This window comes from Collinsella sp. An271, from assembly GCF_002159695.1.
GTDB classification, from domain to species: Bacteria; Actinomycetota; Coriobacteriia; order Coriobacteriales; family Coriobacteriaceae; genus Collinsella; species Collinsella ihumii.
Genome location: NZ_NFJE01000011.1, coordinates 57672 through 103022 on the forward strand (window position 1 = coordinate 57672; position 45351 = coordinate 103022).

Sequence of the window (45351 nt, forward strand, 5' to 3'; positions counted from 1 at the left end):
GTCACGCCGTCGCGCAGGCTGTCGAGCACCGTGGCATAGGCGCTCGCGCGCGTGCCGTCGAGCGTGAGGTTGTCGTCGATCTTCCACCACTGCTGCTCGAGGTTCTCGAGGAAGTTCGTGGGGTTGCAGCCCTTGATGGCAAGACCGCGGGCAAGGCCGGAGTAGATGTGGGTGTGGCAGTTCACGAGACCGGGCATGATGATGCCGCCGTGGGCGTCCACATACTCCGCATCGGGGTGCGCCGCAGCCAGTTCGTCTTCTGCACCCACCTCGACGATCGCGTCGCCGTCGATGAGCACCGCCCCGCGCTCCAGATAGGGCTTCTCCTCGTCACGCGTGACGACTGACCCGTTACCTACGATGAGCATGGGTTCTCCTTTCGTCGTCTAAGGCGGGGTTTAACACCTCGGACTATGTGTTGTGCGGCGCGCCGAGAACCGGCCGACGGGCACCTCCCCCGCCTTCGCGCCTAAATGCCGAAACGGAAGCGGACCCGGACGGCATGCGCCGGGTCCGCTGCACGGGATAACGCCCCCGCACGCGATCGCGTCTTATTTCTTGTGGTCGGGCAGAACGGCGCCGACGGCGGCCTCCTTGGCGGCATCGACGTGCTGGTCCACAGGAGGAGTCGGAGGAAGCACCAGGTTCAGAATGATCGCCATGATGGCGCACGGCGTGATGGCGTTGGAGCCCACGACCGTGGAGATCCAGGTGGGCATGCCCTCGCCGGCCAGGCAGCCGGAGGCCATCCAGATGCCGAGGCCGAACACGACCGAGGTGCCCACGATGGTGGCCACGCGCTGGGTCAGGCCCTCCTTGGTGAACATGCGGATACCGTTCATGGTGATGGTGCCGAACACGCCGACCGTCGCGCCGCCGATGACCGGCTGCGGGATGGCGGTCAGCACCGCGGAGAGCTGCGGAAACAGGCCCGCCAGCGCGAAGACGGCGGCAACGATGACGAACACCCACTTGTTGATGACCTTGTTCGAGGCGATGATGCCGACGTTCTGGCCGAGAGCGCTCGTGGGCAGGCCGCCCAGGAAGGCGGAGACGATGCTCGTGACGCCCTGGGAGACGATGGCGCCGGAGAGCTCGCGCTCCTCGGGCATGCGGTCGATGGAGCCCAGGCAGGCGGCCGACACGTCGCCGATGACCTGGATGGCGACCATGGGGTACACCACGGCGAGCGTGATGCAGACCTCGGGATGGAACTCGAGCGGATAGGGCATGATCTTGGGCAGCGCGAAGATGCCCGCAGAGCCCACGCTCGAGAAGTCGAGCATGCCAAAGGGCGCGGACACGAGGATGCCCACGATCATGCCGAAGAACACGCTGCCGAGCTTCAGGGTGCCCTTGGTGAAGTTGGACAGGAAGAACACCACGGCGAACGTGATGAGCGCCACGATCCAGCTCTGCGGGGTGCCCCAGATGGGCGTGCCCTCGCCGCCGGCCATGTACTTGACGGCCGTCGGATACAGCGAGACGCCGATGGTGAAGATGACCGTGCCGGTCACGACCGGCGGGAACAGGTTCTTGAGCTTGCTGTAGAACAACCCGAACAGGATCGCCGCGATGCCGCCGACGATCTCGCCGCCGAGCAGCGACCCGAAGGAGAAGTCGGCGCCCATGGCCTGCAGCGCCGGCAGGAAGGCGAACGAGACGCCCATGACGATGGGCAAGCCGCCGCCGATGCGGCGGAACGGGGCGAACGCCTGCAGCGCGGTGTCGATGGCGGACAGGATCAGCGCGACCTGGATGATGTCGGTGCGCTGCTGGGCGGTCCAGCCGTAGACCGACGCGATGATGATGGCGGGCGTGATGATGCCGGCAAACGAGGCGAGAACGTGCTGCAGGGCGCACGGCAGCATGTCCTTGATGGGGGGCAAGCCCTCGCGCGTGAATAGGAAGTCGTGCGCACTCGCAGACTTCGTTGCCGAAGCGGTCTGTTGCGTCATAGGCGTGTCCCCTCTCATGAGTTGCGCGCCTGCAGCACCCGTAGCTTCAACAAGCGCGCCACCGCCCCCTCATGAGGCGGCGTTCCATATACATGACGGGGCCGGATTGGCCCCAACATTGATGAGCGATCCCTCGTTGCTTCTCAATGCTTACAAACAATCAGTTAGGCTAACTGATTGTTTGCAGTACTTGTATAACCCTCCGTTCACCCGCATTCAAGAAATTACCTGCAAGGCGTCGGTGAGCGGTCTGTTCCTACCGCTCACCGACCGGTGAACGGTAACCAAACTTTTTGTTTGGCGTCTCCCCGGTGAGGATAAGCTCGTCGCCTTGTCTTGCTTCTACCCGATAAACGTGCCCTGCGCGATCTGGTCGGCGATGCCGGCATAGCGCTCTTGGATGAACGGTTCGACCAGCACGTCGGACAGGGTCCCGATGCCCACGCCGCCGGTCGAGGCGTCCCCGGTCACCGTCTTGTTGCCGAACGACCCGCTCTCGATGTCGCGGAAGGCGTTGCGCATCATCATGTCGTTGTCGGTGAGCACCGATCCCGCGATGACCTGGTCGTAGGAGCTTCCCGCGTCGTTGGGCTGGGCGATGGCCATGCCGCGGCCGAGGTCGTACAGGGCGCGGCGGGCGCCGGCGTCCACAATCGACGCGTCGCCGAACAGGACGTCCACGTTCTTCTGCTCGACCATCTCGGTCGCGATCTCGTAGCCGCGCCCCTCGTCGGCAAACGAGTCGGCGTAGTCCTCGACCACCTGGATATTCGCGTTGATGGCGCGCGCGGCCGCCTCGTAGTTCGCCACCTTCTCCTTGGTGCCCTCAAGGCCCGTGCCGCCGATGAACCCGATGACGCCGGTCTTGGAGATGAGGCCCGCGAGCGCGCCGGCGAGCTGGCCGATCTGCGCGTTGTTCGGGACGAGGTTCTCGACGTTGTCGCGCTCGAAGTCGCCGTTCAGCACGATGAACTTGATGTCATCGTGCTCGGCAGCAGCCTGGTCGACGGCCTCGGTGTACTGCGCGCCCGGGGCGAAGATGATGGTGCAGCCGTCGTCGATGAGGTCCTCGATGGCGTCCTCCCAGTCGTCCTCGTCGACATGCTGCGTGTAGGTGTGCTCCCACTGATGCGCCTCGGAAGCGCTGACCAGGGCGTTGTAGCAGCTCTCGCCCCAGCCGCCGTCATCGATGGCGCCGTCGATGAACATACCCGCCTTGTAGGAGCGCTCCTCGGCGCAGGCGGAAAGCGACAGGGGCAGCGCGGCGGCGCAAGCGGCGGCCACCGTGCAGCGGATCACGTTTCTGCGGCTGATCGAATGTGCATCCATGTCAATCACCTTCCAACCATGAAAAAGTCTTTCACCAATCAGTTTGTTGAACCTGCCGGCCCTTGCCCCCAACAGGGCAACCAGCGGTGGGAATAATCGGTATACGGTGCGCTAACTCGACATTCCTGAAATTCCAGGGACAGTCCCTGAAATTTCACGCGAATTTTAAATTCCAGGGACAGTCCCTAAAATTTCACCATGAGGGAGTCGCTGATTCATGCGGGACCGAACGGCACACACTGAGGGATCTTGAGGGGACAGCGCGTGCCGCTCGGCCCCGCATTTATACCGCGTCGTCACCCGCGTGCTCCGCGCTCACGCGCTCGGCGATGTCGGCGCACTCGTTCACCGCGCGCTCCACCGCGTTCACGATGTTCTGGTAGCCCGTGCAGCGGCACAGGTGGCCGGAGATGAGCTTGCGGATCTCGTCGCGGGTATAGCGCTTGCCGGTGCCCACGATCTCGGTCGCGCTCATGATGATGCCCGGGGTGCAGAATCCGCACTGGACCGCGGCCTCGTCCACGAGCGCCTGCTGGACCGGCGTCAGCGTGCCGTCGCGCGCGAGCAGGCCCTCGGTCGTGATGATCTCGGCGCCCTCGCACCAGATGGTGAGGTACAGGCACGAGTCGATGGCCGTGCCGTCAAGCAGGACGGTGCAGGCGCCGCACTCGCCCACCTCGCACCCGCGCTTGACGCTCGTGAGACCCAGGCGGTCGCGCAGCGTGTCGAGCAGCATCTCGCGCTCGTCGACGCCGACCTCCATCGTCTTGCCGTTGACCGTCATCTTCACAAAACGCATCATGCGTCAGCACCTCCCTTGATGGCCGTCTCGCGGATCAGGCGGCGGGACAGCTCGGCGATCAGCTGAAGGCGGAACTCCTTGGAAGCACGCCAGCTCGTACGCGGGTTCATCTCCTCGCAGGCAAGATCGCCCACGGCGGCCACGGCCTCGTCGACGGCAAGCCCGCGAAGCGCGTCCTCGGTGGCGACGGCGCGCTTGGGATAGGGTCCCGCCACGCCGAACGCCAAGCGGATGTCGGCGATGTGAGCGCGATCGGCACCCATCTTGACCAGGCAGCTCACGCCCATCGTGGCGATCTCGAGCGCCTCGCGCTTACCGTACTTGTAGTACGTGCCGACAAACCCCTCATAGCCCGCACGAGGAAAGCGGATGCACACGAGCACCTCGTCGTGCGCACGGCTCGTGCGGCCGGGCCCCGTGTACCACTCGGATACCGGGATGTCGCGGTCGCCTTTCGGCCCCCGCACGCGCATGACGGCGTCGTAGGCCACGACGCTCGAGGCGGTATCGGCCGACGTGATGCCGTTGCACACGTTGCCGCCGATGGTGCCCACCGCGCGCAGCTGCGGGCCGCCCGGGGTGTCGGCCGCCATGCACAGGGCCTGCAGGTGCTCGGCCACGATCGGGTCCTCATGGATCTCGCGGAACGTGCACGCCGCGCCGATCTCGATGGTGCCGTCGTCGCACATGCGGATGCCGCGCAGCTCGGGCAGGTTGTGGATGGACACCAGGCGGCAGCCGGCGTGGCGCCCCTCGCGGATCTGCACGAGCACGTCGGTGCCCGCCGAGATGATGATGGCCTCGGGGTCCGCCACAAGGGCCGCCACGGCGTCGTCCACCGAGGTGGAGAGGTGGATGGATTCGAAGTCGTACATATTAGATGAGCCCCTCTTCCTTGAACTTGGCGACGAGGCGCTGCTGCGTCATCGGGATCTGGTAGAATGCGCAGCCCGTGGCGTCGAGAATGGCGTTGCGGATGGCGGGAGTCGGCGGCATCAGCGGCGGCTCGCCCAGCGCCTTGTTGCCGTACGGGCCGCTCGGGTCGTCGGTCTCCACGAACAGGCACTTCAGGTCGGGCACGTCCATGGACGTCGGGATCTTGTAGTCAAGCAGGTTGGGGTTCAGCAGGCGCCCGGTCGAAGGATCGATGAGCTGCTCCTCGTAGAGCGCGGCGCCGATGCCCTGCGCCATGCCGCCGTGCACCTGGCCCTCGGCGGTCGCCGGATTGATGATGCGGCCGGAATCGTGGACGTTCAGGATGTCGAGGATCTTGACGCGCCCGAGCGGCATGTCGACCTCGACCTTCACGAAGCACGTACCGAACGCGAAGGTGTTGTCGCGCACCTGCGCGGTCTCCTCGGCATGGATGTGCACGGAGTGGCGGAAGGAGTAGAACGCCTCCTGGGCGAGCTCCTCCATGCCGAGCACGACCTCGCCCGCCTCGTCCACGATCTCGCCGCTCGCGATGGTGAGGCCGCGCGCCTCGGGCTTGAGCTCGTAGGCGTAATCGAGGATGTTCTGGCGGAACTTCTCGGCGGTCTTGCGCACGGCGCGTCCGGTCACGTAGGTCTGGCGCGACGCGTAGGCGCCCGTGTCGAAGGGGGTGACGTCGGTGTCCTGGAAGCTCACGATGTGCACCCAGCTCGTCGGCACGCCGATGGTCTCCGCGGCCATCTGCGAGAACACTGTGTCCGCGCCCTGGCCGATCTCGGTGGCGCCGACCGACAGCTGGCAGGTGCCGTCCTGGTTGAGCACGAGGCGCGCGGTCGAGGTCTCCAGCGAGATGGGGTACACGCCCGTCTTGTACACGAAGGCGCTCATACCGATGCCGTGGCGGATCGAGCCGGTCTCGTCTTTGTATCGAGCCTTGAAATCGTCCCATCCGCTCGCCTCGCGCCCGGCGATCAGCGTCTGCGGAAAGCCGTTGGCGTGGTTCGTGATGCCGTTGAACGGATCGGAGTACCCTTCCGGCATGAGGTTCTTCAGGCGGAAGTCGATGGGATCCCACCCCTCCTTGCGGGCGATGTCGTCCATCATGCACTCGACGGTGAACTGGCCCTGCGGCATGCCGTAGGCGCGCATGGCGCCCGGCGCGGGAATGTTGGTGTAGACGGTGCTCGCCTGCGTGTGGCAGCCGACCTTGTCCTTATACGCCCAGCGGAACGCGTTGATGGCGTTGGCCGCGAGCGCGTGGCCGTGGCTCGCGTAGCCGCCTTGGTTGGACAGGCAGGAGCAAGAGCGGGCGATGATGTTCATATCGTCGTCGTAGGCGCACTGCACGTCGAAGCTCATGGGATGGCGCGAGCGGGTGTTCTGGAAGACCTCCTCGCGCGGGAGCTCGATCTCGACCACGCGGCCGCCGAGCTGGGAGGTCAGCCATGCGCACAGCGGCTCGTACAGCACCTCCTGCTTGTTGCCGAAGCCGCCGCCGATATAGGGCTTGATGACGCGGATGGTGCCCCAGGGCACGCCGAGCGCCTGGCCGCACACACGGCGCACGATATGCGGGATCTGCGTGGAGGACACCACGGTGATGCGGCCGGACTCCATGTAGGCGTAGCAGACGTTCGTCTCGATGTGGGTCTGGTCGACCTGCTGGGTCTCGGTATGTGCCTCGTAATGGTGGTACCTCGGGTCGGCGAGGGCCTCCTCCACCGAGTCGTAGCCGGTGCCCTCGAGCGGGGTCACCATGTCGGAGCGCGCGAGCACGTTGGTCTTACGGACCTCGGGGTGCAGCACGGGGGCGTCCGGCGCGAGCGCCTGGGCCACCGTGGTCATGGGCGGCAGCTCCTCGTAGTCAACATGCGCGAGCACGCTGCGGACGCCGCGGTCCGCCGCCACGTTGTCCTCGGCCACGACGACGGCGATGTCGTCGCCGTAGATGCGCACGCGGTCGTCGAGCAGGCGACGGTCGGCGACATCCTGGTGCGCAGGCTCGACGCTCCACGGATGGCCGGGCGTCGGGAACCGGTGCTCGGGCACGTCCTTGAACGTGAAGACGGCGACCACGCCGGGAAGCGACTCGGCCTCGGTCGTATCGATCGCGCGCACCCAGCCGTTGGCGATCTGCGCATGGACGACCCTGGCGACCAGGCACGGCTTGGGGCACAGGTCATCGGTGTACTTGGCTGTGCCCTTCACCTTATCGATCGCGTCGACGCGCTGCACGGCCGCACCGACCTCGTGCATCGGAGCGACCTTTTTCCAGAACTGCTGCTCCATACCCTTCTCCTCTCCATCCGGGCATCCCCGGAAACGGTATGCGTATGCCAAGGGGCTCGAGCGCGCGGCCCGTCCCATACCAGGTGGTTTTATGCGCCATGACCAGCGAACGCGCTGCCGCCCGATCATGCACAGGCATTCGATCGCGGACCTCGCCTTCGCGGAAAAGCGCGCGGATGCGTCTATTTAGCTGTTATTTGCGTTGCGTGCGAATGGTGAACGCGCAGTATGCGGACCCCATAGGTAACCCCCTTATCAGCTGCGGCCCTCTTCCGCAGCATTCATACGCAGACCGGAGGTTCAACGGACTCTTGCACCTTCAAAACCAACGGGCCCTGCGTAGCCTAGGAGCTCTAGCAGGTATTATACGCACTGGATAACGCCGGAAGCGCTACATGACGAGGATTTTTTATCACCGGTATTATCCATGGTGTGAGAATAATTTTGAGCTGCACGGATGCTGGTGCGTTCAGGGGCATATGAAACAACGCCGCCGTTCACCGTCGATTTTCGACCGCTTGCCTTGGCCAGGATGGGTTGGTTGGGAACGGGTTCGTTTCAACCCATCCCCCAGGGAAACACAGCCCGATCGCTATCACGCCGGGCGGTGCAACATGATTCGTTTGGCGTATCCCTAAGGGCGGCGGCGCAGCCGGCAGGCTCATGTGCCCTGTATGCGCACGGTGGGTCTAGTGACGGGTGTTATCCCCATCGGGGTAAAATGACAAAAATTTGTTATCTTGTTACAAGGATAATGAAGTAGCAGCGGTTTTTCTGATGCATGATAATAAAAAGTTGTAGCGCAAACCGCTTACAGTCGAAAATCGACCGTTTACAGTCCATTCCTTCATTGCATTTGTGCTGGTAGCACGGGAAAATGAGAGGAACGTATCACACATTCAGGAGAGTCGCATGAACAAGACCGTCGAGAGCTATCTGCCCTTCTTCAATTTCCTCGGGACCATCGTGGGCGGCAACACCGAGGTCGTCCTGCACGACTTCACCGATCCCTCGCGCTCCGTCGTGGCCATCCACAACGGATATATCTCGGGCCGCCACGTGGGGGCGCCCGCGACGGACTTCGCCCTCAAGATGATCAACAGCGACATCCCCGACGATCAGAGCCATACCGACATCTACATGTCGCACAACGCGAACGGCAAGCCCCTGCGCTCTTCGACCATGTTCATCCGTGAGGAGGGGCGCCTCGTCGGCATGCTGTGCGTGAACACGGACCCCTCGATCATCGTGCAGCTCAAGACGCTTGTGGACACCATCGTCGAGACGCTCCCGCCCGGCGTCGAGCAGAGCGTCGATACGGTCCAGCCGTCCAGCGTCGTCGGCGAGCACCTCACGACATCCGTCGACGACCTTGTCGGCAAGACGGTCGCCGAGTTCGCCGCGAGCCACGGCAAGGCCGTTGCGGACCTGTCTGCGCAGGAGCGCCAGGACCTGGTGCGCGTGCTCGATGGCGACGGCGTGTTCCTGCTCAAAGGCGCCGTGACCGTCGTGGCCCAGTTCCTGGACATCTCCGAGCCGAGCGTCTACCGCTACCTGCAAAAAGTTCGCCGCCGTTAGACTCGACCCCATGCAAATCGGGGGACGTACCTTCCGCGTGCAAAAATGCACGCGGAAGGTACGTCCCCCGATTTGCACTCTTGCCGCCACTTGGATAAGAAGGGGCTACTCGGTCGCACCCTCGCCCTGACGGGTGCGGCGGACGCTGCGCAGGCCGCGGTAGATCGTAGGCTCCGAGATATCGAGCAGGCGCGCGACCTCGCCGACCGCGCCCTTGATGCGGAAGACCCCCTGCGCGTCGAGCACGCTCAGCAGGCGCAGGCGCTCATCGACCGGAATGTCCAGGTCCTCGAACCCCAGCAGACGGCAGGCGTCGCGCACCGCCAACTCGATGGAATCGGCCGCAGGTGCCATGTGGCGCTCGGCGGCGACGGTGTCCAGCTGGCTGCGCACCATATCCAGGCGCCGCTGGCGCTGGTCGTCCGCACCGCCCGGGATGTAGGACTCGATGAGCCCGTGCAGCGCGTCCTCCAGCGTGCGGAATGCGGAGATATCTCGGTTGACGCACAGAAAGCCGATGATGCGCTCCCCTTCGCGGATGGGATAGGCGCCCGAATACAGCGTGCGCCCGTCCAGCGACTTGGTGGGATATCCCGAGCGATAGTCCCCGAGCTGGTCGGGATGCTCGACGAGCTCGGCCAGGTGGTCGGGCAGCGGCGCGCCCTCGCGTCGCCCCGAGACGTACGGGTGGACGAGCTTCACGAGCGAGTGGGCGGGGTCCTCGACATCGTGCAGGGCGATCTCCGTCTGGGCACCGAACATGGCGCCCAAAAACTCACACAGGGGGATATAGCGAGCCAGAAGCTGATTCATGCAGATTCTCATCCTCTATCGATGTCGCATCGGACCGTTCAGACCACAGCATACCACCGCGGCGCGAACGAACGGGAACGGCCGCCCCGCGTCGGAGCGTTTTGGGGCGTTTGGAAGGGCATGGGCGACAGTTCGTTTTGACCCATGCCGACAGGCGGGCCAAGGGGCGTCCGATCGATGCCCCGCCCGCCGACGTTACGCAAAAAGGCGGCGCACCTCTCGATGCGCCGCCTTCGCGTCTCACGCTTTCGTCGCGCTCCGCCTTAGAGGGCGACGACGACCTCAATCTCGACGAGGCCACCGGCCGGAAGGGCGGCAACCTGGAACGCGCTGCGCGCCGGATAGGGCTCGGTGAACTTGGTGGCATAGACCTCGTTCACGGCGGCGAAGTCGGCGATGTCGGCCAGGTAGACGGTGGTCTTGACGACGTTGTCGAACGTGGCGCCCGCAGCGGTCAGCAGCGCCTCGATGTTGGCGAGGGACTGCTTGGCCTGCTCGACGGCACCCTCGGGCATCTTGCCCGTAGCGGGGTTGATGCCCAGCTGGCCGGACATGAACACGAGGTTGCCGGTCTTGATGCCGGCGGAATACGGGCCGAGGGCGGCGGGAGCGTCGGGGGACGAGATAACGGTCTTCTCCATGTGCCTACTCCTTCACTTGAGGGGAACAAGACGGCTGCGCTGCAACGGCAGCCCGGCACGAACCACGAACCGTGCGAACCGCCGTTGCGAAGGGGCCCAATAAAGCACGAACGGCCCCGCGCGTGCGCTACCTCGATGCTATCCCACACCCCATGCTTCTGCAAGATAATTATTAGGTCTGATAACTTTTTATCCACAAGCGGCAGATTCGACCCCCTGACGGGCCGGTATCGACGCGGCATCGGGAAAAGACCCCCGACCCGACGCGCGGGCAGGGCGCCGAGCGCAGCTGCGTGTGCGCTTTTGGGGAGGCGCGCTCGCGCGGCGGGCGCTCACGGTATACTCTGGACGTTTACCGCAATGACCTGCAGAAAGAAGCATATGACCACCATCGCCGAACACCTTTGCGCCCCGCGCCGCCCCGAGCTGCTCGCGCCCGCCGGAGGTCCCGAGCCGTTCGCGGCCGCGCTTGCCGCCGGCGCCGACGCCATCTACTGCGGCATGGGGGCGTTCAACGCCCGCCGCAAGGCCACCAACTTCACCGACGAGGCCTTCGAGGCCGCCTGCCGCACGGCGCACCTCGCGGGAACCCGCGTCTACGTGACCGTGAACATCGTCATCAAGGATACCGAGATGGCCGATGCGCTCGAGCTCATCCGCCGCTGCGCGCAGCTCGGCGCCGATGCGTTCATCATCCAGGACTGGGGCCTGTTCTTCGAGGTGCACCGGCTCATGCCCGACCTGGAGCTCCACGTCTCGACCCAGGCGAACATCCACGACCTGCGCGGCGCCATCTGGTGCCGCGAGGCGGGGGCCGACCGCGTCACGCTTTCCCGCGAGCTTTCCGTCGCCGAGATCAAGCACATCTCGCAGGTCGGCATCGACCTCGAGATCTTCGCCCACGGCTCCATCTGCTTCTCTTATTCCGGCGTCTGCCTGCTGTCGAGCTTTGCGTGCGCGGGCCGTTCCGCCAACCGCGGCATGTGCGCCCAGCCCTGCCGCCTGCCCTACGAGCTGCTCGACGAGTCCGGCCGCGTCATTCCCACCCCCGGACGCGAACGCGCCCTGTGCCCGCGCGACAACTGCACCTCCGAGATGCTTCCCGAGCTGCTTGACGCCGGTGCCGGAGCGCTTAAGCTCGAGGGCCGCATGAAGGCCCCCGATTACGTCCACTCCGTCACCCGCGCGTACCGCGAGGCGCTCGACGATGCCATCGCGGAAACGACGCCCTCCGCAGACGACGCCCGCGACCGCGCCCGCCGTCTCAAGCGGTGCTTCAACCGCGACTTCACCTCCGCCTACCAGCACGGCACGTCGGGCGACGAGATGATGAGCTACGAGAGGTCGAACAACCGCGGCCAGGTCGTGGGCGAGGTGATCGGCAGCCGCCGCGCGGGAAACACCCGCGGCCTTCATCCCGATGACCGGCGCGTGCGCGCCGCGCTCGTGCGCATCCGTCTCGATGAGCCCGTCGGCAAGGGCGATCTTCTCGAGCTGCGCCATGACGACGAGTTCGACCAGTTCCTGACCGTTATCGCGCCCGACGACGCGCAGGCGGGCGACATCATCGAGGCCCGCGCCGCCCGCGCCATGCCCCAAGGGGCGATCGTTCGCCTCATACGCAGCCAGGCCGCCCTGGACGAGGCCGCTGCCGCCCTGCACCGCGATGTCCCGCGCAAGCGCGCGGTCGACGTATCCGTCCGCGCCCGCTTGGGAGAGCCGTTCTCGGTCACGCTCACCTGCAGCGATGACCCGAGCTTCACGGCGACGGCGACGGGATTTACGGTCGAGGCGGCGCGCACGCGCCCGGTTGGCGCCGAGGACCTCATCGAGCACGTGGGGCGCATGGGCTCCTCCCCCTTCGAGGCCGCCCGCTTTGACATCGACCTGGACGAGGGCTGCGGCATGGGGTTCTCCGCCGTCCACAAGGTTCGCGCGCAGGCGTGCGAGGCGCTCGAGCACGCCATGCTCGCCGGATATGCCGCCCGCGCCGACCGTCTCGCCGGACTTCCCGCCTTCATCTCCGTCGCGATCTCGGCAGACGGCCTTGAAACGGAGCGGGCGCAAGCGAAGACCGCTGGGGTACCCGAGATCTGCGCCGTCGCGACGACGCTTGAGGCGGCTCGCGCCGCATACGAGGCGGGCGCCGCGCGCATCTACATGACCTGCGACGACCTCCACGCCGCCGGGTTGCATCCGGACCAGTCGCTCAATCTGCCGCTCGTTCCCGTGGCTGATGAGATCTGCCGCGAGGCCGACCACGCGCGCATCGACCCGTGGATCCGCTCGGGGGCGCCCGTCGCGGTGGGCAACATCTCCGAGCTCGCCCTTTCCGCCGAGCGGGGGGCCGCTCCCGAGATCCGCAGCTGCCTGCCGGTCCACAACGTCGCGTGCATCCGGGCGCTCGAGCAGCAGGGGGCCGCGGGCTTCTGGCTCTCCCCCGAGCTGACGCTCGACGAGATCGAGCGCATCGCCCCGTACGCCGCGACGCCGGTCGGAATCATGGTGTCCGGCGCCCCGCGCGTCATGACGAGCGAGCACTGCATCCTCCAGGTCGCCGACGCCTGCATCCACGATTGCGCCCGCTGCCGCCTGCGGACCAGGTCCCTTTCGCTGCGCAATATCGACGGCAAGGTGCTGCCCGTGCGCACTGACCTCCACGGGCGCAGCCGCCTGTACGACGGCTATCCGCTCGACCTGACGCCCCAGATGCCGCGCCTGCTCAAAGCCGGCGTCACGCGATTCGCCGTCGACGGCACGCTGCTTGAACCCAGCGAGCTTGCCGAGCTGGTCGCCCGCGCCGCGCGCGCGCTCGAGGCGGCACGCGCCGGCCGCAAACCGGCCAAACGCCTCATGGGCGCTACGGCGGGCTGCCTGTTCGTAGGAGTTGACTGATGCCCCGTCTCGACGCACCGGACATCCTCTTTGAATCCCCGACGTTGATCGCCGTGGACAAGCCGGCGGGCATCATCGTCCACGGCGACGGCACCGGCACGCAGACGCTTACCGATCAGGTTCGATCTTTGCTCGAGCGCCGCGGCACCGAGGCAGACCGTGTTGCAGCCCGCGATCTTCAGTGCCTGCAGCGACTCGACCGTGAAACCACCGGCATCGTGCTGTTCTCGAAATCCAAGGCAACGCAGGGCACCTATGACCGCCTGGTCGCGGAGCATGCGTTCGAGAAACGCTACCAGGCCCTGGTGGAAGGTGCGCCCGCTTGGCGCGAGCGCACCTTCACCTGGCCTATCGGCCGCGACCGTCACGACGCGCGCCGCATGCGCGTCAGTCGGACAGGAAAAGCCGCCGTGACGCACGCGACCGTCGCACGCGAGCTCAAGCAGGGAAAACGCGTCCGAACCCTGCTCAACGTCGCGATCGAAACCGGCCGCAAGCACCAGATCCGCGTGCACCTCGCCCATGCCGGCTCCCCCATTGTGGGCGATCAGCTATACGGCCGCTTTGACCCGGCAGGCCTCATGCTCCACGCGTGCCGCCTCACCTTTGACGACCCCATCAGCTGCGAGCATATCGACATTCGATCCTCCGCCCCTTGGGCGTGATGCTGCGTCCGTTAGGAACCGGGCGCGGTTCGATCCCCGTTTTGCCTTCCTCCCGAACGGCTGCGCATTTCTTCTATGGTCAATAGGCGCACTCCCATTGCACATGCAGGCGCGTGAATCGAATCTTGGTCAAAAGCATCATTCCCATTGCAATTCGAGATAGTTGTCTGAACCGCTGCAGGTCGAATAGCAATATATAATAATATTTTGTTGCAGATTGATTCAGGCGAATCTTTCTAGTTCGATGCTAAGGCGCGTTCACTGGGCCGTCGTTACCATTCGGGGCCCGATTCGACGTCTCGGTTTGCAATGGGAGCGACCCTTTTGACCACGATTCGAATCCTGTACGCGCATTTGCAATGGGAGCGTACTTTTTGACCATGAGAAAGGCTCCCCTCCGCCACGATTCGGCATCTAGCAGGAAGGGAGCCGGTTTCATTCGAGCATAGGCTCGGAAGAGATGCGTCAGCTGGCCGAAAGGAGTCCGGCCTTCCCGAATGGACGCCGAACCCCGACCAAGCAAAGGCCTACGAAAGACTCGCGTTGATGAGTTTCTGGTTTACCCGGTTGACGACCTCCAGGTAATAGGCCCAGTCTTCAGCACTCATGCTGCTTTCGTCCATACCGTCGATCTGATTTGCGAACTCACTATAGCGCGCCATCATGGACGTATAGTCGGCGAGCATTGACACCGGGTTTCCTTCGTCGCGGTACTTCGTCATGAAAGCAATGTACTCATCCATGAACGCTTCGTATGCATCCATTGTTGCATGGATATCGGACGTCCCGCCATCGGATGCCGGTGCTTCAGGAGCAGCAGGCGTATCCGCCGCATCAGCTGTCGTCGCATCGGCAGGCGTCGCTGCGTCCTCCGCCGAGGAGGCAGCCTCGTCGGCAGCCTTAACGGTGATGCCTATGGTATTAAATCCCTTATAGGTAATGCTCACCGAGTTACCGGCAGCGTCGTCTGCCGAGAAGGATGTATCGCCCTTGCTATAGTCGACGGTGAAGCCTGCCGCCATGCACGCATCTACATATGCCTGCATAGCTGCAGTATCCGTGTCACCAATCGTGACGGAGAGCTGCGACGAGCTATCCGTGGTGATCTTGCCCCGCAGCGAGGCGGGTGCGGGCACCAAGGCACCGGGACCGGAGGTCGGCCACGTGATCTGCTCCAGCTCTACCGGAGCATCGAGGTAGACATCGAGCCTCTCCGATGATTCGAGATACGACAGACGCAGATAATAACCCTCGCTGTTGTAAGCAGCGTAGGATGAGCTCATCTGATCGGCATCCACCGTGTAGCCCATCTCGACACACGCAGCCTGATAGTCGGCAAATGCATCGGATGAGCACTTCTCGAACGTAACGGAAAAGCTTTCGTCACTATTGATGTTAACGCTCCCGTACTCAGTCGGCGGATCGGGCAACATAGTCGCCAATCCGCTTGTAGGCCAGCTCAACTTCTCTGGCGCAGAATTCGCACACCGCGAAATGCTTCCGATAATCGCAATCAGCACCACGACCGCCACGACAACAAGACATCCGCGCCGCTTGCCGCCACGTTTCCTATTTGGTGCGGAACTCGTCCCCGAAGACATCGCTCCCGCCTGCTCCCATTCCATGGTTCCTTCCCTTCACATCGCAGAATAGACTTGCCTCGATTCTCCGACCCCACGCCGTGCGTTTCATCAGTTGCCAACTGAATACGGCCTTCGATTCAGTTGGCAACTGATGAATACGCACGCGCACACTCCTACCATGAAGGGCGGCACAGCAACCGCTGCTAGGAGGCACAGGTGGACGACTATAACCTCGAACCCGGAGAATTCCTCATCATGCAGGAAGAGCACGTCCTCCTCGGCCCCATCAACAACAAGCAGCACATCCGTGCGGTCGCGCTCACCGACCGCACGCTCATCTTGGTAAATGACGTAGCAACGGGCCTGTTTAAGCGCACAACCATGGTGAAACGCTGCCCGCTTCGTCGTCTTCAACGCTCCACTCACGACGAGGTGCAGGCATTTGCCGGCAAGCTCGGTGATACCTGGTGGCTGCAGCTCCCCTTTGAGGGAGAACTCATCATGCTCACGTTCGAGATATCGCCGCGCCGAACCGCCGAGCGCTGGGCCGAAGCAATTCGCCTTGCCGCCGCGGGCAATTACGCCGCCATACGCACGCAGGGAACCTTGCCACCGGAGCTCGCTGGCATCATGGACAGCTCGCGCGACCTCATCGACAGCTTAACCGGGGGACGCAGCTCCAAACGCATCTCGGAACCGGAACGACAGGATGCCTCCGTCACCGTTAAGTGCGTTGGCTGCCATGCGCCGCTTACCGGACACCGCGGCACCACCGTCACCTGCAGTTATTGCGATACCGCGCAGACGCTGTAACTCAACTTCAACATTCCGTCGCGACCGCGTTCGACGCGCGACTGCACCCACCGATCGTATCAGGGAGACCACATGGGATTGCTTGACTCCGCCTTCGACTCGATCGAGGGAATGCTTGCCGATCAATGGAAGGACATTATTACCGCCGGCCCGTTTGATGAGCACGCGCTCGTTGCCCCCGGCGTCCGCAAGCGGCAGCAAAACGACTTTGGAGCTAACCTCGGCTCCGAGGACGTCCTCTCCAACGGCTCGGTCATCTTCGTTCCCGAAAACACCGCCGCATTCATCTTTAGCCAAGCAGGTATAGAACAGGTGCTGACCGAGCCGGGCGGACACGAATACCGCAACGGCGAAGCCACCGTGTTCGACCGGCAGGATCGCTCAGAACACGGCATGGGCCGCATCCTTCTAGACCAGGTGGGCGAGCGCTTCGGCTTCTCGGGCATGGCGTCGGAGGAGAAGCGTGTCGCCTATCTTAACCTGCGCGAAATCCGCGGGCTGCGGTTTGGCACGCGCGGCCCCTTGGTATACAACGATCAATATTACGGCACCGACCTCGAGCTGTATGCCTATGGCTCGTTCACCGTTCGCGTTGCCGATCCGATGCAGGTCGTACGGGACTTCGTACCCGCCAACATGTCCTCGTATTCGCTCGACGATCCGCAGGCGCGCAAGCAGCTGCTCGCCGAGTTCCTGCACTCCTTCACGGTTGCCGCCAACGCTTTATCGGAGTCCTACCGCATCTCGCAGCTCCCTATGCATGCCGACGATATCGCCAGCTATATTGGTGCCGATATCGCGAACGCTGGCACCTGGCCGGCACGATTCGGCCTTGAGCTTGTTGCGGTAGCAATTGAAAACATCGAGCTGTCCGAGCAGTCGCGCGAGCTGGTGCGCCAGTTCTCTGAGAAGAAGATGAGCGTCCGAGCCTACGAGGGCGTCTCGCAACGCGCAGCCGATGTGGCCGCTCAGCAGATGATTGCCCAAGGCGTGCGCGACAACGGGCTGGGCGAAGGCGGAGCCATGCTGTTCGGCATGAACTTGGCAGCCGGTTTGGATCCGCGCACCGCAGCGTCTGCGAGCGGCGGAGGGACCGCCGCCGTATCGAACGCATCTGAAACCGGTGCCGGTGCCGCGCATCCCACGGGAGCTGCAGGCGCCTCCGCTTCACTGGACGACCAGATAGAGGCACTGCAAAAGCTAAAAGGACTCCTGGACGCAGGCATCCTCTCGCAGGATGAATTTGATGCAAAGAAACGCGAGATTCTGGGGCTCTAGGGAGGCGCTGAATAATAGCTTTCACGGCGGTCGAAAGCCGGGTCTCAGAGCTGGCAACATCGCTCTGAGACCCGGCTTTTCCATCGTCTTCAAAAACCCGCCCCTACCACGGGATCGCATAGACCTCGATTGCTGCATATTCGGGGATGTCGTACTCGTTGAACTCAAACGGGACGGATGAGCCTGGGGCGGGCGCGTTCACGAATATCGCATCGCCGAATATGATGTTGCCCTGTGCGTCGCGAAGAATCAGCGAAATGGCAGTCTGGCCCATTCCGCCGTCAAAGCAATCGACGCCCTCTTCCATCAGCGCAATCTCGCCCGTAACGATCGTGCCACCCAGCTGATCAAGCGCTGCATGCACACCGCGCGCTTCAAAACGCGCCGGAGTTCCCGTTGAAGCCACCACGTTGTGATCCTGCGGTGGCACCGCCTCGAACGTCATCTCGGCAGGAGCCGCACCATTCCCCGCAACGCCACCAAAATACTGCGTCTCTCCCGGCATAAGCGAAAACAGCACCTGTTCCTGGGTGAACACGACGGAACCCGATGCATCACGCCCGGTAATCGTAACCTGGGGCAAATCGACACGCGTATCCGCGCTCGCATTGCGCAATGCGAACCCGTAGTTCACGTAACCCATGTCCCCGACCCACCAGCCACACTCAACAATTTGCAGATCTGCCGTGTCGAAGAGCGGCGCCACATCACCGTCGTTGAGCAATGGGGCCGCGATGCCGCTGTCGCTTGCAGACGTCCCGTTTTCGGACGACGCTCCGTTCTCACGCATATTCGTCTCAGGAATGCCGGCAGAGGACTGCCACCCCGCAGTTACGCTGTCCGTGTTGCCACCCATAAACCGCGACACGGCGATATAGCCAGCAATAACAATAAGGACAACAAGGACCAGAGCAACGACCGCGGCTCGGCGCGTCCCTGCGCGACGCGGCACCGCAGCTGCATCTGACAAATCGCCGACGCCACCATCCGACTGCTTTACGGCATCGCTCGGAACGTGATCTCGGCCATTCTCTAATGCCGCTCGCTTTCTAATTCCAGCAGGCGTAGAACCGATACCCTCTCCATTGGCGGCATCATTCAGTGCTGCAACAAGCGCCGGCACGCTCTGGTATCGCGCGCTCGGCTCAAAAGCGCTCGCGCGCTCAACGACAGCCCGCAGGGCTTCCGGCACCGTATCCGCCGCAATCGCCGATGCGTAGCCCTTCTCGGCAGGGCACACACCCGTTAGCAAATAGCCCAACACCCGGCCCAAGGAATACACGTCCGACCGTACGTCGGTGGCCGCAAATCCATGCTGTTCGGGCGAGGCATAGCCCCATGTGCCCAGCGTAGCCTCATCGGCATCGTTATCGCGACCCGGCATCAACGCTATCCCAAGATCTATCAGATGCGCGCCGTCGGCCGCCACCACAATGTTCGAGGGCGCGATATCCCGATGAATGATGCCATGGTCGTGAAGTGCCTCCACCGCCTCACATACATCATGCATGAGCCGCACAGCTTCTGTTGCCGGCAGAGCGCCGCCTGCTTCAATGACTTGCTCAAGCGTCGAACCCGGCACATATTCGTACACCACTACAAAGCGATCGGGCAACTCGTAGGTCGCCACCACCTGCGGCAGACGCGAGCAAGCACAGTCCGCAAGCGCTGCCCATACGCTGCGATTCGCAAGCTTCTGCGGAATCTTCTTGCGCACGAACGGGCCCGCGTCCTCAATCGTCACGAGCTCCGTGGTTCCGCCGCGACCGTCCGCGAGGACGCGAACCACCTGATAGGCATCGTCGATACCCATCGCATGCATGGTCTGTTCCTCGTTCAATCCGGCGATCCTCACCCTGCGCATCCGCTTTGCAACCCCTCTCCAGCGCCGCGACACGCTTATGGAGAGTATTGTAATCAGATTCTAAGCAGGGTTTCGAACCGTTTCCTCAGCTCGTAACTGAATCGAGGGGATGTATTGGCATGTTCCCAGACACAATCATGCGCTGCAGCATGGGGTGCTTCTGAGAATCAATATGAGGCATCGAATCAAAAACCTTTTGTCCGAACCGCCGCGAAGCGAATATCCCCTACACCGCCGCACGCTTGAGCGGACCAGTGCCAAGCAGCGTCTTTTCGCCGCGGCTCCACAGCTCGTCTTCGCACTCAACGCGCGTTTTGCCGTTCTCGATGCACCAAATGATGACGGCGTCACGACGAACCTTAGGCCACAGTTCGGCCACGCCAGCAAGCCTTAAGAGCCGCTGCGTCTCGATGAGCGAGCATTGGAGTCCAAACGCCAGCATGATGGCGTGGTCACGACCAGGGCGGCTCTTGCCGGCAAAGATATCGTACACAACGGTAGGATTCAAGCCGGAGGCGCGCACGACAGCGGCCTTCTTTACACCCAAACGCTCACGCAGCTCCTCAAGATAGCTCACCAAGGTGCGATCAAGCGTTTCGCCCTCAGATAGATACTCATCGACCGTAGAGGAGGCAAGCAGGCGCTCCAACAAATCCTCAGTGGATTTCTCCTTGGCCATCGCCGCCTCCTTTCGCTATGCACAACCACCCAAATGAAACATCCCTATAGTACCATCGCACTGCAACAGGGCACCCTGTTGGGTCTTTCGTCCACTTAGGATTGGAGTTCATACCAGCTCTGCGTATAAATCGAGTCAGTATTGATCACAACTGAAACAGCTGCGCACGCGTTGAATGGTTAAAAACCCCACTCCCATTGCAAACGCGCGCGCAGGACCGAGTCCAAGCGGACACCCCTGCCCGAAACAAAAAGCGCTCCCGACGTGAGTCGGGAGCGCTTGTTCGCACAATGCTCGGAATGGCTTAGAACTCAGCGCCGCACTTCTTGCAGATGCGCAGCTTGTTCTTGCCGTCCTTCTTGTGGCCGACGCGAGTGGCCTGGCCGCACTTGGGGCAGATGAGCATCACGTTGGAGGCGTCGATGGCGGCCTCCTGGGACACGATGCCGCCCTGCTGGTTCTGAGCGGTGGGCTTCATGGCCTTCTTGACGATAGCCACGCCCTCGACGACAACCTTGCCCTCAGCGGGAAGCGCGCGCAGGACAGTACCCGTCTTGCCGCGATCCTTGCCGGAGAGCACCTTGACGTTATCGCCCTTCTTGATGGACATAGACATAACGGTCTCTCCCTAACTACAGGGTCTCGGGTGCAAGCGAGACGATCTTCATGTACTTCTTGTCACGAAGCTCACGAGCGACGGGCCCGAAGATACGGGTGCCGACGGGCGAGCCGTCCTTGTTGATGACGACGGCAGCGTTGTCATCAAAGCGGATGTAGGAACCGTCCTTGCGACGGACCTCCTTCACGGTGCGGACGACGACGCAACGCACGACGTCCTTCTTCTTGACGTTAGCGCCCGGGGTGGCCTCCTGGACGGCGGCGATGATCACGTCACCGATGCCGGCATAACGACGCTTGGAGCCACCGAGCACCTTGATGCAGCGAACCTTGCGCGCACCGGAGTTGTCAGCAACCGTGAGCATGGTTTGCATTTGAATCATGGTAGTTCCTCCGAATGAGAGAACGATGAGAGGTGCGCCGGCCTATGTGGCGGGTTGCGCCGGCGCGGCGCACGTCATCGCAGAAGCGTACGGTTGGTGATTACTTAGCGCGCTCGATGATCTCGACGAGACGCCAACGCTTCATCTTGGACAGAGGACGGGTCTCCATGACGCGGACGGTGTCGCCCACGCCAGCGGTGCACTCCTCGTCGTGAGCGTGAAGCTTCTTGGTGCTGGTCATCATCTTGCCGTACTTGGGGTGGCGCTTGCGCTCCGTGGTCTGGACAACGATGGTCTTGTTGCCCGAGATGGAGACGACGACACCCGTGCGGACCTTGCGCGAATTACGCTCAGTCGTTTCAGTCATGCTCTAACTCCTGAATCTACTCGGCCGCAGCGGTCTTCTCCGCTGCAATCTGACGGGCGCGCTGCTCCGTGAGGACACGAGCGATGTCCTTCTTCACGGTCTTGACGCGAGCGGTGTTGTCCAGCTGGCTGGTGGCCATCTGGAAACGAAGGTTGAAGAGCTCGGCGCGCATCTCCTTCAGCTTGTCGGCAAGCTGAGCGTCCGTGAGCTCACGAATCTCTGCGGGCTTCATTAGTTATCCTCCTCGGCAGCGGCGTCGGCGTTGCGGATGAGGACCTTGGTCTTAATCGGCAGCTTATGCTGGGCAAGACGCAGAGCCTCGCGCGCAATCTCCTCAGAGACGCCGGAAATCTCAAACATGACGCGGCCGGGCTTGACGACGGCCACCCACTCCTCCGGGTTGCCCTTACCGGAACCCATGCGGGTCTCAGCGGGCTTCTTGGTGATGGGCTTGTCGGGGAAGATCGTGATGAACACGCGACCGCCACGCTTCATGTAACGAGTCATGGCGACACGAGCGGCCTCGATCTGACGGTTGGTGATCCAGTGAGCCTCGAGAGCCTGGAGACCGTAGTCACCGAAATGGAGCTCGGTATGGCCCTTGGCATGACCCTTCATGGAGCCACGCTGCACCTTGCGGTGAAGAATACGCTTAGGGGCAAGCACTACTGACCCCTCCTCTCGGAATTACGACGGCGAGGACGCGAAGGACCCTCGAGAGCCGGGTTGGGAACCGGCTGACCCGGAAGCTTCTCGCCCAGGTAGATCCAAACCTTGACACCACAGGCGCCCATGGTGGTGTGGGCGACGGCCGTGCCGTAGTCGATCTTGGCGCGCAGGGTGTGCAGAGGCACGCGACCCTCGCGGTACCACTCGCGGCGGCCCATCTCGGCGCCGCCCAGACGGCCGGAGCACTGGATACGGATACCCTTGGCGCCGGACTTGCGAGCGGTCTGAACAGCCTTGCGCATGGCGCGACGGAAGGCAACGCGGCCCTCGAGCTGCTCGGCGATGGACTGGGCGACGAGGTTGGCGTCGAGCTCGGGACGCTTGATCTCGATGACGTCGACGGACAGGTGGCCGCGGTCGACGCCGACGACCTTCTCGAGGTCGGTGCGCAGGGTGTCGATCTCGGCACCCTTCTTGCCGATCACGATGCCGGGACGGGCGGTGAAGATGATGATCTTCACCTTGTCGCCGGCGCGCTCGATCTCCACGCGGGAGACGGCGGCACGAGACAGGCGCTTCTTGAGGTACTTGCGGATCTCAAGATCGTTGCCGAGGGTCTCGGCGTAGTTCTTATCGGCGAACCAACGGGAACGCCAGTTCTCGGTGATACCGAGACGGAAGCCGGTGGGATAGACTTTCTGACCCATGGCTCTACGCCTCCTTTCCGGGAGCAACGATAACGGTGATGTGGCTCGTGCGCTTGAGGATGCGGGAAGCGGAACCCTTGGCGCGAGGACGGATGCGCTTCAGCGACGGGCCCTCGTCCACGTAGGCGTACTTCACGACGAGGTCGGAAGCGCGCATACCGTTGTTGTTCTCGGCATTGGCCACGGCGGACTTGAGAACCTTCTCAACGTCCACAGCCACGGCGCGGTTGCAGAAATGCAGGATATCGAAAGCCTGAGCCACGGACTTGTTGCGGATCAGGTCGACCACCAGGCGAGCCTTGCCGGGGGACACGCGAACGTACTTGGCCGTCGCGCGGACCTCGCGGGTCGCGGTGTCGGTTGACTTAGTTGCCATTTACGAAGAACCCCCCCTATTTGGCCTTGTGGCCGCGGAACGTACGGGTCGGCGCGAACTCGCCGAGCTTGTGACCAACCATGGACTCGGTGACATACACGGGCACATGCTTGCGGCCGTCGTGGACGGCGATGGTGTGACCGACCATCTCGGGGAAGATGGTGGACGCGCGGGACCAGGTCTTCACGACGTCCTTCTTGCCGGCCTCGTTCATCGCGACGATACGCGAGAGAAGGCGAGCTTCTACGAACGGGCCCTTTTTGAGACTTCTGCTCATAAGTGCTAACTCCTAAAACTCGGTATCGACTACTTGCGACGACGACGGATGATGAGGGCGTTGGAGACCTTCTTCTTGTTGCGGGTGCGATAGCCCTTGGTCGGCTTGCCCCACGGAGTAACAGAAGGACGACCGGAGGTGTGGTTCTTGCCCTCGCCACCGCCGTGCGGGTGGTCGACCGGGTTCATGACCGTACCGCGGACGGTAGGACGGACGTTCAGCTTGCGCTTGCGACCGGCCTTGCCGATGACGATGTTGGAGTGCTCGGCATTGCCGACCTCACCGACGGTGGCACGGCAGGTGAGCAGGATGCGGCGCATCTCGGAAGACGGCATACGCACGATGGCGTACTTGCCCTCCTTGCCCATGAGCTGGCAGGCGGTGCCGGCGGAACGAGCGATCGCGGCGCCCTTGCCGGGCATGAACTCGATCGCGTGGATCAGCGTACCGACGGGGATGTCGGCAAGCGGAAGAGCGTTGCCGGGCTTGATGTCGGCATCGGAGCCGGACACGACGCGGTCGCCGACCTTGAGGCCCTTGGGCGCGAGGATGTAGCGCTTCTCGCCGTCCACATAGTGGAGCAGGGCGATGCGCGCGGAACGGTTGGGATCGTACTCGATCGTGGCAACCTTGGCGGGCACGCCGTCCTTGTTGCGCTTGAAGTCGATGATACGATAGCGACGCTTCACGCCGCCGCCCTGATGGCGGACGGTGATGCGACCCTGGTTATTACGACCGGCCTTCTTGGGCAGGGGCGCGAGAAGGGACTTCTCGGGTTTGTTGGTCGTGATCTCGGAGAAGTCCGAGATCGTCTGCCAACGCCTACCGGCGCTGGTCGGTTTAAGGTGCTTTACAGCCATTACCTATCCCTTTCATATCAATCCGCTCGCCACCGCAAGCAGGGACGCGGGTGCGGTGACACCGGATTTACCACGGTACCGGGCGGCTCCATCTTTTGAGCCCGGTACATCCAAAACTCCCTCGCTGCTCGCGAGGCTGGAATGCATGCGGGGCTCGATCTTAGGCCTGGTTGCCGAAGATCTCGATGGACTGGCCCTCGGCCACGGTGACGATGGCCTTCTTCCAGGAGCGAGTCTGGCCGGCGACGTAGCGCACGCGCTTGGTCTTCGGCTTGACGCGCAGGGTGTTAACGCGGGTGACCTTCACATTGAAGATCTCCTCGATCGCGTCCTTGATCTGATACTTGTTAGCATCCTTGTGGACCTCGAACGTGTAGCGATTCTGCTCCATCTCAGCGTAGGAGCGCTCGGACACGATGGGGCGGATGATGATCTCGTGAGCGGTCATTTATGCGAGCACCTCCCCGAAGTGGGTCGCGACGTCAGCGGGCATCAGCAGGGCGCCGTTGTTGAGGAGGTCGTAGGTGTTGGCCTCGGACGGCGTGATGATGAACGTCTTGGGGATGTTACGGAACGACAGGTAGGCGTTGATGTCGTCCTCGCGCACGATGATCGTGAGGCGCTTGCCCTCGATACCGAGGTTCTTGAGCAGGGCGACGGCAGCCTTGGTGGACGGCTTCTCGAAGCCGTAGTCGTCGACGAGGAAGAGCTCGTTGTCGCGCAGCTTGGCGGACAGCGCGGAGCGCATGGCGAGCTTGACCTCCTTGTTGTTCATACGCTTGGCGTAGGAACGGGGCTTCGGCCCGAAGATGACACCGCCGTGACGCCACTGGCCGGCACGGGTCGAACCCTGACGGGCGTGACCGGTACCCTTCTGACGCCAAGGCTTCTTGCCGCCACCGGAGACCTCGGAACGGCCCTTGGTGGACTGGGTGCCCTGACGCCAGCATGCCCTCTGGCACGTGACGATGTGGTGCATAACGTGGACGTTCGGCTCGATGTCGAAGACCGCAGGCGCGAGCTCAACCTCGGCGGCCGCCTTGCCCTCGCTGTTCTTTACTTCAAACTTAGACATGTTCTGTTCTCCTTGGTATGACTCTAGGACCTACTGGACCTGAGGCCCTTAGGCCATACGGATGGCGACCAGAGCGTTCTTGCCACCAGGGACGGCACCCTTGATGAGCATGAGGTTCTGCTCGGCATCGATGCGGACAACGGTGAGGTTCTTCACGGTCACGCGCTCATCGCCCATGTGACCGGCCATCTTGACGCCCTTGAGGACGCGGGCGGGATAGGCGCACTGGCCGATGGAGCCCGGATGACGCTTGAAGTGGGAACCATGAGTCATAGGACCACGGCGCTGACCCCAGCGCTTGATGCGGCCCTGGAAGCCCTTACCCTTGGAGGTACCGATGACATCGACCTTGGCGACGTCGGCAAAGTCAGCGACAGTGACGGTCTCGCCGACCTTGTGATCCTCGCCGTTCTCGACGCGGACCTCACGGAGGTAACGGACGGGCTCGACGCCGGCCTTGGCGAAGTGACCAGCCATGGGCTTGTTCACGTTCTTGGCCTTGATGTCGCCGAAACCGATCTGGACGGCATCGTAGCCGTCGGTGGCCTTGGTTTTAACCTGCGAGACCGCGCAGGGGCCAGCCTGGATGACCGTGACGGGGACGACGTTGTCGTTCTCGTCCCACACCTGGGTCATACCGATCTTGCGGCCGAGAATCATGCTGATCATTCAATGATCCTAACTCTCGGTGGTCTTGGGACACTGCGTCCGCCCCTTGCGGACGCCCCTAGAGGACCACTATCGGACGTGCGTGCCACGTAGCTTTGCATTCAACGTGCGTCAGCGCGCTCGGCAACCCATTCGCGAGCGTGCTCTCCGCAGGTGGAATCCTCCCCTATCGAGGCACAGCTTGATTAGTATACACGGCCACGGGCGTGTCCATATTTTCTTCGCATTGAATTCGCAGCGTAGGGCACATGCGCGGACATAATCGCTCGCCCTGGGGAAAACGACGGAGTGGATGGCACCGGATTCAGGCGGATGCATCTGCCGGCGCATTCGAAGCCGACCCGTCCGCGCTACAGCTGGGGGTTCACGATCGCCTGGTTGATGAAGGCCCGGCGCTCGCGATCGTACGTGTAGACGAGGATACAGCAGTTCCCCAGGGGAACGTCTTGCGGGCAGCGGGCGAGATGCTCCCACACCTTCTTGAACTGCAGGGTCGCAGAACCATGGCTCGTGGCCAGGACGGCGGCATCGTCGTCGGCGCGCTCCATGATGTCCGTCAGCGTGGCGACCATGCGCTCCCGCAGCGCCGCGCTCCCCTCTCCCCCATATGGGACGAGGGCCTCGCCGGGATCCCACAGCTCGCAGGGAACATCGGCGGCAGGACCGCCCTCGAAGGGACCATAGCTGCGCTCCATCAGGCCGTCGACGGGCTCGATCTCCGGAAGGTCCGTAACTCCTGCGGACGAAAGATCGGCGCGGACGAGCCCGAGGGTCGCCTTCGCCCGTCCCAAGGGCGACGTGCAGAGCCGGTCGAAGCGCACGTGCTGCTCGATGAGCCAGCGGGCGGCGGCATGCGCCTGCGCGATGCCCAGCTCGGTAAGCGGCGCGTCGCACCGTCCCTGGACGAGGTGATTGAGATTGAACTCCGTCTGCCCGTGACGAAGCAGATACAGCTGGGACATCCCGCTCCTTTCGGCTCCTGTTCCGCCCGCCATGATACCGCAGCGGGCCCGATGCATGCGAGGCGAGCCGGATCGGGCCCGCGCAAAACGATAAAGGCCCCCGGCGCGATGCCGAGGGCCATACAGCAAGCTATCGAGTTTGGCTTAGAGCTTAATCTCGATGTCGACGCCGGCGGGCAGGTCGAGACGCATCAGCGAGTCGACGGTACCGCTGGTGGGATCGAGGATGTCGATGAGGCGCTTGTGGGTGCGCATCTCGAACTGCTCGCGGGAGTCCTTATCCACGTGCGGGGAGCGGATGACCGTGTAGAGGTTGCGCTCGGTGGGCAGGGGGATGGGGCCGGACACGCGGGCACCGGTCTTCTGAGCGGTGTCGACGATGAGCTTAGCGGACTGGTCCACGACCTCGTGATCATAGCCCTTGAGGCGAATCCTGATCTTCTGGCTAGACAACGTTACCTCCAAATGGCGTGCGAGGGCTTCCTCGCAATCAAACTAGTGTACGTGCGAGGGGCCTTAGGCGTTGCCGCCGGCCTTGGCCACGACCTCGTCCGTGATGGACTTCGGCGCGGGCTCGTAGGAATCGAACTGCATGGTGTAGGACGCGCGGCCCTGGGTCTGGGAGCGGAGGTCGGTCGCGTAACCGAACATCTCGCCCAGAGGCACCTTGGCGCGAATGACCTTGGCACCGGAACGATCGTCCATGCCCTCGATCTTGCCGCGACGGCCGGACAGGTTGCCCATGACGTCGCCCATGTACTGCTCGGGGGTCTCGACCTCGACGGCCATGACCGGCTCGAGCAGGATCGGGTCGGACTTCTTGAGGGCGTCCTTGATCGCCATGGAGCCGGCGATCTTGAAGGCGGCCTCGGAGGAGTCGACCTCGTGGTAGGAACCGTCGAACAGGGTCACCTTGACGTCGACCACCGGGTAGCCAGCGATGACACCGGTCTCGAGGGCCTCCTGGATACCCTTGTCGATGGAGGGGATGTAGTCCTTGGGCACGACGCCGCCGACGATGGCGTTGACGAACTCGTAGCCGAAGCCCTCTTCCATCTTCTCGAGCTTGATGACGGCGTGGCCGTACTGACCGCGACCACCGGACTGACGGACGAACTTGCCCTCAGCGCGGTCGACGTCGTGGCCGGGAGCCTCGCGGTAGGCGACCTGGGGCTTACCGACGTTGGCCTCGACCTTGAACTCGCGCAGCAGACGGTCGACGATGATCTCGAGGTGCAGCTCGCCCATGCCGGCGATGATGGTCTGGCCGGTCTCGTGGTCGGTGCGGACGGTGAAGGTCGGGTCCTCCTCGGCGAGCTTGGCGAGCGCGAGGCTCATCTTGTCCTGCTCGGCCTTGGTCTTGGGCTCGACGGCAACGTCGATAACGGGATCGGGGAACTCCATGGACTCGAGGACGATCTCGTGGCCCTCCTCGCACAGGGTGTCGCCGGTGGTGGTGTTCTTGAGGCCTACGGCGGCGAGGATGTCGCCGGCGAAGGCGCCGTCGACGTCGACACGGTCGTTCGCGTTCATCTCGAGGATGCGGCCGAAGCGCTCGCGCTGGCCGTTGGTGGCGTTGACCACGTAGGAGCCGGCGTCGATGTGACCGGAGTACACGCGGAAGAAGGTGAGCTTACCGACGTAGGGGTCGGTCATGATCTTGAACGCCAGAGCGGAGAACGGAGCGTCGAAGCTCGTCTCGCGGGTGTCGGCCTCGCCGGTGTCGGGGTCGGTACCCTCGACGGCCGGAATGTCGAGCGGGCTCGGCAGGTAGTCGACGACGGCGTCGAGCAGCTCCTGGACGCCCTTGTTCTTGTAAGCGGAACCCACGAGGACCGGGTTGAGGTCGTTGGCGAGAACGCCCTTGCGGATGGCGGCCTTGAGCATCTCGACGGGGATCTCCTCGTCCTCGAGGACCATCATCATGAGCTCGTCGTCGTACTCGGCGGCGGCGTCGAGCAGCTCGGCGCGCTTCTCGGCGGCGATCTCGGCGAACTCGGCCGGGATCTCGTCCATGGGCTCAGGGTAGGTCATGCCCTTGTCGTCGGCCTTGAAGTCCCAGGCGACCATGGTCACCAGGTCGATGATGCCCCAGAAGTTGTCCTCGGAGCCCATCGGGACCTGGATGGCGACCGCCTTGGCGTGCAGGCGCTCCTTCATGGTGTCGATCGCGTGCCAGAAGTCGGCGCCGATGCGGTCGAACTTGTTGATGAAGGCGATGCGCGGGACGTTGTAGGTGCGGGCCTGGCGCCACACGGTCTCGGACTGGGGCTGAACGCCGGCAACGGCGTCGAAGACGGCGACGGCGCCGTCGAGGACGCGCAGGGAGCGCTCGACCTCGGACGTGAAGTCCACGTGGCCCGGGGTGTCGATGATCTGAATACGGTAGGCGGGGCCGTTCTTCACGTCGCCGCCCTTGTGCCAGAAGCACGTGGTGGCAGCGGAGGTGATGGTTACGCCGCGCTCCTGCTCCTGGACCATCCAGTCCATGGTGGCAGCGCCGTCATGGACCTCACCGATCTTGTGGGTCTTGCCGGTGTAGTACAGGATGCGCTCGGTCGTCGTGGTCTTACCGGCATCGATGTGGGCCATGATGCCGATGTTACGGGTGTCGGACAGTTTGTACTTAGGCTTAGCCATGTGTATCTATCCTTCCTCGGTTTACCAACGGTAGTGAGAGAATGCGCGGTTGGCCTCGGCCATCTTGAAGACATCCTCGCGACGCTTCACGGAAGCGCCGACGCCGTTGGAGGCGTCGAGAATCTCGTTGGCCAGACGCTCGGCCATGGTCTTCTCCTTGCGGGCGCGGGCGAAGTTGACGATCCAGCGGATGGCCAGCTGGGTGGCACGACGGGAGTTGACCTCCATGGGCACCTGGTAGGTGGCGCCACCGACGCGCTTGGGCTTGACCTCGAGGGTCGGGCGGACGTTGTCCATGGCCTTCTTGAAGACGGCCAGGGCGTCCTGCTCGGACTTGGCGGCGACCATGTCGAAGGCGCTGTAGACGATGCGCTCAGCGGTGGCCTTCTTGCCGTCCAGCAGGATCTTGTTGATGAGCTGGGTCACCAGGCGGTTGTTGTACACGGAATCCGGCTGGATCTCGCGATGAAGATTCTTAGTCTTGCGACGAGGCATAGGTATTTCTCCTCTGGTATTGAAGCGACGCGATGCCTGTTCGGCGAATATTCGTGACGTCGCGGAAACGGTTCGTTACAGATCTGCTTACTTCTGCTTCGGACGCTTGGCGCCGTAGCGGGAGCGAGCCTTCATGCGGTTGTTCACCGGAGCGCAGTCGTAGGCGCCACGGATGATCTTGTAGCGAACACCAGGGAGGTCGCGCACGCGGCCGCCGCGGACGAGCACGATGGAGTGCTCCTGCAGGTTGTGGCCCTCACCGGGGATGTAAGCGGTGACCTCGATGCCGTTGACCAGGCGAACACGGGCAACCTTGCGCAGAGCCGAGTTCGGCTTCTTGGGGGACGTGGTGAACACGCGGGTGCACACGCCGCGCTTCTGCGAGTTGTGCTGCAGAGCGGCGTTCTTGGACTTGGCCGGCTTGGACTGGCGGCCCTGACGAACCAGCTGGTTAATAGTAGGCAAAGCGTACTCCTTCTCGAAATGATTCCAGCTTTCTATAATGTGCAACGGCTTGAATCGAGGCGTCAGCATCCACCTTCGAAACACGCAGTTCGCAATTGTACGCCCGCTTGCAGCGCTGTCAACACACCACGCCGCCGGGCGTATCCTATTTTGGCCCCCTTTCCGCCAAATCTCCACATCGAGTTCTCTATAATGGTCGGCGCATGTATCTTCCAGTCATAAGGAGAAGCCCCATGAGGATCGCCATCCCCGTCGAGACCGATCAGGGACTCGACGCACCCCGCTCCGGCCACTTCGGCCATGCCGCCTACTTCACCATCGCGACGGTCGAGGACGGCGCCGTCACGAGCGTCGAATCCGTCAAGAACGTCGAGCACGACGAGTGCGGCTGCGGCGGCGTGATCCAGCACGCGCTCGACCAGAACATCGACGCCATCATTGCCACCGGCATGGGCATGCCTCCCTACAGCCGCTTCACCGCGGGCGGCGTGGCCGTCTACGCCGAGCGCGAGACGCCGATCGCGGGCGACGTGCTCAAGAAGTTCCTCGCGGGCGACGTGGAGCCCATGGACCCGAACGCGGCCTGCAGGCACTGAGGAAGCGCACGTCGAAGCGGCACCGTTTTTTGCAACCCCCGCCATGCCACCGTAGATGCGGTAGCGTGGCGGGGGTTCTTCATGAATACGTGTCAGGCCATAGGGACACGGGTGCTCGTGCAAGAGCATACGACCAAGGGGTGTCCCCAGTATGCAAACATGCAAATTCAAGGTACGTCCCCGATTTGCAAAAGTGCAAATCGGGGACGTACCTTGAATTTGCATTCACTCGAATAGGGGCGGGCACCGAGTGCTCGCCCCTTGCTGAGTGAATGCTTGGTGGCTAGTCGAGGTTGACGGTGGTTCCGGCGGTACCGGGGATGATGAGAGTTCCATCGGGGCCCGGGATCGGGGAAACGCTCGGGGCCTCCTGCTCTTTTTGAATCAGGATATTGATCGGATCATTGGGGTCGAACGGCTTGAACGCATCGGGGTCGATGCCGGTGCCGCCGCCCGCGACGCCTGCGAGCTCGTCGTCATTCAGCTGGGCGTCCATCAGCTTATCGTCTGCCATGTTTGAAGCTCCCTTCAGGCGGAATTACCTTCGCAGCGCCCGTGCCCTGCAAAGCCAGCATATCCACTTGAAGGGTCGGCGCCGACGACAAAGGAACGAATCGGCGGTATCCAGCATGAATGACATCCGGCAGGCAGATGGGACACCCCCTCCCCCATGGCGACGGCTTCGCGCATGCCCCTACCTACGCAAAAGGCCCGCTCTCCCCTGTGGGGGAAAGCGGGCCGAACGGGTTCAGGCGGAAACCTTAGTCCTCCTGCTCCTCAGGATGATGGTCGTCGTTGTCGACAAGCTGGTTCAGCAGCTCGTCGAGCGAGGCCATGTCCTCGTTGATGATGCCGGAGGAACCTTCCTTCTTGGAGCTGTCCTCAGCGGGAGCGCCGATCATCTCCTCATCGGAGTCGAAGTGATGGCGCGGGGCGCTCGTGCCGAGCAGGATGTCGTCGGGGCCGTCCGGGCTGAACACCATCTGCAGCAGCTGGGACAGATCCTCCTCGTCCGCCACGTCGTCGGTGTTGTCGAGGATGTACAGGAGGTTGTGGGCCTCCAGGCCGTCGCGCAGCTCCTCGATCGCCTTGGCGCCGATGCCGTCGATGCGCAGCAGGTCCTCCTCGGACTTGCCGACCAGGTCGCCGACCGTCTCGATGCCGACCTCGCTGAACTTGTTGGTCCAGCGCTGCGACACGCCCAAGTCGTCGAACAGGTAGAGGCGCGCGTCCTCGGCGGAGATGGTGCGGCCGTTGCGGGTGAACGAGCCGTCGCCGGTGCCGTACTCGTCGTAGCCGGTCCAGTCGAGCTGCTGCGGCAGCTGCTCATCGAGCTCCTTGAGCTCGGAGGGAGCCCAGTCGGGCAGGCTCTTGGACGCAGGCGACGTCGGGCCGTCGATGTTGACGTAGCCGTCGGCGGTGCGGTAGGTCAGCGTCGCGTTGGCGTACGGCTTGAGGCCGGTGCCGGCGGGGATCTTCTTGCCCACGATGACGTTGGACTTGAGGTCGAGCAGGTGGTCGACCTTGCCCTCGATGGCGGCCTCGGTCAGAACGCCCGCGGTGCGGATGAACGACGCGGAGGACAGCCAGGAGTCGATGGAGGACGCGACCTTGAGCGTACCCAGGATGACGGGCTCGGCCGCCGGCGGGGTGCCGCCGCGACGCGCCACGCGATCGACCTCGTCGGCGAACTCGTAGCGGTCGACGTACTGACCCAGCAGGTAGCGGGAGTCACCGGGGTTGGTGATCTGGACGCGGCGCAGCATCTGGCGCGCGATGACCTCGATGTGCTTGTCGTTCAGGTCGACGCCCTGGCTCGTGTAGACGTCCTTCACGCTCTCGACGAACGTGTGCATGGTGGACTCGATGTCGGTGAGCTTGCGCAGGTTGCGGAAGTTCACGAAGCCCTTGGTGATCTGGTCGCCGGCGCGGATCTCGGCGCCGTCCTCGATACCGGGCATGAAGCGCACCGACGCGGGCACGCGGCGCTCGTCGAGGATGCGGGTCGGATCGTCGGCGTCGAGGATCTGGATGATGTACTCGGCCTTCTCGGGCTTGATCGAGAGCACGCCGGAGTACGGGGCCAGATCGGCCTCGCGGCCCAGGATCTTCTCGTTGACGTTGCCGACGACGTCGAACATGCGGCCGACGGTCGGCAGACCCTGCGTAATGTCCTCGACGCCCGCGACGCCGCCGGAGTGAATGGTACGCATCGTCAGCTGCGTACCGGGCTCGCCGATGGACTGGGCGGCGATGATGCCGACCGCAGTGCCGATGGCGACCGGACGACGCGTGGAGAGGTCCCAGCCGTAGCACTTCTGGCACACGCCGTACTTGGAGCGGCAGGTCAAAAGCGCGCGGAGCTTAACCTTCTTCATGCCGTGGTCGATCATCTTCTGGAGATCGGCCACGCTCTCGATGTACTCGTCGGTGTGGAACAGCGTCTCGCCGTCCGGCGCCACGACGTCCTCGATGAAGCAGCGGCCCACGAGGTCGGCGTTGATGTCGTCGGTGCCCGGGATGATCAGGTTGTAGGTGACGCCCTCGGTCGTGCCGCAGTCCTCCTCGCGGACGATGACGTCCTGCGCCACGTCGACGAGACGACGGGTGAGGTAACCGGAGTCGGACGTGTGCGACGCGGTGTCGACCAGGCCCTTACGGGCGCCGTAGGTGGAGATGAAGTACTCGAGCGGCAGCAGGCCCTCGCGGAAGTTCGCCTTAATGGGAAGGTCGATGGTCTCGCCGGACATGTCGGCCATGAGGCCGCGCATGCCGCCGAGCTGACGCAGCTGGGCCTTCGAGCCACGGGCACCGGAGTCGGCCATCATGTAGATGGGGTTCTCCTCATCGAACATGTCGAGCATCTTGGCCGCGACGGTGTCGGTGGCAGCCGTCCACTCGTTGACGACCTCGATGTGGCGCTCCTGCTCGTTGATGAAGCCTTCCTCGAAGTACTCGTTGATCTGGTCGACGCGCTTCTGGGCGACGTCGAGGATCTGGGGCTTGTCCTCGGGGATGAGGGCGTCCCACAGCGAGATGGTCAGGCCGGCGCGGGTCGCGAAGTGGAAGCCGGCGTACTTGATGGCGTCCAGGATCGGACCGACCTCGGCCTGCGGATAGCGGTCGCAGCAGTCGGCCACGAGCTTGGACACGTCGCCCTTGGCCATCTTGTAGTTGATGAACTCGTAGTCGGCCGGCAGGCACTGCTGGTTGAAGATGATGCGGCCGATGGAGGTCTCGAAGCGCGCGGTCTTGGAACCGGTCACGTCGTAGTCCACGGCGTCGCCGCGGCCGTTCATGACGCGGAAGAGCTTGCGGCCGTCCTCGGTGAAGACGTTGGCCTGCTCGGAGCTCACGCGCACCATGATCTTGGCCTGCAGGTCGACCTCGGTGCGGGCGTCATAGGCGTTGAGCGCGTCGTCGAAGCTCGCGAACACGTGGCCCTCGCCGGACAGGCCGTCGCGGACCTGGGTGAGGTAGTACACACCGATGATCATATCCTGGGACGGGACGTTGACGGGCTTGCCGGACGCCGGGGAGCGCAGGTTGTTGGCAGACAGCATCAGCACGCGGGCCTCGGCCTGCGCCTGCTGGGACAGCGGCACGTGCACCGACATCTGGTCGCCGTCGAAGTCCGCGTTGAACGGGGAGCAGACGAGCGGATGCAGGTGGATGGCCTTGCCCTCGACGAGCACGGGCTCGAAGGCCTGGATGGACAGACGGTGCAGCGTCGGGGCGCGGTTGAGCAGTACCAGACGGCCGTCGATGACCTCTTCGAGGATGTCCCACACGAAGCTGGCGGAGCGGTCGATCGCGCGCTTTGCGCCCTTGATGTTCTCGACCTTGCCGAGCTCCACGAGGCGCTTCATGACGAACGGCTTGAACAGCTCGAGCGCCATGGTCTTGGGCAGACCGCACTGGTGCAGCTTCAGCTTGGGGTCGGTGACGATGACGGAACGGCCGGAGTAGTCGACGCGCTTGCCGAGCAGGTTCTGGCGGAAGCGGCCCTGCTTGCCCTTGAGGGCCTCGGCGAGCGACTTCAGCGGACGGCCGCCGCGACCGGACACCGGGCGCCCACGGCGACCGTTGTCGAACAGGGCGTCCACGGCCTCCTGCAGCATGCGCTTCTCGTTGTTCACGATGATCGCGGGCGCGTCGAGGTCGAGCAGGCGCTTCAGGCGGTTGTTGCGGTTGATGACGCGACGGTACAGGTCGTTCAGGTCGGACGCGGCGAAGCGGCCGCCGTCGAGCTGGACCATCGGGCGCAGATCGGGCGGGATGACCGGGATGACGTCCAGGATCATGTTCGCCGGGTCGTTGCCGCCCTTGAGGAAGGCATCGACGACCTCGAGGCGCTTGACGGCCTTCTCGCGCTTCTGCTTCTGGCCGTCCTCGTCGGCGATGATGGCCTTGAGGCGCTCGGCCTCCTTCGGCAGATCGATGGCGGACAGCAGGTCGCGGATGGCCTCGGCGCCCATGCCGCCCTCGAAGTACATGGAGTAGTAGCGCTTCATCTCGCGGAACAGCGGCTCATCGGAGATCAGGTCGCGCTCGGTCAGCTGCATGAACGCCTGGAAGGCGTCGGAGCGCAGCTGCTTCTCGTCTTTGGTCTCCTCCTCGATGTCGACGATGCCGGCGGCGATCTCCTCGGGCGTCAGCGGCTCCTCGTCGGAGAACTCGTCGAAGTTCTCGGGGTCGCCCTGGGCCTTCAGGCTCTCGATCTGGCGGGCGCACTCGGCGTCGATCTCCTCGAGGTCGGCGGCGAGCTCCTCGCGCAGGTCCTCGGCATCGGCCTCGCGGGCCTCATAGTCGACGTGCGTGATGATATAGCTGGCGAAGTAGAGCACCTTCTCCAGGTCCTTGGACTTGATGTCCAGAAGACGGCTCATGGGGAAGCTCGTGGGGCTCTTGAAGTACCAGATGTGGGAGACGGGAGCAGCGAGCTCGATGTGACCCATGCGCTCGCGGCGAACCTTGGCGCTCGTCACCTCGACGCCGCAGCGCTCGCAGACGATGCCCTTGAAGCGGATGCCCTTGTACTTGCCGCAGGAGCACTCCCAGTCCTTGGCGGGACCGAAGATCTTCTCGCAGAACAGGCCGTCCTTCTCGGGCTTGAGGGTACGGTAGTTGATGGTCTCGGGCTTCTTGACCTCGCCGTGCGACCACGAGCGGATCTGGTCGGCGGAAGCGAGCGAGATCTTTACCGCATCAAAATCAGTGGATTCGAAATCTGCCACAGTCACTTACTCCTTATCGGTCGTGGAGGCGGCGAAGGCATCGAGCAGGGCGTCGACAGCGTCAACGGACGTGTCGACCTCGTCGATGGAGGGAAGATCGGTCAAAGCGTCGGCGTCGGCAGCGGCCTCGGTCGCCTTGGGCTCGGCCTCGTACACGTTGGTGTGCATCGGCTCGATGTCGAGCGCCAGCGAGCGGATCTCCTTGACCAGGACCTTGAACGACTCGGGGATGCCGGCAGACGGGACGTTCTCGCCCTTGACGATGGACTCGTAGGTCTTGACGCGGCCCACGGTGTCGTCGGACTTGACGGTGAGGATCTCCTGCAGCACGTTGGACGCGCCGTACGCGTACAAGGCCCACACCTCCATCTCGCCGAAGCGCTGGCCGCCGAACTGCGCCTTGCCGCCCAGCGGCTGCTGGGTCACGAGGCTGTAGGGGCCCGTCGAGCGCGCGTGGATCTTGTCGTCGACCATGTGGCCGAGCTTCAGGATGTAGGAGATGCCCACGGTGATCGGCTCGCGGAACTCCTCGCCGGAACGGCCGTCGTACAGCACGGTCTTGCCGCGCTCGTCGAGCTGCGTCACGAACTCGGGGCGCATGTGCTCGCCGTAGCGCTCGCGGGCGAGGTTGACCATGTTCTTGTTGGCGCGGCGGATGACCTCGGCGATCTCGTCCTCGGACGCGCCGTCGAAGACGGGCGTGGCCGTGAAGAACGGGCCGGGCACATAGGTGTCGGAATCGGCCGAATCCGGATCCCAGCCGCAGGCGGCCGCCCAGCCGAGGTGACACTCGAGCAGCTGGCCGACGTTCATACGGGAGGGGACGCCCAGCGGGTTCAAGATGACGTCGACCGGGGTGCCGTCGGCCATGTAGGGCATGTCCTCGACGGGCAGGACCTCGCAGATGACGCCCTTGTTGCCGTGGCGGCCGGCGATCTTGTCGCCCTGCTGGATCTTGCGGCGCTGCGCGACGTAGACGCGCACCTGCTCGTTGACGCCGGGGGCCAAATCGTCGCCGGCCTCGCGGCTGAAGCGGACGACGTCGATGACGCGGCCGTAGGAGCCGTGCGGCATCTTGAGGGAGGTGTCGCGGACGTCGTGGGCCTTCGCACCGAAGATGGCGCGCAGCAGGCGCTCCTCGGCGGTCAGAGCGCTCTCGCCCTTGGGCGTGACCTTGCCGACCAGGATGTCGCCCGGGCCGACCTCGGCGCCGATGCGGATGATGCCGTCCTCGTCGAGGTTCGCGAGCATGTCCTCGGACAGGTTCGGGATCTCGCGGGTGATCTCCTCGGGGCCGAGCTTGGTGTCGCGGGCGTCGATCTCGTGGCGGGAGATGTTGATGGAGGTCAGCAGGTCCTCGGAGACCAGGCGCTCGGAGACGACGATACCGTCCTCGTAGTTGAAGCCCTCCCACGGCATGTAGGCCACGAGCAGGTTCTGGCCGAGCGCGAGCTCGCCGTGATCGGTCGAGGGGCCGTCGGCCAGCGGCTGGCCCTCGACGACCTCGTCGCCCACGCGCACGAGCGGACGGTGGTTGATGCAGGTGGACTGGTTGGAGCGCTGGTACTTGGGCAGGTGGTACTCCTCCAGGCCCTCGGCGGACTTCACCGTGATCTTGGAGGCGTCGGCGAACACGACCTCGCCGGCGTGCTTGGCCAGCGTGACCTCGCCGGAGTCGATCGCGGCGCGGCGCTCCATGCCGGTGCCGACGTACGGGGCGATCGGGTGCAGCAGGGGCACGGCCTGGCGCTGCATGTTCGCGCCCATGAGGGTACGCTTGGCGTCGTCGTGCTCGAGGAACGGGATGAGGGTGGCTGCGACGGACAGCATCTGGCGCGGGGAGACGTCCATGTAGTCGATGTCGTCCACCGGCACGTCAGCCGGCGCGCCGAAGGAGCCGTCGAAGTCGCGCGTACGGGCGACGACGGAGTGCGGACGGACCACGTTGCCCTCGGCGTCGGTCGACACGAACTCGCGGGTGACCGGGTCGATCGGGGTGTTGGCCGGCGCGATGATGTGGTTCTCTTCCTCGTCGGCGGTCATCCAGTCGATCTGGTCGGTGACGCGGCCGTTCTCGACGCGACGGTACGGGGCCTCGATGAAGCCGTACTCGTTCACGCGGGCGTACAGCGCCAGCGAGCCGATCAGGCCGATGTTGGGGCCTTCGGGCGTCTCGATGGGGCACATGCGGGAGTAGTGGGAGTTGTGGACGTCGCGCACGGCGGTGGGCACGTTCGTGCGGCGGCTGGAGCCCGACTTGTGGCCGGCGAGGCCGCCGGGGCCGAGGGCGGACAGGCGGCGCTTGTGGGTAAGACCGGTCAGCGGGTTCGCCTGGTCCATGAACTGGGACAGCTGCGAGGAGCCGAAGAACTCCTTGATGGCCGCCACGATCGGGCGGATGTTGATGAGCGACTGCGGGGTGATCTCGTCGATGTCCTGGGAGCTCATGCGCTCGCGGACGACGCGCTCCATGCGGCTCATGCCGATGCGGAACTGGTTGGCCACCAGCTCGCCCACCGTGCGGATGCGGCGGTTGCCGAAGTGGTCGATGTCGTCGGTCTTGAAGCCGTTCTCGCCCGCGGCGAGCGCCAGCAGGTAGCGAAGGGTGGCGACGATGTCCTCGTCGGTGAGGATGGCGACCTCTTCGGAGGTGGTGAGGCCGAGCTTCTTGTTGACCTTGTAGCGACCCACGCGCGCCAGGTCGTAGCGCTGCGGGTTGAACAGCAGGCCTTCGAGCAGGCTGCGGGAGGCGTCGACCGTGGGCGGCTCGCCCGGACGCAGACGGCGGTAGATCTCGATGAGAGCGTCCTCGCGGGTCAGCGCGGTGTCGCGCTCGATGGTGCGCTTCACCACGTCGGAGTCGCCGAGCAGCTCGATGATCTCGTCGTTGGTGGGGGCGATGCCGAGGGCGCGCAGGAACATGGTCGCGGACTGCTTGCGCTTGCGGTCGATGGAGACCACGAGCTGGTCGCGCTTGTCGACCTCGAACTCAAGCCACGCGCCGCGCGCGGGGATGATCTGCGCCTTGTAGACCTGCTTGCCGCCGTCCATCTCGGAGGAGTAGTACACGCCGGGAGAACGCACGAGCTGGGAGACGACGATGCGCTCCGTGCCGTTGATGATGAAGGTGCCCTGGTCGGTCATCATGGGGAAGTCGCCCATGAACACGAGCTGCTCCTTGATCTCGCCGGTCTCCTTGTTGGTGAGACGGACGTCGGTCAGAAGCGGGGCCTGGTAGGTCATGTCCTTTTCGCGGCACTCCTCGACGGTGTGCGCGGGGTCGCCGAACTGGTGCTCGCCGAACGTCACCTCCAGAACGTGATTCTGGCTCTGGATGGGGCTGGATTCCTTGAACGCCTCTCGAAGGCCCTCGCCCATGAAGCGCTCGAAGGACTGCTTCTGAACGGAGATGAGGTTGGGCAGCTCCATCGCCTCGGGAATTTTCCCAAAATTGACGCGGGTGCGCTCTGTTGCCGTTACGGCCTGTGTAGACTTCTGCACCAGGTGTTTCCTCCTTCGCGGGAAAAACGGGTGGTCGGCATCCGTCCGTGCATGCACGAAGACTTCTGCCAGTTATCGCAACCTATTAGTTTAGCAGGTGCCTTCCGTTCGGCAAGAAAAGTCTTGACTTACGGAAGTTTTTGGACTAGCTATTTTTTTCGTTCTCAAAGCCGCTGGTAAACCTCGTTATCACGAACATATGTTCATGAGTTTTCCGTGAACCGCCGCCCGATCTCTCGGATGCCGAGGGCACAGGGCCCCGTCCTAAAAAGTTCCGGCCCGAAGGGACAAGCTGGTGGGTATAAGCCGCACAAAGAGGCGCGAGGAAGGCGGCACCGATGTTCAGCCCATTCAAAGATGCCCACGGACGGCCGAAGACGCTTGCCGAGGTGACCTACGCGGATCTCGACCAGCTGCGCGAGCTCGAGGAGGGCTACGCGCTCGAGTTCAAGCGGAGCCTCTCCCCCACCGTGCTGAAGAAGCTGCCCAAGATCATCGCCTCGTTCGCCAACTCCGCAGGCGGCTGGCTCGTCATCGGCATCGCCGACGACGACAAGAGCACGTGCCCCTTGCCGCGCCTCTCGGCGGACTACAGCCAGATCATCGGTGAATCCTGCCGCCGGCACATCACGCCCGCGCCGCGCATCGACGTGCGCTTCGTGACCGACCCCGTCGCACCCGACGAGGGCGTCGTCATCGTGCAGGTGCTCGAAGGCGACTTCCCGCCGTATGTGGCCGACGGCGTCGTGGACGTGCGCGAGGGCTCGACCTCGGGGCCCGCGGCGAGCTCGGCGCTCGTCGAGCTGTACGGCAAGGCGACGCGAAGGCGCCTGGAGGTCCGGGAGTTCTGCCGCCGCACGGTGTTCTACACGGCAGAGGACATGCCGCTGTTCAACCTGTACGTGTTCCGCATGGGAAGCCGGGCCGCAGACGCCCCGTCGCGCGACGAGCTCAACGAGCACGCCGCCTGCATGCGGACCGCCTTCAAGCGGCAGGGGCTCGCCTGCCGCGTCCACCACGCGCACGACTCCCTCATCTTCAGCGTCCCCACGCGCGACGATCCGCGCACCCCGCACTCGGCCATCGAGCTGTTCGGCGACGAGTCCATCAAGCTCTCGGTGCCGGCGGTGCTGGTCGGAGGCGACGAGTACGAGCACGCGCTCGCGCGGCTCAACCTCACGCGCCACGAGCGGGCGGGAGGGCAGGCGCCCCTGCGCATCATGAGCGCGAGCGACACCCTCGCCCGCGTGACCCGCATGGCGTCGATCCTCGACCGCTACGTCCGCGCGCGCGGACTCGCCTGGCAGCAGTTCGCCGTGGCCTACGAGCTCGAGAACCTCGCCGGCGTGGTGCTGTGGAGCGAAGAGCCGCTCTACCTCGAGTACGTCGACGAGCGCGGGCCGCTGTACTGCGCCACCACCGACTGCCTGTCGCGCGTGCGCTACCTCGACGACGGGGCGCACAACTCGTTTAGGGCTCGACAGTTCGCCGGCAGCCATTTCTTCGAGGCCTGCGGCCTGCCCCTCGGCTCGCCCGACGCGCGGGACAACCAGCTCGTCGACGCCCTCTTGCGCAGTTAGGGAAACGCCGATCAATTGCTTTCGCGGCGCCCGCCACGGGGCCGACCGGCGCGGAGTGAATTGATCGGTGCTTCCCAAAAGGACGGGGTCCGGCGCTTCCCGAGAAGCACCAGACCCCGTCCCCTCAAGCACCAGCCCGAAATATCGGTTGGCGGAAGGCTGTTTACGCCTCCTGCTTGTAGAAGCTCTTGAAGGCGCCGAAGATGACCGCGGCGAGGGCGGCGCCCACGAGCGGCGCGAAGATGAACACCCAGACCTGATCGAGCGCCACGGTGTTGCCCTCGAAGGCCATGACGAGCGCAGGACCGAAGCTGCGCGCCGGGTTGACGGACGTGCCGGTCAGAGGAATGCCCATGATGTGCACGAACGCGAGCGTAAGGCCGATCACCAGGCCGGCGAAATGCCCGGTCTTGCCGTCGGCGGTCACGCCGAGGATGGTGAGCACGAACACCATCGTGAGGATGACCTCGACGAGGACGGCGCCGAACATCGAGATGCCGGTCGAGGAGGCCTCGCCGTAGCCGTTGCAGCCAAGGCCGGTCGCGGCGACGCCGCCGAGGTCGGCGCAGTTGTTGATCACGAGCATGAGCACGAGCGCGGCGACGATCGCGCCGATGAACTGGGCGATCCAATAGCCGAACAGGTCCTTCAGGGAGATGCGCTTGTCAACGAACAGGCCGAAGGTCACCGCAGGGTTGATATGGCAGCCGGACACGTTGCCGATGGCGAACGCCATGGCGACGATCGACAGGCCGAACGCGAACGCGATGCCGAGGTTGCCGAGCACCGAGCCGGCGACCGCCGCGCTGCCGCAGCCGAAGAACGTGAGCACGAAGGTGCCGAGCGCCTCGGCGCCATACTTCTTGATCGAATTGCTATCCACTGGAAACCCTCCTTCAGATGCGCCGCCCCCTGCGGCGCAAACGTGCGGTAGTTAACCAGCGGCGAAGGTTTCAGACAAGGCTTTTCGGCCCTCTTCAAGGAGATGTTGAAGGCAGGGACCTGCAGACGGGCCCGCTTCGCGCAGAAAAAGACCCGACGGCCATCGCCGCCGGGTCCATACCGATCGAATGCTTGCCGCCGCGTTAGCGCTTGAGGCCGCCGCGCTCGTCGATGGCCTCCCAGAAGGCGTCGCGGAACCGCGGGTCCTCGGCGGCCATCAGGGCGTTCGTGGCCATCCAGCCGCTCGGCGTGCCGGTGTCGTAGCCGGACAGCGGGTCGATGACCACGGCGTACATGGCCTCGCGCTCGAGGCTGCGCGCCATGGCGTCGGTGAGCTGGATCTCGCCGCCCTTGCCCGGCTCCTGGTCGCCCAGAAGGTCCATGACCAGGGGGCTCAGCAGGTAGCGGCCCACGATGTAGAGGTTGGAGGGGGCGTCCTCGGGAGCGGGCTTCTCCACCAGGCCGGAGACGCGCCACACGGCGCCGGGCTCGTCGTCGGCCGGTTCGCCGCTGCCCGGGACCGTGCCCACGCGCTCGCCGGCGATCACGCCGTAGCGGCTGACCTCCTCGGGCGAGCAGGGGGCGACGGCGATCACGGAGGCGCCGGCGTGGGCCTGCGAAACGGCCATCATCTTGGTGCAGATATCGCGCGAGGGCACGACGTAGTCGCCCAGCAGCACCAGGAAGCTCTCGCCGGCGACGGCGTCGGCGGCGGAGCGGATGGCGTGACCGAGGCCGCGCGGCTCGTACTGATAGCGGAAGTCGACCGGCATGTTGCCGGCAGCGGCGACGGCGTCGGCGTAGGCCGCCTTGCCGCGCTCGCGCAGCAGGCCCTCGAGCGAGCGATCGGGCTGGAAGTAGCTCAGCAGCTCGGGCTTGCCCGGCGACGTGACGATGATGACGTCATCGACCTCCTCGGGAGCAAGCGCCTCCTCGACCACGTACTGTATGACCGGCTTGTCGAGCACCGGCAGCATCTCTTTGGGGGTGCACTTGGTCGAGGGCAGGAAGCGGGTGCCTAGACCAGCGGCAGGTATGATGGCCTTCATCTCAGAAATCTATTCCTTTCGCAAACGCGCATGCAAAGCAAGCGCATCTAAATAACAAGCGCATATCTCTGCGCTCGGGATACCTATTGAGCCAGCGTACCCCAAAGCGGCCGCTTATGGGGCAGAAGGGCGAAAATTGCGCCGGAAAAGCGCAGATATAAAGCGTCCGTTACGTCCATTTCCATACCAGTGTAAACGAATGTAAAGCCCCCCTTACAGCATCTGATGGAACGAGGCGGCCATCGTCGCCATGGAGACGCGCCAGGCGCTCCCCTGCGGGTCGAGATTCCTCGAGCCGTCCTCCATGGTCTTGCCGCTCATGATGCCGCGATCGACGATCCAGCCCATGGCGGGACGCGCCCACTCCGACACGTTCTCCCAGCCGGGGATGGATGCCGCCTCATCGAGGTCGCTCGAGACGTCGAGGCCGGCAATCCGGGAAGCGTAGTTGCACAGCATGACGGCGAGCTGCTCGCGCGTCACCGGCCTATCCGGACCAAACGTCGTGTACGCGCCGCTCTCGTCCCTATAGCCGTTGATGACGCCCGTGGCGCGCGCCCACGCGATGGCAGGAGCGTAGTACTCGCCTTCGTCCACGTCATCGAACGGGTCGGCCGCAACCGTCGGTTCACCCGCCATGCGGTGCAGGATCACCGCGACCTGCCCGCGCGTGATGGAGTCGTAGGTGCCGAACAGGTCCGAATCGGTGTATCCGGACATCAGCCCGTGGTCGACGGCGTACTCGAACAGGCCGCCCTGGGTGTACCACTCGCCCTCGTGGATGTCTGAGAACCCGTAGTAGCCCTGATCCGGCTCGGGGTCCGGCTCAGGCTCGGGCTCGGGCTCGACGTAGCGCGTGATGCCGTACATGAACCCGCGGGAAAGCTCGCCGAACGAGATGACGCGCCCCCAGTGGATGGATGCGTTGTAGTTGCCCTCGGCGACAACGACGCCCCCGTCACGCACCTCGAGCACCACGACCGTGTGCGTGTCGTAGTTGACGCGCAGGATGTCCCCGACACGCACCTGGGAGAGGTCCTCGTACGTCGTGCCGGGATTGGACCCGAAAGCCGCGTCGCTCAGGATGAGTGCGAACGCGTGGCAGCCATAGCCCGCCTGGTAGAGTGCCGGGCTGAGATAGTAGTCGTCATTCGTCCATCGCATGCCCTCCGGGTACTGGGCGCGCAGCGCGACGATGCGCTCGTAGGCCTCCTGCTCGCTGACGGAGGCGCCCTGCGCCGCATATGCCGGCTGGGCCCCGATCGCGAGCGCTGCGGGCATGCCCATCACCAGCGCAAGCGCCGCCATGAGCGCCACCGCGAAGCGCCGCGCGCGTCCGGAGATTTCCGACAGTCGTTGCATCCCGATCACCCTGTCCCCTTGGCAATAGAACTTCAGACTCGAATCGTCTCGACTATCGCACAGCCGCGGGACGCCCGACGCGGCCCTTAGGCGAGCGAGGGCCATGGTCCGGCAACCGTCAAGAAGCCGCCGGGGCGCTGCCGGGGCGCGAGGACAGACCCGGAAAGGCGACGATGGACAGCTTGCGCGCCCGCAGGCACTCCCCCGCAGGCGCGCAGCCGCCCCTCACCACCCCCGAAAAGGGATGTATACGAGTTTGTCATTGTTTTTTGGTGCCATCTCGCCACATGCACCGCACCCGTTTGCATTTCCGCAGGATTCAACTGGGGAAATGCTGAGGGGTGCAGCGCATGTTGGGAAAGGGCACTCAAAAACAATGACGAACTCAACCTATGACCCTT

41 protein-coding genes (1 of these 41 cut by a window edge) are annotated in these 45351 nt (G+C 64.0%); 7 read left to right on the plus strand and 34 right to left on the minus strand.

The genetic code is table 11. From position 1 onward, the window contains the following. The 6 genes from ssnA to xdhA form a co-directional block, all read right to left on the minus strand. On the minus strand, window positions 1–368 hold the 5' end (the start) of the coding sequence (ssnA, locus tag B5F74_RS09880; protein WP_087202095.1) for a putative aminohydrolase SsnA. 985 nt of this gene lie to the left of the window's left edge; 368 of the gene's 1353 nt are visible here — the first part of the coding sequence; its start codon is at window positions 366–368; its stop codon lies off the left edge, out of view. 183 nt (window positions 369–551) lie between these two features. Beyond that, window positions 552–1958 (minus strand): solute carrier family 23 protein, encoded by a 1407-nt coding sequence (locus B5F74_RS09885; protein WP_087202097.1) that lies wholly within the window; start codon window positions 1956–1958, stop codon window positions 552–554. A gap of 342 nt (window positions 1959–2300) precedes the next feature. Continuing rightward, the gene (locus B5F74_RS09890) at window positions 2301–3287 is read right to left on the minus strand and encodes a BMP family ABC transporter substrate-binding protein (protein ID WP_087202099.1); all 987 of its coding nucleotides are present in this window, start codon (window positions 3285–3287) and stop codon (window positions 2301–2303) included. A gap of 283 nt (window positions 3288–3570) precedes the next feature. Further along, window positions 3571–4089: a xanthine dehydrogenase subunit XdhC gene (gene xdhC, locus B5F74_RS09895; RefSeq protein WP_066829295.1), complete on the minus strand. Its 519-nt coding sequence runs from the start codon at window positions 4087–4089 to the stop codon at window positions 3571–3573. Further along, a complete protein-coding gene (gene xdhB / locus B5F74_RS09900) occupies window positions 4086–4964 on the minus strand; it encodes a xanthine dehydrogenase subunit XdhB (RefSeq protein WP_087202101.1) in 879 nt (292 codons plus the stop codon). The genes xdhC and xdhB overlap by 4 nt, the downstream gene beginning before the upstream one ends. Window position 4965: 1 nt before the next feature. Continuing rightward, window positions 4966–7311 carry a xanthine dehydrogenase subunit XdhA gene (gene xdhA / locus B5F74_RS09905; protein WP_087202103.1) on the minus strand — a complete coding sequence of 782 codons (2346 nt, stop codon included), beginning with the start codon at window positions 7309–7311 and terminating at the stop codon, window positions 4966–4968. A 912-nt stretch (window positions 7312–8223) separates the two neighbouring features. On the opposite strand from xdhA, the gene B5F74_RS09910 reads away from it, so the two are divergent. Beyond that, entirely contained in the window at window positions 8224–8889 is a 666-nt protein-coding gene (locus tag B5F74_RS09910) for a PAS domain-containing protein (protein WP_066829301.1), read from the plus strand. Between the two features lie 105 nt (window positions 8890–8994). Here B5F74_RS09910 and B5F74_RS09915 read toward each other — a convergent pair whose 3' ends face one another. Together B5F74_RS09915 and B5F74_RS09920 are read right to left on the minus strand one after the other, a co-directional pair. Then, on the minus strand, window positions 8995–9702 hold the full coding sequence (locus tag B5F74_RS09915; RefSeq protein WP_158095750.1) for a helix-turn-helix transcriptional regulator: 708 nt from the start codon (window positions 9700–9702) through the stop codon (window positions 8995–8997). A 263-nt stretch (window positions 9703–9965) separates the two neighbouring features. Further along, window positions 9966–10343 carry a RidA family protein gene (locus tag B5F74_RS09920; RefSeq protein WP_066829307.1) on the minus strand — a complete coding sequence of 126 codons (378 nt, stop codon included), beginning with the start codon at window positions 10341–10343 and terminating at the stop codon, window positions 9966–9968. A gap of 381 nt (window positions 10344–10724) precedes the next feature. Here B5F74_RS09920 and B5F74_RS09925 point away from each other — a divergent pair, with 381 nt between their 5' ends. Together B5F74_RS09925 and B5F74_RS09930 are read left to right on the plus strand one after the other, a co-directional pair. Then, complete coding sequence (locus tag B5F74_RS09925; protein ID WP_239283457.1) at window positions 10725–13238, plus strand: U32 family peptidase; 2514 nt, start codon at window positions 10725–10727, stop codon at window positions 13236–13238. Next, complete coding sequence (locus B5F74_RS09930) at window positions 13238–13903, plus strand: RluA family pseudouridine synthase (protein WP_087202108.1); 666 nt, start codon at window positions 13238–13240, stop codon at window positions 13901–13903. The genes B5F74_RS09925 and B5F74_RS09930 overlap by 1 nt, the downstream gene beginning before the upstream one ends. A gap of 527 nt (window positions 13904–14430) precedes the next feature. On the opposite strand, the gene B5F74_RS09935 is transcribed toward B5F74_RS09930, so the two are convergent. Then, window positions 14431–15528: a DUF6591 domain-containing protein gene (locus tag B5F74_RS09935; protein ID WP_087202109.1), complete on the minus strand. Its 1098-nt coding sequence runs from the start codon at window positions 15526–15528 to the stop codon at window positions 14431–14433. Between the two features lie 174 nt (window positions 15529–15702). Between B5F74_RS09935 and B5F74_RS09940 the strand changes: the two genes are divergently transcribed. Both B5F74_RS09940 and B5F74_RS09945 read left to right on the plus strand, forming a co-directional pair. After that, window positions 15703–16299: a hypothetical protein gene (locus B5F74_RS09940; protein WP_087202111.1), complete on the plus strand. Its 597-nt coding sequence runs from the start codon at window positions 15703–15705 to the stop codon at window positions 16297–16299. 72 nt (window positions 16300–16371) lie between these two features. After that, on the plus strand, window positions 16372–17577 hold the full coding sequence (locus B5F74_RS09945; protein ID WP_087202112.1) for an SPFH domain-containing protein: 1206 nt from the start codon (window positions 16372–16374) through the stop codon (window positions 17575–17577). Between the two features lie 103 nt (window positions 17578–17680). Here B5F74_RS09945 and B5F74_RS09950 read toward each other — a convergent pair whose 3' ends face one another. The 19 genes from B5F74_RS09950 to rpsL all read right to left on the minus strand — a co-directional run bounded on the left by B5F74_RS09950 (window position 17681) and on the right by rpsL (window position 30683). Then, window positions 17681–19417, minus strand: a complete 1737-nt coding sequence (locus B5F74_RS09950; protein ID WP_158095751.1) for a serine/threonine-protein kinase — start codon at window positions 19415–19417, stop codon at window positions 17681–17683. 250 nt (window positions 19418–19667) lie between these two features. Continuing rightward, on the minus strand, window positions 19668–20120 hold the full coding sequence (locus tag B5F74_RS09955; RefSeq protein ID WP_087202116.1) for a helix-turn-helix transcriptional regulator: 453 nt from the start codon (window positions 20118–20120) through the stop codon (window positions 19668–19670). Between the two features lie 304 nt (window positions 20121–20424). Further along, complete coding sequence (rplX, locus tag B5F74_RS09960) at window positions 20425–20736, minus strand: 50S ribosomal protein L24 (RefSeq protein WP_066829319.1); 312 nt, start codon at window positions 20734–20736, stop codon at window positions 20425–20427. A 16-nt stretch (window positions 20737–20752) separates the two neighbouring features. Next, window positions 20753–21121, minus strand: a complete 369-nt coding sequence (rplN, locus tag B5F74_RS09965; RefSeq protein WP_066829323.1) for a 50S ribosomal protein L14 — start codon at window positions 21119–21121, stop codon at window positions 20753–20755. 100 nt (window positions 21122–21221) lie between these two features. Then, window positions 21222–21488, minus strand: coding sequence for a 30S ribosomal protein S17 (gene rpsQ / locus B5F74_RS09970; RefSeq protein WP_066829324.1), 267 nt, complete (start codon window positions 21486–21488; stop codon window positions 21222–21224). A gap of 16 nt (window positions 21489–21504) precedes the next feature. After that, on the minus strand, window positions 21505–21720 hold the full coding sequence (rpmC, locus tag B5F74_RS09975; protein ID WP_066829327.1) for a 50S ribosomal protein L29: 216 nt from the start codon (window positions 21718–21720) through the stop codon (window positions 21505–21507). Then, complete coding sequence (gene rplP, locus B5F74_RS09980) at window positions 21720–22154, minus strand: 50S ribosomal protein L16 (protein ID WP_066829330.1); 435 nt, start codon at window positions 22152–22154, stop codon at window positions 21720–21722. Before rplP ends, rpmC begins: the two co-directional genes overlap by 1 nt. After that, complete coding sequence (gene rpsC, locus B5F74_RS09985; RefSeq protein WP_066829334.1) at window positions 22154–22864, minus strand: 30S ribosomal protein S3; 711 nt, start codon at window positions 22862–22864, stop codon at window positions 22154–22156. Before rpsC ends, rplP begins: the two co-directional genes overlap by 1 nt. A 4-nt stretch (window positions 22865–22868) precedes the next feature. Beyond that, entirely contained in the window at window positions 22869–23240 is a 372-nt protein-coding gene (rplV, locus tag B5F74_RS09990) for a 50S ribosomal protein L22 (protein ID WP_066829338.1), read from the minus strand. A 16-nt stretch (window positions 23241–23256) separates the two neighbouring features. Further along, a complete protein-coding gene (gene rpsS, locus B5F74_RS09995; protein ID WP_022349932.1) occupies window positions 23257–23517 on the minus strand; it encodes a 30S ribosomal protein S19 in 261 nt (86 codons plus the stop codon). Between the two features lie 29 nt (window positions 23518–23546). Next, window positions 23547–24377 (minus strand): 50S ribosomal protein L2, encoded by an 831-nt coding sequence (gene rplB / locus B5F74_RS10000; protein ID WP_066829341.1) that lies wholly within the window; start codon window positions 24375–24377, stop codon window positions 23547–23549. Between the two features lie 160 nt (window positions 24378–24537). Next, complete coding sequence (gene rplW, locus B5F74_RS10005) at window positions 24538–24825, minus strand: 50S ribosomal protein L23 (protein WP_066829344.1); 288 nt, start codon at window positions 24823–24825, stop codon at window positions 24538–24540. Then, the gene (gene rplD, locus B5F74_RS10010; RefSeq protein ID WP_066829347.1) at window positions 24826–25452 is read right to left on the minus strand and encodes a 50S ribosomal protein L4; all 627 of its coding nucleotides are present in this window, start codon (window positions 25450–25452) and stop codon (window positions 24826–24828) included. It abuts the gene before it with no gap. Between the two features lie 48 nt (window positions 25453–25500). After that, window positions 25501–26121, minus strand: coding sequence for a 50S ribosomal protein L3 (gene rplC / locus B5F74_RS10015; RefSeq protein WP_066829350.1), 621 nt, complete (start codon window positions 26119–26121; stop codon window positions 25501–25503). Between the two features lie 350 nt (window positions 26122–26471). Further along, window positions 26472–27083, minus strand: coding sequence for a histidine phosphatase family protein (locus tag B5F74_RS10020; RefSeq protein ID WP_087202118.1), 612 nt, complete (start codon window positions 27081–27083; stop codon window positions 26472–26474). 144 nt (window positions 27084–27227) lie between these two features. Further along, entirely contained in the window at window positions 27228–27536 is a 309-nt protein-coding gene (gene rpsJ / locus B5F74_RS10025; RefSeq protein WP_022386569.1) for a 30S ribosomal protein S10, read from the minus strand. 63 nt (window positions 27537–27599) lie between these two features. Continuing rightward, a complete protein-coding gene (gene fusA / locus B5F74_RS10030) occupies window positions 27600–29723 on the minus strand; it encodes an elongation factor G (RefSeq protein WP_087202120.1) in 2124 nt (707 codons plus the stop codon). Between the two features lie 21 nt (window positions 29724–29744). Then, complete coding sequence (gene rpsG / locus B5F74_RS10035; RefSeq protein WP_066829368.1) at window positions 29745–30218, minus strand: 30S ribosomal protein S7; 474 nt, start codon at window positions 30216–30218, stop codon at window positions 29745–29747. An 87-nt stretch (window positions 30219–30305) separates the two neighbouring features. Continuing rightward, window positions 30306–30683, minus strand: a complete 378-nt coding sequence (gene rpsL, locus B5F74_RS10040) for a 30S ribosomal protein S12 (protein ID WP_066829371.1) — start codon at window positions 30681–30683, stop codon at window positions 30306–30308. A 233-nt stretch (window positions 30684–30916) separates the two neighbouring features. Between rpsL and B5F74_RS10045 the strand changes: the two genes are divergently transcribed. Then, window positions 30917–31279 (plus strand): NifB/NifX family molybdenum-iron cluster-binding protein, encoded by a 363-nt coding sequence (locus B5F74_RS10045; protein ID WP_158095752.1) that lies wholly within the window; start codon window positions 30917–30919, stop codon window positions 31277–31279. Between the two features lie 283 nt (window positions 31280–31562). Here B5F74_RS10045 and B5F74_RS10050 read toward each other — a convergent pair whose 3' ends face one another. The 3 genes from B5F74_RS10050 to B5F74_RS10060 all read right to left on the minus strand — a co-directional run bounded on the left by B5F74_RS10050 (window position 31563) and on the right by B5F74_RS10060 (window position 40017). Further along, window positions 31563–31793 carry a hypothetical protein gene (locus B5F74_RS10050; RefSeq protein ID WP_087202124.1) on the minus strand — a complete coding sequence of 77 codons (231 nt, stop codon included), beginning with the start codon at window positions 31791–31793 and terminating at the stop codon, window positions 31563–31565. 247 nt (window positions 31794–32040) lie between these two features. Further along, complete coding sequence (locus B5F74_RS10055; RefSeq protein ID WP_204212544.1) at window positions 32041–36516, minus strand: DNA-directed RNA polymerase subunit beta'; 4476 nt, start codon at window positions 36514–36516, stop codon at window positions 32041–32043. A 6-nt stretch (window positions 36517–36522) separates the two neighbouring features. Continuing rightward, on the minus strand, window positions 36523–40017 hold the full coding sequence (locus B5F74_RS10060) for a DNA-directed RNA polymerase subunit beta (RefSeq protein WP_204212546.1): 3495 nt from the start codon (window positions 40015–40017) through the stop codon (window positions 36523–36525). Between the two features lie 338 nt (window positions 40018–40355). Between B5F74_RS10060 and B5F74_RS10065 the strand changes: the two genes are divergently transcribed. Then, on the plus strand, window positions 40356–41597 hold the full coding sequence (locus B5F74_RS10065; protein WP_087202128.1) for an ATP-binding protein: 1242 nt from the start codon (window positions 40356–40358) through the stop codon (window positions 41595–41597). A gap of 163 nt (window positions 41598–41760) precedes the next feature. Here the strand turns inward: B5F74_RS10065 and B5F74_RS10070 are convergent, their stop codons facing one another. From B5F74_RS10070 to B5F74_RS10080, 3 genes are all read right to left on the minus strand, one after another. Further along, window positions 41761–42480 (minus strand): MIP family channel protein, encoded by a 720-nt coding sequence (locus tag B5F74_RS10070; RefSeq protein WP_087202130.1) that lies wholly within the window; start codon window positions 42478–42480, stop codon window positions 41761–41763. Window positions 42481–42682: 202 nt separating this feature from the next. After that, window positions 42683–43588, minus strand: a complete 906-nt coding sequence (locus tag B5F74_RS10075) for a UTP--glucose-1-phosphate uridylyltransferase (protein ID WP_087202132.1) — start codon at window positions 43586–43588, stop codon at window positions 42683–42685. A 213-nt stretch (window positions 43589–43801) separates the two neighbouring features. Beyond that, on the minus strand, window positions 43802–44950 hold the full coding sequence (locus tag B5F74_RS10080) for an S-layer homology domain-containing protein (RefSeq protein ID WP_158095753.1): 1149 nt from the start codon (window positions 44948–44950) through the stop codon (window positions 43802–43804). Window positions 44951–45351 lie beyond the last annotated feature (401 nt).

Coding starts and splice junctions, on each gene's coding strand:
- B5F74_RS09885 (WP_087202097.1), bottom strand. CDS start 1,958: ATGACGCAACAGACCGCTTCGGCAACGAAGTCTGCGAGTGCGCACGAC.
- B5F74_RS09890 (WP_087202099.1), bottom strand. CDS start 3,287: ATGGATGCACATTCGATCAGCCGCAGAAACGTGATCCGCTGCACGGTG.
- xdhC (WP_066829295.1), bottom strand. CDS start 4,089: ATGATGCGTTTTGTGAAGATGACGGTCAACGGCAAGACGATGGAGGTC.
- xdhB (WP_087202101.1), bottom strand. CDS start 4,964: ATGTACGACTTCGAATCCATCCACCTCTCCACCTCGGTGGACGACGCC.
- xdhA (WP_087202103.1), bottom strand. CDS start 7,311: ATGGAGCAGCAGTTCTGGAAAAAGGTCGCTCCGATGCACGAGGTCGGT.
- B5F74_RS09910 (WP_066829301.1), top strand. CDS start 8,224: ATGAACAAGACCGTCGAGAGCTATCTGCCCTTCTTCAATTTCCTCGGG.
- B5F74_RS09915 (WP_158095750.1), bottom strand. CDS start 9,702: ATGAATCAGCTTCTGGCTCGCTATATCCCCCTGTGTGAGTTTTTGGGC.
- B5F74_RS09920 (WP_066829307.1), bottom strand. CDS start 10,343: ATGGAGAAGACCGTTATCTCGTCCCCCGACGCTCCCGCCGCCCTCGGC.
- B5F74_RS09925 (WP_239283457.1), top strand. CDS start 10,725: ATGACCACCATCGCCGAACACCTTTGCGCCCCGCGCCGCCCCGAGCTG.
- B5F74_RS09930 (WP_087202108.1), top strand. CDS start 13,238: ATGCCCCGTCTCGACGCACCGGACATCCTCTTTGAATCCCCGACGTTG.
- B5F74_RS09935 (WP_087202109.1), bottom strand. CDS start 15,528: ATGGAATGGGAGCAGGCGGGAGCGATGTCTTCGGGGACGAGTTCCGCA.
- B5F74_RS09945 (WP_087202112.1), top strand. CDS start 16,372: ATGGGATTGCTTGACTCCGCCTTCGACTCGATCGAGGGAATGCTTGCC.
- B5F74_RS09955 (WP_087202116.1), bottom strand. CDS start 20,120: ATGGCCAAGGAGAAATCCACTGAGGATTTGTTGGAGCGCCTGCTTGCC.
- rplX (WP_066829319.1), bottom strand. CDS start 20,736: ATGTCTATGTCCATCAAGAAGGGCGATAACGTCAAGGTGCTCTCCGGC.
- rplN (WP_066829323.1), bottom strand. CDS start 21,121: ATGATTCAAATGCAAACCATGCTCACGGTTGCTGACAACTCCGGTGCG.
- rpsQ (WP_066829324.1), bottom strand. CDS start 21,488: ATGACTGAAACGACTGAGCGTAATTCGCGCAAGGTCCGCACGGGTGTC.
- rpmC (WP_066829327.1), bottom strand. CDS start 21,720: ATGAAGCCCGCAGAGATTCGTGAGCTCACGGACGCTCAGCTTGCCGAC.
- rpsC (WP_066829334.1), bottom strand. CDS start 22,864: ATGGGTCAGAAAGTCTATCCCACCGGCTTCCGTCTCGGTATCACCGAG.
- rplV (WP_066829338.1), bottom strand. CDS start 23,240: ATGGCAACTAAGTCAACCGACACCGCGACCCGCGAGGTCCGCGCGACG.
- rpsS (WP_022349932.1), bottom strand. CDS start 23,517: ATGAGCAGAAGTCTCAAAAAGGGCCCGTTCGTAGAAGCTCGCCTTCTC.
- rplB (WP_066829341.1), bottom strand. CDS start 24,377: ATGGCTGTAAAGCACCTTAAACCGACCAGCGCCGGTAGGCGTTGGCAG.
- rplW (WP_066829344.1), bottom strand. CDS start 24,825: ATGACCGCTCACGAGATCATCATCCGCCCCATCGTGTCCGAGCGCTCC.
- rplD (WP_066829347.1), bottom strand. CDS start 25,452: ATGTCTAAGTTTGAAGTAAAGAACAGCGAGGGCAAGGCGGCCGCCGAG.
- rplC (WP_066829350.1), bottom strand. CDS start 26,121: ATGATCAGCATGATTCTCGGCCGCAAGATCGGTATGACCCAGGTGTGG.
- B5F74_RS10020 (WP_087202118.1), bottom strand. CDS start 27,083: ATGTCCCAGCTGTATCTGCTTCGTCACGGGCAGACGGAGTTCAATCTC.
- fusA (WP_087202120.1), bottom strand. CDS start 29,723: ATGGCTAAGCCTAAGTACAAACTGTCCGACACCCGTAACATCGGCATC.
- rpsG (WP_066829368.1), bottom strand. CDS start 30,218: ATGCCTCGTCGCAAGACTAAGAATCTTCATCGCGAGATCCAGCCGGAT.
- B5F74_RS10045 (WP_158095752.1), top strand. CDS start 30,917: ATGAGGATCGCCATCCCCGTCGAGACCGATCAGGGACTCGACGCACCC.
- B5F74_RS10050 (WP_087202124.1), bottom strand. CDS start 31,793: ATGGCAGACGATAAGCTGATGGACGCCCAGCTGAATGACGACGAGCTC.
- B5F74_RS10065 (WP_087202128.1), top strand. CDS start 40,356: ATGTTCAGCCCATTCAAAGATGCCCACGGACGGCCGAAGACGCTTGCC.
- B5F74_RS10075 (WP_087202132.1), bottom strand. CDS start 43,588: ATGAAGGCCATCATACCTGCCGCTGGTCTAGGCACCCGCTTCCTGCCC.
- B5F74_RS10080 (WP_158095753.1), bottom strand. CDS start 44,950: ATGCAACGACTGTCGGAAATCTCCGGACGCGCGCGGCGCTTCGCGGTG.